Raw genomic sequence first — 56,669 nt, forward strand, 5'->3', positions numbered from 1 at the left:
CAGCGCTTGATCCCAGCGCGCCGCGGCTCGCCCGACACATCGCCGACCCGCCCAGACGACGAACACGCCAGACCGAAACCATGCCGGCTCCTTTCATAAGGAGACAAGCATGTTAGCGCCTATGCCCTTCCCTCCCCCGCTTCGCAGGAGAGGGAGATTGTCCCCTCCCCTGCGAAGCGGGGGAGGGTCAGGGAGGGGGCAAAACTTCCCTACCGCCGGAACGTTACCGCCGCACCATCGGCGCCAGATCCTTGCGGATGCCCGCGTCCAGCCGGGCGTTCAGATCGTCCATCAGGCGGCGGACGAGATCCTGCAGGGTCGCCTCGCGGTCGGCCAGGGAGATGTTCTCCGGCACCGTGGTCGACTGGGTCACGGTCGCCTTGGTCATGCCGCGGAAGGTGGTTTCGCCGGGGACCTCGCCGCCGATCTCGACCTCGATCCGGCCGTCGTAGCGCTGGGCCTGATCGTTGGTGAAATAGCCCTTCACCCCGCCGGTCTTGGGAAGCTGGACCTCCACGATGGTGGCATCGCGGATAGTGACGCGCACACGGCCCGGCCCGCCCGCGGCCTGCAGCCGCTCGCCGGCCCAGCGGCGCACCGCCTCGGCGGGCGGAACGGGAATGCGCTGGTCGACGGCGGCGCCGGCGGGACGGCGGGCGTCCACCACGTCGATGCCGCCCGCGCTCAGGACGATCGGGCCGAAGTTGGAATAGTCGATGGGCCGGGGCGCCGGACGCGGCGGCGTGCTCTGGCAGGCCGTCAGGGCCAGGGTGGCGACGGCGGCGGCGAGAACGAGACGGCGGGTGGGCATGATCGCTCCGGTTGGGCAAGACGTCGAGAGAACGAAGAACGGCGCGGCACTATAGCCGCGCCGTCCTCCCGACGCATCCGGAACCTGGAGCCCCTTACTTCGCCGTGCCGTAGACCCGGTCCAGGTCCGCGTCGTCGAAGTGATAGGCGGTGGAGCAGAACTGGCAGACCACCTCGACCCGCCCGTCGTCGATCTTCAGGCTCTGCACCTCGTCCCGCGGCAGGCGGGACAGCATGTCCGACACCCGCTCGCGCGAGCAGCGGCAGCCGAAGCGCAGGGCCTTGGGCTGCCACACCCGCACGCCGTCCTCGTGGAACAGGCGGAACAGCAGGTCGCGGGCCGGCAGGTCCGGGTCCAGAAGCTCGTCGCCGGTGGTGCTGGACAGCAGGACCATGGCGCGGCGCCACGCGTCCTCGTCGCCGGAGCCGAGCACCTTTTCCGTGGCGTCCTGCGGCAGGCGCTGGATCATGATGCCGCCGGCCCGCCAGCCGCCCTTGCCGCCGTCCGGCAGGGTTTCCTGGTCCACCGACACGGTCAGGCCGGTGTCGATCTGCTCCGACTGGCGGAAATAATGCTGCACACAGTCGGCCAGCGTCTTGCCGTACAGCTCCACGATGCCCTGGTACCGCTCGGTGTTCGGCCCCTGGTCCACGGTGAAGGCGATGTGGCCCTTGCCCAGCAGGGCCGGTGCCGGGGCGATGGCCACGTCGTCGGCGGCCTTGGTCAGCGCCGCCTCGTCATACTGGGCGTAGGCGCGGATGTCGCCGACCGAGGTGATGTCCGCCACCATCAGCCGGATCGGCCCGTCGCCCTTGGTCTGGAGCGTGAAGATGCCGTCGTATTTCAGCATGCTGGACAGCAGCATGGCGAGCGTCATCGTCTCCGCCAGGAAGCGGGCGACCGGTTCCGGATAGGCGTGGCGGGTCAGGATTTCGTCCAGCGCGGGCCCCAGCTTCACCATGCGGCCGCGCAGGCGCGACGCCTCGATCTGGAAGGGCAGAACGAGATCGTCGGCGATCGGTTGGACGGAAGGATCGTCCATCATGTCCTCGAAGTTACGACAGGGCATGGCCCGGCGCCGCCATCCCGTTCGTCACGGGTGGCGGCGCCGGGCCATGGCGTTTGTTCCAAGTGCCTTTAGATAGTGGCGCCGAGGCACCATGCCAGTATGGCCTTCTGGGCGTGCAGGCGATTTTCCGCCTCGTCCCAGACGACCGAATGCCGGCCGTCGATCACCCCGTCGGTCACTTCCTCCCCGCGGTGGGCGGGCAGGCAGTGCATGAACAGGGCATCCGGGGCGGCGAGCGCCATCAGCGCCTCGTTCACCTGATAGGGCGACAGGATCGCCGCCCGCTCGTCCACGTCGGTGTTGTGCATGGAGGCCCAGGCGTCGGTGACCACGCAGTCGGCGCCGCGCACGGCCTCCTCCGGCGAGGTGGTGACGGTGATCCGCCCGCCTTCCCGCTTCACCCAGTCCAGCAGTTCCGCCGACGGTCCGTAGGCTTCCGGGCAGCCCAGCCGGATCTCCACGCCGAAGCGCACCGCCGCGTGGACCCAGCTCACCGCCACGTTGTTCACGTCGCCGATCCAGGCCACCGTGCGCCCCTCGATGGGCCCGCGATGCTCCTCGAAGGTCATCACGTCGGCCATGATCTGGCAGGGGTGCGACTGGTCGGTCAGGCCGTTGATGATCGGCACCGAGGCGAACTCGGCCAGCTCGTGCACACGCTCCTCGCCCATGGTGCGGACCATCACCGCGTCCACGTAGCGGGACAGCACGCGGGCGGTGTCGCCGATGGTCTCGCCGCGGCCGAGCTGCATGTCGTCGGGCTTCAGCAGCACCACGTCGCCGCCGAGCTGGCGCATGCCCACCTCGAACGACACGCGGGTGCGGGTGGAGGGCTTCTCGAAGATCATCGCCAGCGTGCGGCCCGCGAACAGCGAGCGGTAGGCGGGGATGTCCTTCTTGATGGTCGCGGCCATGTCCAGGATCTGGCGCAGGGTCGCCGTGTCCAGCCGGTCGATGTCGAGGAAATGACGAACGGCGGGCATCACACCAACTCCTTCGCGGTCTTGGAGAGGATGGCCACGGCCTCCTCCACCTCGGCATCGCCGATGTTCAGCGGCGGCAGAAGCCGGACCACATTGTCACCCGCCGGAACGGACAGCAGTCCGTTGGCGCGCAGTTTCGCCACCACGTCGCCGACCGCCGGGCCGCAGACGAGTCCCAGCATCAGCCCCTGGCCGCGCACGGCCTTGAACACCGACGGGTTCTCGGCCACGAGGCCGGCCAAACGCTCCTGGAGCAGACCGCCGACGCGCTGCACGCTGTCGAGGAAGCCCGGCTCCAGCACCTTGTCCAGGACGGCGTTGCCGACCGCGGTGGCCAGCGGGTTGCCGCCGTAGGTCGAGCCGTGGGTGCCGGCGGTCATGCCCGACGCGGCCTTTTCCGTGGCGAGGCAGGCGCCCAGCGGGAAACCGCCGCCGATGCCCTTCGCCACCGCCATGACGTCCGGCGTGATGCCGGCCCATTCATGGGCGAACAGCTTGCCGGTGCGGCCCATGCCGCACTGGATCTCGTCCAGGAACAGCAGCAGCCCGTGCTCGTCGCAGATCTGCCGCAGGCCGCGCAGGAACTCCACCGAGCCGGCCCTGATGCCGCCTTCGCCCTGGATCGGCTCCAGGCAGATGCCGGCGGTCCGGTCGGTCACGGCGTTGCGCACCGCCTCCAGATCGCCGAAGGGCACGAGGTCGAACCCGTCGAGCAGCGGGCCGAAGCCCTTGATCAGCTTCTCCTGCTGCGCGGCGGACACGGCGGCCAGGGTGCGCCCGTGGAAGGCCTGCTCGAAGGTGATGATGCGGGTGCGGGCCTTGTCGCCCTTCTCATAATGATACTTGCGGATCAGCTTGGCGCCGCATTCCCACGCCTCGGCGCCCGAGTTCGTGAAGAACACGGTGTCGGCGAAAGTGGCGTCGGTCAGCCGCTTGGCGAGGCTCTCCTGCCCGGCGACCCGGAACAGGTTGGAGGTGTGCCATAGCTTGTTCGCCTGCGCGGTCAGCGCCTCGACCAGATAGGGGTTCGCGTGGCCGAGGACGTTCACCGCCACCCCGGCGGCGAAATCCAGGAATCGTCGCCCGTCGGTCGCGTACAGATACGGACCTTCGCCGCGCTCGAACACGATGTCGGCGCGGGCATATGTGGGCATGACGACCGGAATCACAGCGAAAACCTCCGAATGAGGAAAGCCCGGCGGACACCCATGCCCGCCGGGAAGCGACGAATATCGAGAGATCACTTCATCCTGTCAACGTATTGGCCGCTGAGAAGCCGCGGATTTACGCCTTCAGCTTGTAGCCCGTCTTCAGCATCCGCCAGGCCAGCCACCACAAGGTGCCGTTGACGGCCAGCATGACGATAATCCCGATCCCCAGCGTGCCGTCCGACCGCCCGATGAAGCCGTAGCGGAAGCCGTCGATCATGTAGAAGAACGGGTCGAAATGGGCAATCCACCAGAAGACCGGCGGCAGCGTCTCCACCGAATAGAAGGTGCCGGACAGGAAGGACAGCGGCGTGACCACGAAGTTGGTCACCGCCGCGATGTTGTCGAACTTCTCCGACCAGATGCCGCCGACCAGCCCCAGAAGCGACAGCAGCATGGAGGCCATCAGGGCGTGGAAGATGACGAATTCCGGATGCGCGATGCGCACCGGCACGAAGGCCCAGATCGCCAGCCCGGTGACCAGCCCGACCAGAAGGCCGCGCGTCACCCCGCCCATGACGAAGCCGAAGGCCAGCTCCAGCGGGGCCATCGGCGGCATCAGGATGTCCACGATGTTGCCCTGGACCTTCGCGATCACCACGGAGGAGGAGGTGTTGGCGAAGGCGTTCTGGACCATCGCCATCATGATCAGGCCGGGCGCCAGGAATTCCAGATAGGGCACCGTGCCGATCATCCGCACCGCACCGCCCAGCGCCAGCGCGAAGACGGCGTAGAACAGCAGCGTGGTGACCACGGGCGCCCAGACCGTCTGCTGGTGCACCTTCAGGAACCGGCGCACCTCGCGGGCGTAGAGGGTCCAAAGGCCGATCCAGTTGACGGCGCCGACCCGGCGGGGCATGGGAGGAAGAGGATGAGTCATCGCACCACGATTCACAGGAACGGACCGGACTTTAGGGCGCCCCGCCCGTTCCGGCAACCGCCCCCGGACGGGAGACAGCCATGACGCGCGACCAGCCGCCGGCTCGCAAGCCGCCGCGCCGCGTGACCGCCCAGTATCTGGAGAACGCGGCCCTGCACTATCTCCAGCGATTCGCCAGCTCCTCGGCCAGCCTGCGCCGCGTGCTGATGCGCAAGGTGGACCGTTCCGCCCAGGCCCACGGCACCGACCCGGCGGAGGGGGCGCGCTGGGTCGAGGACCTGATCGCCCGCTACCAGCGCAGCGGCCTGCTCAACGACGTGGCCTACGCCGAGATGCGCGCGGCCAGCCTGCACCGCCGCGGCACCTCGACCCGCGCCATCCGCGAGAAGCTGTCCGCCAAGGGAATCGGGCGCGACGAGGCCGACCGCGCGCTGGAGTCGCTGGACGAGGAGGTCGAGGGCGACCTGAACCTGACCGCCGCCCTGGCGCTGGCCCGCCGCCGCCGTCTCGGCCCCTACCGCCTGCCGGAAAAGCGCGCGGAGTTCCGCGACAAGGATCTGGCGGCGCTGGGGCGCGCCGGATTCGCCTACGACATCGCCCGGCGGGTGGTGGACGCCGAGGACCCCGACTCGGTGGAGTAACCCCGTCCCTTCCCCGGTCCATCCCGGCGGTTCAGCTGTTGACCGGCAAACGCCTTTGGGTACGCCACCGGTTGGGGAAACAGACAATGCGCCACGCCGCCCTCGCGGGCCTCACCCTCGCCGCCGGGCTGCTCGCCGCCGCCGGGACCGCCCGCGCGCAGGACGACAAGCGCATGGCGCTGTCGTCGGAGTTGCCGATCACCGTCGAGGATGCCGCCGCCATCGAGAAGGGCAGCGTCGACGTGAAGGTTCGCGCCTTCTTCGAGCGGCTGAAGGGGGACGGCGGGCGCAACCGCCTGTCCTTCGACCCGGAACTCCAGGTCGGCGTGGCCAACGGCTTGGCGCTGAAGGTCAATCCCGGCTACCGCGTGGGCAACGCCGACGACGCGCAGCAGGGCGACGTCAAGCTGTCCGCCGAATACAACATCCGCGAACCGTCGCAGGGACGGCTGGGCATCTCGGTAGAGCCGCTGGTCAGCATCCCCTACGGATCGGGGAGCAAGACGACCGAGGCCGGGATCACCGGACGGCTGACCCAGCCGCTCGGCACCGCCGCCAGCGCGCCGCGCCTGCACGCCAACCTGTCCTGGCGGCATCTGTTCGATCCGGCGTCGGACGAGCGCGAGAACCGCTTCATCATGGCCGCCGGGATGAACGCCCCGGTCGGCCCCGCCACCGCCGTCGCCTTCGACGTGGTGCGCGAGCAGTCGCAGGAACGCGGCAAGGCCGACAATTTCGTGGAGGCCGGCGTCCGGCATCTCGTCGGCGAAAACCTCGCCGTGGGCGCCGGGGTCGGCATTGGATTCGGTCCCGATTCGCCGCGCTACCGGCTTCTGCTGGGCGTGCAGCGGTCGTTCTAAGGCGGCATCCGGACACGACAAAACGCGCGCAAAGCCTTTCGGCGATGCGCGCGACACTCTCAACCGGGGTTCGGTACAACCGAGAGTCGGAGTCGTCCTGGTGTGGGGCTTGCACCCGACCGCGGAGTTTGCCGCCCCGCGGTCACCTTCACCAGAATCGCCTGGACGCACTCCGGCGCGCCCAGGCGGTCGGCCTCAGGCCGCGGCGGCCTGCTGCTTGTCCTGGGCCTTGGCGATGCGGCGCTTCAGGCGGCGCGCATCCAGGCTGAGGACCTCATCCTTCGCGTCGAGCAGGAAGGCGTCGAGACCGCCCTTGTGCTCGATCGAACGGATCGCGTTGGTGGAGATACGCAGGCGCACCATCTGACCCAGAGCATCGCTCAGCAGCGCGGTTTCCTGCAGGTTCGGCTGGAAACGGCGGCGGGTCTTGTTGTTGGCGTGGCTGACGTTGTTGCCAAACTGCGTGCCCTTACCGGTCACGGAGCACCGACGTGCCATCGGACTGATCCTTTATTTTAGCAAATGAAACCCGGTCCCGGGCAGCATTCCGCCCGAAGGAGGCGGCGTTATAGTCGAACAAGCGCGCGCCCGTCAAGGAAGGAAGAGACGGGCGCGCGCCCGACCGTCAGTCCCCGGGCCGGCGGGGACCGCGATCCGGTGAATCACTCGGCGGCGGGAGCCGCGGATTTCACTTCGGCCTTGGGCGATTCGGCGGCCTTGGGCGATTCGGCGGCCTTGGGCGATTCGGCGGCCTTGGGCGATTCGGCTTTTGGCGATTCCGGCTTGGCCGTTTCGGTCTTGGCCGCTTCGGTCTTGGCCACCTCGACCTTCGGGGCCTCGGCCTTCCTTTCCTCGGCCTTAGGGGCTTCGGCCTTGGGAGCCGGGGCGGGAGCCGCCTCGACCTTCGGAGCCTCGACCTTGGGCGCCTCGGCCTTCACGGCCACGGGCACGGGCACGGGCTTCGCCGGCTCCGCCTTCGGCGCGGGCGCTTCGGCCTTCGGGGCGGCGGTCTTGGCCGGAGCCTTGCGGGGCGCCGGGGCCTTCTTCGCCGCAGGGGCGGGAGCCGGCTCGGCCTTGACGGGCTCGGGCTTGACGGGCTCGGCCTTCACCTCGGCCTTGGGGACTTCAGCCTTCGGGGCAGGCACCGGAGCCGCGACCGGAGCGGCCTTGGGAGCGGGCGATTCGGCCTTCGGGGCGGAAGCCGCCACGGGAAGCACGCTCAGCTCGGCGGCGATCCTGGAGGAGACGTCCAGGACGGTCTGCACCTGGTTGACCACCCGGGCCTGGGCGACGGACGCCCATTCGCGCTGCACGGCGACGAGGTCCGCCGGGCTGCGCACCTTGGCGAATTCACCCGCAATGTGGGTCGTCTCGCCGATGCCGGCGGTCACGCCGTCCAGCAGGCGGCGGCAGCCGTCCTGCACCACACCGGCGACGCGGGTGGAACGGGCGGCGTAGGTTTCGGCGCTCAGCTTGCCCAGCGGCGCCAAGGCCAGCGGCCCCACCGCCAGCGGATTGAAGCGCTCGAAGAGATCCAGAAAATTGGCGGTCATGTCCAAAAGTCTCCCGTTGACGACTCGACGCGGAGGCGGTTTCGGACAAGTCAACTCCGGCTCATACCCCAGGAGACTGCGGGCAAACCCCTCGCCCAAGCGCCACGAAGGCACTCCTTTCCCGCCCATGCCACCTTATGCACGGGAAAATCGCAGCGCAACAAAAAATGTTGCGGTGCAGCATACCCGAAAGGACCTACTCCACCGGGCGCCCGAGGAACTTTTCAAGCAGACCGCGTGCGGCGGCGGTGGGGGTGACGGCGCCACCGGTCACGCGGGCTTCCAGCTCCGCCAGATCGGCGCGCACGGCGGGATGCGCCTTGAAGGCGTCCACCAGCGTCTCGCGGATCTCGCTCCACAGCCACGCGCGGGCCTGCTCGGCGCGGCGCGCGGCGCGGACGCCGGACGCCTCGGTGATGGCCTTGTGCTCCCCGATGGTGTCCCAGACCGCGTCGATGCCGGCCCTGGTGATGGCGGAGCAGCTCAACACCGGCACGCGCCAGTCGCCGTGGCGCAGCAGGGTCAGGGCGTGGCGATAGTCCGCGACGGTATGCCGCGCCGTGGCGGCGAGGTCGCCGTCCGCCTTGTTGACGACGACGAGGTCGGCCAGCTCGACAATGCCCTTCTTGATGCCCTGAAGCTCGTCGCCCCCGGCGGGCAGCAGCAGAAGCATGAACAGATCGACCATATCGGCCACCGCGGTTTCCGACTGGCCGACGCCCACCGTCTCCACCACGATCACCTCGAATCCCGCCGCCTCGCAGATCAGCATGGCCTCGCGCGTGCGGCGGGCCACGCCGCCCAGGGTGGCGCCCGCGGGCGAGGGGCGGATGAAGGCGTTCGGCTCGCGCGACAGGTCCACCATGCGCGTCTTGTCGCCCAGGATGGAGCCGCCGGTGCGCTGCGACGACGGGTCGATGGCCAGAACCGCCACCTTGTGCCCCCGCGCGATGACATGCTGCCCGAACGCCTCGATGAAGGTGGACTTGCCCACCCCCGGCACGCCGGAAATGCCCACCCGCACCGAGTTGCCGGTGTGGGGCAGCAGCGCCTCCAGCAGGGCGTCGGCCTGGGCGCGGTGGTCGCGCCGGGTCGATTCGATCAGCGTGATGGCGCGGGCGAGCGCGCGGCGGTCACCCCGCAGCACCGCGTCGGCGAGCGCGGCGGGGGTGTTGAGGGCGGAAGCGGGGGCGGTCGTCATGGCAGGAACCTAGCGGGCGCGGCGGGCGCGGTGAAGCCCCTTGCGTCGATCCGCGCGCCCAGGTGGTCAGACGGCCTCCGGAACCAGCCCGTCGAGCCAGACCTCCAGCGCGGCGAACAGGGCCACCGCCGTGGCGCAGGCCGCCTGGGCCGACTCGGGCGTGGCGAGGTCGCTTTCCAGCCGGGCCAGCAGCGCCCTCCATCGCCCCACCATGTCGATCCCGGCGGACGCCAGGAAGCGCGCCCCCCGCGCGGCGTCGAAGCCCAGCGCGCGGGTGACGTTGGGCAGCATCGCCCGCCCGCCGTGGGCCGATCCGTCCAGCACATAGCGCGCCGCCAGCCGCGCCGGATGGCTGTCCAGCGCCGGGAGCGATCCGGCCACCGGCAGCGCGTCCGCGTCCACCCCCAGATCGGCCAGATCGGCGCGCAGCAACTCCAACCGTTCGGCCCCCTCCCCCAGCGCCCGCTCGATGGGGGCGTTGAAGCCGTGCAGGGCGATCAGGGCGGCGCGGTATTCGTCCACGGTGATCGCCGGGCTGGTCAGCGGGCGCAGGACCGCCGCGCGGTCCAGCCGTTCATGGATGTCGCGGGTCGCCTCGCGCAGCGCCTGCCGTACCGGTCCCAAAGGGATGCTCCGTCGTGATGATTGGATCAGGTGGGAAAGGGTTCAGGTGGGGGCAAGGACTTCCGGAACCGGCTCCGGACCCTGCGAGGATTCCTGCTGGCGCGCCCACAACGCGGCGTAGGCGCCGCCACGGGACAGAAGCTCCAGATGCCGCCCGCGCTCGATCACACGTCCGGCCTCCATCACCAGGATCTCGTCGGCGTCGATCACGGTGGACAGGCGGTGTGCGATCACCAGCGTGGTGCGGCCCCGGCTGACCTCGCGCAGATTGGCCTGGATCTCCCGCTCGGTGTGGGTGTCCAGCGCCGAGGTCGCCTCGTCGAACAGCAGGATCGCCGGGTTCTTCAGGATGGTGCGGGCGATGGCGACGCGCTGCTTCTCGCCGCCGGACAGCTTCAGCCCGCGCTCCCCCACCGTGGTCTCGTAGCCGTCGGGAAGCGCCATGATGAACGTGTGGATGTGGGCCAGCCGTGCCGCCTGCTCGACCTCCGCCGGGGTGGCGCCGGGGCGGCCGTAGGCGATGTTGTAATAGATGGTGTCGTTGAACAGCACCGTGTCCTGCGGGACGATGCCGATGGCGCCGCGCAGCGATTGCTGGGTCACCGCGCGGATGTCCTGCCCATCGATCAGGATGCGCCCGCCCGACACGTCGTAGAAGCGGAACAGCAGCCGCCCGATGGTCGATTTGCCCGCCCCGGACGGGCCGACGATGGCGACCGTCCGCCCGGCGGGCACCGTGAAGTCCACGCCCTTCAGGATCGGGCGGCGCGGATCGTAACCGAATTTCACCCCCTCGAACCGCAGTTCGCCGCCCGTGATCGCCAGCGCGGGGGCGCCGGGCCGGTCGGCCACCTCGCGGTCCACCGACAGCAAGGTCACCATGGATTCCACGTCGATCAACGCCTGCTTGATCTCGCGGTACACCACCCCGAAGAAGTTCAGCGGCTGGTAGAGCTGGAGCAGGTAGGTGTTCACCAGCACGAAGTCGCCCAGAGTCATCGTGCCGTTGACGATTCCGCGCGCCGCCATGCCCATGACCACCGCCAGACCCAGCGAGATGATCGCCGACTGGCCGATGTTCAGGAGCGACAGGCTGCGCTGGCTCTTGACCGCCGCCTCTTCATAGGAGGCCAGCGCCTGATCGTAGCGCCGGGCCTCGTGCGCCTCGTTCCCGAAATACTTGACGGTCTCGTAGTTCAGCAGGCTGTCCACCGCCTTGGTGTTGGCCTTGCTGTCGGTCTCGTTCATGGCGCGGCGGAACTGGATGCGCCATTCCGACACGAAGAAGGTGTAGGCGATGTAGCCCGCCACCGTGGCGAAGGTCGCCAGCGCGAACCAGCCGTCGAACATCCGCCACAGGATCACGCAGACCAGCGTGATCTCCACCAGAGTCGGCACGATGGAGAACAGGGCGTAGCGCAGCAGGGTCTCGATGGCGCGGGTGCCGCGCTCCAGCGAGCGGGTCAGGCCGCCGGTCTGCCGCTCCAGATGGAAACGCAGCGACAGGGCGTGCAGATGCTGGAAGACCGACAGGGCGACCTTGCGGATCGTGCGCTGCGCCACGTTGGCGAACACCGCGTCGCGCAGCTCCGCGAAGACCAGCGACATCACCCGCGCCAGACCATAGGCGACGATCAGCCCCAGCGGGATCGTCACCAGCGCCCCGGCGTCGCCGCCGGGCGACAGCGCGTCCACCGCCTGCTTGTAGAAGATCGGCACCCAGACGTTCGCCACCTTGGCGCCGACCAGCAGCACCAGGGCAACGACCACCCGCAGCTTCGTCTCGAACGAATCGCGCGGCCACAGATAGGGCACGAGCGACCGCAGCGCCGCCATGTCGCCGGTGCTGGACGCGGCCTCCGCATAGGTCGGGGCCGGGCTGGGGTTGCTGGTGCGGCGGCGCATGGAGGAGTCCGATGGATGGAGCGGTTGGAAAGGGCGGCTGCCCTAACCTAGAGCCATAACCGCTTCCAACCAAGGAAGACGCGCCGTGCGTGGGCTGCATGGCGTCAGCGCCGCGAAGGCGCTCCACACGCTTTGCGTGAGTTCATCGCCCAAAAATTGCACGCGGACGAATGGATGAAACCGTACTAGACTTATTGCCTATCTCCGTTGGCGAGGGCTGCGGAGCGATAGCCGCATAGGTCCGAACGTGCTGAGAAACCTTTCCCTGACCGCCAAACTGTCCCTGCTGAACGTGGTGGGGCTGTTCATCCTGGCCATCGTCCTGACGCTGGCCTCCAGCCGCGTGCTGAGCGAGCGCAGCGCCGCCGCCGCGCAGGAGCAGCGGGAGCGCGGCATGGCGCTGGCGCACATGCTCGTGCAACAGAACGGGGACGGCTACAGCCTGCGCGACGGCGCCCTCTACGCCGGATCGGTGCGGCTCGACGGCGACACCCGGACGGTGGACCGCATCCACGACCTGACGGGCGGCTCCGCCACGCTGTTCCGCGGCGACACCCGCGTGGCGACCACCGTGCTGAACGCCGACGGCAGCCGGGCCAACGGCACGAAGCTGGCCGCCGGGCCGGTCTACGACGCCGTTCTGACGCAGCGCAAGCCCTACCGCGGCGAGGCGGACATCCTGGGCGAGCGCTACTTCACCGCCTACGACCCGCTGTTCGATGCGTCCGGTTCGGTGGTCGGCATCCTGTTCGTCGGGCTGAAGCGGGCCGAGGTGCTGAAGGTGGTGGATGAGGTGGAGCGCACCATCCTGGTGGTGGCGCCGCTGGTCACGCTGGCCTTCGGTCTGGTCAGCTTCTTCCTGGTCCGCCGCCAGATGGGCGCGGTTCGGGCGATGAGCGCGACCATGCACGACCTCGCCGCCGACAAGCTGGACGTCGCCGTTCCCGGCCTCGGCCGCGGTGACGAGATCGGGCAGATGGCGCAGGCGGTGCAGGTGTTCAAGGACAACGCCATCCAGAAGAAGGCGATGGACGAGGCCGAGCGCGAGCGTCTGGGGGCCGAACGCCGCGCCGAGGAGGCCGAGCGCGCCCGCGAGAAGGCGATCGGCGAGGAGATCGCCGCGCTGATCGACGGCGTGTCCAAGGGCGACCTGTCGCGCCGCCTCGACCTGACCGGCAAGGATGGCTTCTACAAGACCATGTCGCAGGGCATCAACCGCCTGACCGACACGGTGGAAACCGTCATCGCCGACCTCGGCGCGGTGCTCGGCGCGCTCGCCCAGGGCGACCTCAACAAGCGGGTGGAGCGCGACTACCAGGGCGCCTTCCAGACGCTGAAGACCGACGTCAACGCCACTTCCGCCAAGCTGGGCGAGATCGTCGGGCAGATCACCCAGGCGGCGGACGCCATCGCCTCGGCGGCGGGAGAGGTTTCCGTCGGCTCCTCCGACCTTGCCGAGCGGACGGAGCAGCAGGCGTCCTCGCTGGAGGAAACGGCGGCGAGCATGGAGGAGCTGGGCGCCACGGTGCGCTCCAACGCCGACAACGCCCAACGCGCCAACGGCATGGCCACCGACGCCCGAAGCGCCGCGGAATCCGGCGGAACGGTCGCGAATTCGGCCATCGAGGCGATGATGCGCATCGAGGCGTCCAGCCGCCGGATCACCGACATCATCGGGGTGATCGACGAGATCGCCTTCCAGACCAACCTGCTGGCGCTCAACGCCGCGGTCGAGGCGGCGCGGGCCGGCGACGCGGGCCGCGGCTTCGCCGTGGTGGCCCAGGAGGTGCGCAACCTCGCCCAGCGCTCCGCCCAGGCGTCCAAGGAGATCAAGGGGCTGATCCTGGACAGCGACGCCCAGGTCAAGGACGGGGTGGAACTGGTCAAGAAGGCCGGCGACGCGCTGGAGGGCATCGTGTCGGGCGTCCAGCAGGTCGCCGGGCTGATCGCCGAGATGGCCTCGGCGTCGAGCGAGCAGGCCGCGGCGCTGGACGAGATCAACGCCACCGTCTCGCAGATGGACGAGATGACCCAGAAGAACGCCGCCCTCGTCGAGGAAACCACTGCGGCGGCCCAGGCGATGGCCGGTCAGGCCAACGACCTGAAGGGGTTGATCGGCTTCTTCAAACTGGACCCGCGCACCGTGACGACGTCTTCGCCGAGTGTCGCTCGGGCGGCCAAGCGCCGCGTCAACGGGGAGGACGCCTGGAGGGAGTTCTGAGGATTGAAGTCGTCGTTGCCCCCTCCCTAACCCTCCCCCCGCTCTCGGCGGACCGAAGGTCCGCCTGCCGCGTCAGCGCAAACCAAAGGTTTGCGCGAGAGCTACGAGGTGGAGGGGACGGACGCCGCTTCGCACAAGGCACCCTCTCCCTCGAAGAGGGGGAGGGCCGGGGAGGGGGCAAGCCCCGCCTCAGTTCGCGATCGGCGCCGCCTCGATCTTACGGCGCGGTGCGGCCTTGATCGAGGGGCCGGCGTTGTCCTCCGGCTTGGCGACGGTGGTCGTCGTGCCGCGGGCGGTCTGGACCGGGGCGCTGCCGCGCAGGCGGAGCAGGTGCAGCCGGACATAGGCGGTCGATCCCGCCGCCTGGACCGCCATCCAGTCGGTGCCGCGGGCGCGGCCCAGGACCTTCAGCGGCTGGCCGGGCGGGAGGGAGGCGACGATGGGCGCGCCGTTGCTCGGCTGGGACCGCAGCGGGGTGGCCTTGTCGGTTTCCCACTCGCCGGACACGGACTCGAGCCCGGACGGGGAAGCGGTGGCGGTCCCCTGCACCACGGGCGCGCGGGTGGTCCGCTCGCCCGTCTGGCAGGCGGTCAGCATCACCGCGCAGGCCACGGCGAGGGAGACGGGAACGAGGCGCAGGCGTCTGGTCATCACGGACACTGTCGGGTAGCCCTTTCGATAAGGCGACCATACAGGATGCGCCCCCACCCGCGCCACCGCGCCGCAGCAAGACCGCTATGCACAGTTTGTGGCAGGAAAGTGGCCCTCAGCCGAGCACGCCCAACTGCCAGACGAGGAAGACCCCAAGCGCCACGGCGATGGTGAGAAGCTGCTTTCCCGTTGCCACGCAGACCGCCACGGCGGCCAGCGCGCCGACCAGTTGCGGGTTCTGCCAGGTCAGCTCCAGCCCCGCGCCGCTCGGCGACAGGATCATCGGCACGATGATGGCGGTCAGGACGGTGACCGGAACGAAGCCCAGCGCCTGCTTCAGCAGCGGGGGGAAGACCACGCGGTCGCCCAGGACGAACAGCGCCGCCTTCACGAAGACGGTGACCGCCGCCATGCCCAGGATCATGACGGTGTTGGTCAGGACGGACCCGGTCATGCCGCTTCCTCCTTCAGCCCTCCGGCCCGCCAGCGCTGCAGGACCATCCCCACCGTCACGCCGGCCACCACCGCCGCCATCAGCCCCAGCTTGTAGGGAACGTCCTGCCCCAGATAGGCCACGGTCCCCGCCGCCACCGCCGCCGCGAAATTCGGCAGGCTGGCGAGCTGCGGGACGACGATGGCGATGAAGGTGGCGACCATCGCGAAATCCAGACCGAGCGACTGGAGCTGCGGAAAGGCCGCGCCGAACATCAGCCCGACCAGGGTCCAGAACTGCCAGTTCGCGTACATCGACAGGCAGGAGCCCAGGAAATACCAGTGCCCCAACGGCGCCCGCGGGTGCCGGGCGTAATAGCCGGCCATCACCGCGAAGGTCTCGTCCGTCATGAGGAAGCCCAGAGCCCAGCGCCAGCGCGCCGGAAGATGGACGACGTGCGGCAGCAGCGCGGCGGCGTAGAGCGCGTGGCGCAGGTTCACGATCAGGGTGGTCAGCCAGATCACCGCCAGCCCGGCGTGCCCGGCCACCAGCCCCAGCGCGATGAACTGGCTGGAGCCCGCGAAGACCGTCAGGGACATGAGCTGCCCCTGCCACGCCGCCAGCGGCCCGGCGGCCACCAGCGTGCCGAAGATCACCCCGAAGGGCGCCGCGCCGATCACCATCGGCAGGGTGTCGCGGGCGCCGGCGGTGAAGCTGGATCGTCTGGTCATGATCGTTCTGGGGCGTTTCCGGAACAGCGTCGGGTTGCGGACCATAGCGCTGCGAAGTTCCGCATGCCCGCATTTTATTGTCCGGGAGACAAGTCCGCCCGGTCCGCTCCGCGCGAAATGCCGCACACGAACAGACGGGAACAATTCCCGCATACGATGTATTCTATCGGAAACTTCCCATCGTCGCGCGTTTCCCCGGGAGCCTGCTCGCGTGAAGACTCCGTTCAACAACAAAGCCCGCTGGATCGACGATGTCATCTGGCACCAGATCCCGCGCCTGAAGATCGAACCGCGGCGCAGGATCGCCGCCTCCCTGGTGGCTCCCTTCCGGCCCCGCACCCCCGGCTTCAATCCGTCGGAACGTGCGCTGACCCTCAAGACCCAGTTGGAGACGCGCGGCTACACCGACGCCTTCCGCCTGATGACCGACGAGCAGGTGGCGGAGATGCGCCGCTACTTCGAGCAGCAGCCCTGCTTCGACGGCGGCCACCGGCAATACGGGTCCTTCACCATCGACAAGGTTCCGGCGCCGGAAATTCAGATGGGCCGCTTCGTCGAGGAGCAGTTCCTGGCCGCCCCCCACCTGCTGGACACGATCAACCATCCGCTCGTCCTGGAGGTCGCGGAGGCGTTCCACGGCTGCAAGCCGACGATCGACGGCATGTCGGTGTGGTGGTCGCTGGCGCGGCCCAACCCGCCGATGATGACGCAGAAGTACCACCGGGACTACAATCAGGTCCGCCATTTCAAGATGTTCCTGTACCTGACGGACACGGACATGGGCGGCGGACCGCACATCTATGTCCCGGCGTCGCAGCACGGAAACGAGCTGCTGGAACGGCGCAGCCATTCCGACGAGGAGATCGAGGCGACCTACGGGCCATCGGCCCCCGTCGCGCTGACCGGGCGGGCGGGCGACTGCTTCCTGGCCGACAACATCGGCATGCACAAGGCCCTGCAGCCGACGCACAGCGACCGGTTGATCGTCGTCACCGAATACACGCTGCTGCGCAACCGGTTCGGCCCGTTGACGCCGGTGCTGCCGAATCCGGACCGCCGCTACGACCCCTACGTCAACCGGGTGTACCTGCGGAGTTAGCGCGTCCGGTGGGACCGGTGCGCCGGGGGGAGGGCTTTCCATCCGCCCGCCTTTCCGGCACGCTGACTCCATGAAACCCGATCCCAGCTTCGAGTTTCCCGTCCGCACGGCGGGGGAGCATGCGGCGGACGCGGTTGTCCACGCCATCGGCGTGATCGCCGGTCTGATCGGCGCGTCCTGGCTGCTGGTCGTGACGGCGGGGCACGTCTCCGCCACCGAGATGGTGTCGCTGGCGGCCTACGGCGCCGGGCTGGTCGGCATGCTGAGCGCGTCGGCCGCCTACAATCTGGCCCCGCCGGGGCGGCGCAAGGCGGTGCTGCGGCGGATCGACCATGCGATGATCTATGTGATGATCGCCGGAAGCTACACCCCCTTCACCCTGAACCGGCTGGACGGCGCCGCGGGAATCCCGCTGGGCGTGGCGGTGTGGGTGGTGGCGCTGGGTGGGGTGGCGCTGAAGCTGTTCGCCTCCTGGCGGTACGAACGGCTGGGCTTCGTCCTCTATCTGGGGCTCGGCTGGGCCATCCTGTCGGTGGCCGAACCGCTGTGGCGGTCGCTGGCCCCGGAAACGCTGCTTCTGCTGTCGGTGGGCGGGGTGGTCTACACGGTGGGCGCCTTCATCCACACGATGGACCGCCTGCCCTACAACATCCCGGTCTGGCATGCGCTGGTCGTCATCGCGGCCTCCTGCCACTTCGCCGCCGTCGCGCGGGAATTCGTGGTGACATGAGGGTGGTGACATGAAGGACGAGGGGCCTCGCGAAAGGCCCCCCGCGGATTCCATCAATGCACGGTCGTCACAGGCTGGGTAGCGCCGTTGCCGGTCTGGGCGCTGCGCACCTGGGCCGAAACGGGCAGGCCGTCGATGGTCAGCTCGCCGCCCTCGGCCCCCACCTTGACCGTCTGGCCATCGGCGATGCGGCCTTCCAGGATCATGGTGGCCAGCGGGTTCTGAAGCTCCCGCTGGATCACCCGCTTCAGCGGACGCGCGCCGTAGACCGGGTCGTAGCCGGCCTCGGCCAGCCATTCCGTCGCCGCCCCGTCCACCTCCAGCGTGATGTCGCGGTCGGCCAGCATGCGGACCAGCCGGCCCAACTGGATCGTCACGATCCCGCCCATGTGGCTGCGGTCCAGCCGGTGGAACAGCAGGATCTCGTCCAGCCGGTTCAGGAATTCCGGCCGGAAGTGGGCGCGCACCACCTCCATCACCTCGTCGCGCACGGCGCCGCTGTCCTGGCCTTCCGGCTGGGCCGCCAGGATCTCGGAGCCGAGGTTCGAGGTCATGATGATGACCACGTTGCGGAAATCCACCGTCCGCCCCTGCCCGTCCGTCAGGCGCCCGTCGTCCAGCACCTGGAGCAGCACGTTGAAGACGTCCGGATGGGCCTTCTCCACCTCGTCGAACAGGACGACCTGATAGGGCCGGCGGCGCACCGCCTCGGTCAGCGCCCCGCCCTCCTCGTAGCCGACATAGCCCGGAGGCGCGCCGATCATGCGGGCGACGGAGTGCTTCTCCATGTATTCCGACATGTCGAGCCGGACCATGGCCGTCTCGTCGTCGAACAGGAATTCGGCCAGCGCCTTGGTCAGCTCCGTCTTGCCGACGCCGGTCGGCCCGAGGAACAGGAAGGAGCCGATGGGCCGGTTGGGGTCCTGCAAACCGGCGCGGGCGCGGCGGACGGCGTTGGAGACCGCCACGATGGCCTCGTCCTGCCCGATCACGCGGGTCTTCAGGCGGGTTTCCATCGCCAGCAGCTTTTCCCGCTCGCCGGCCAGCATCTTGTCCACCGGAACGCCGGTCCAGCGGCTGACCACGGCGGCGATGTCGCTGTCGCGCACCTCCTCGTTCAGCATGCGGTTGGCCGTGCTTTCCTCCGCGGCCTTCAGCCTCTTCTCCAGGTCCGGGATGACGCCGTAGGCCAGTTCGCCGGCGCGGCCCCAGTTGCCGTCGCGCTGGGCCTGCTCCAGCTCGGTGCGGGCCTTCTCCAGGTCCTCCTTGATCTTCTGCGCGCCCTGGAGCTGGTCCTTCTCGGCCTGCCACTTGGCGGTCAGCTCGGCGGATTCCTGCTCCAGGTCGGCCAGTTCGCCTTCCAGGTTGGCGAGCCGGGCGCGCGAGGCGTCGTCGGATTCGCGCTTCAGCGCCTCCCGCTCGATCTTGAGCTGGATGATGCGGCGGTCCAGCTCGTCGATGTTCTCCGGCTTGCTGTCCACGGCCATGCGCAGGCGGCTGGCCGCCTCGTCGATCAGGTCGATGGCCTTGTCGGGCAGGAAGCGGTCGGTGATGTAGCGGTTCGACAGGGTCGCCGCCGACACGATGGCGCCGTCGGTGATGCGCACGCCGTGGTGCACCTCGTACCGCTCCTTCAGGCCGCGCAGGATGGAGATGGTGTCCTCCACCGTCGGTTCCGGCACGAAGACGGGTTGGAAGCGCCGGGCCAGCGCGGCGTCCTTCTCGATATGCTTGCGGTATTCGTCCAGCGTGGTGGCGCCGACGCAGTGCAACTCGCCGCGCGCCAGCGCGGGCTTCAGCATGTTGGAGGCGTCCATGGCGCCGTCCGCCTTGCCGGCCCCGACCAGCGTGTGCAGCTCGTCGATGAAGACGATGATCTCGCCCGCCGCCGCCTGGATTTCCTGGAGCACGGCCTTCAGCCGCTCCTCGAACTCGCCGCGGTACTTGGCGCCGGCCACCATGCCGGCGAGGTCGAGCGACAGCAGCTTCTTGTTCTTCAGCCCTTCCGGCACGTCGCCCTTGACGATGCGCTGGGCGAGTCCCTCCACGATGGCGGTCTTGCCGACGCCCGGCTCGCCGATCAGGACGGGGTTGTTCTTGGTGCGGCGGGCCAGCACCTGGATGGTGCGGCGGATTTCCTCGTCGCGCCCGATGACGGGGTCGAGCTTGCCCTCGCGCGCCGATTCGGTCAGGTCGCGGGTGTATTTCTTCAGCGCGTCATAGCTCTGCTCGGCGCTGGCGGTGTCGGCGGTGCGGCCCTTGCGGACCTCGTTGATCGCGGTGTTGAGCGCCTGCGGGGTGACGCCCGCGCGCTTCAGCACGGTGGCGGAGGGCGTCCCGTCGGCCATGGCGAGCGCCAGCAGGATGCGCTCCGCCGTGACGTAGCTGTCGCCGGCCTTCTTGGCGACCGCCTCGGCCTGCTCGAACACGCGGGACAGTTCCGGAGTCAGGTACACCTGACCGGCGCCGCTGCCTTCCACCTTGGGCTGCTTGTCCAGTTCGGCGTCCACGCCCGACAGCGCCAGCGCGGGGTCGCCGCCGGCCGCACGGATCAGGTTGGCCGCCAAGCCTTCCTTGTCGTCCAGAAGGGTCTTCAGCAGATGTTCCGGCGTCAGCCGCTGATGGCCGCGCCGAAGGGCCAGGGTCTGCGCCGCCTGCACGAAGCCACGGCTGCGCTCGGTGTACTTTTCGAAATCCATGATGTGCTCCCTTCATCGCCGACCGTCCGCGAGGCAGCCCGGTCAGTCCGATCCACGTTACCAGTGCGATCCGCAAGGATGCATGCGTCGCCGTAGATGTGGGAGAGGCCCATTCGTATGCAAGACCCCCCGGCATGCGTGGTTATTGCTTTTGTCGGACCCGCGCCGAATGGGTGACTTTCCGGACCCGGCCGGAAAAGGCTAGGCTTTTCGCCCGAATTCGCGGAACACCCCCTTCATGACGGCGACGCCCACCAGCACCCCGCGCAATCCCTCTCCCACGGCCTTGCGGCCCGCCCTGGCGTCTCCCCTTATGCGGCTGGCCTGGCATGGCCGCAACGTCTGGCATTGGATGGCGCGCCCGCTGACCATGGGGGTGCGGGGGATCATCCTGGACGACTCGGGAGCCGGGGAAGGCGCCGGTGACCGTCCGGCCTCGGTTCTTCTGATCCGACACAGCTATGTCGGCGGCTGGCATTTTCCAGGCGGCGGAGTCGGAAAAGGGGAGAGTCTGGTGGAGGCCATGAAGCGCGAGGTGCGGGAGGAGGTCGGGTTGACGGTGGAAAGCGGCCCGCAGCCCCTCGGCGTCTACGCCCGCTTCCGGCACGGGGCGAGCGACCATGTGGCGGTCTTCGTCGCGCGCGGGTGGTCGGGCACGCCCAGGGCGGACGGGCTGGAAATCCTGGAGGCGCGCTTCTTCCCGCTGGACCGGCTGCCGGAGGACACCTCCCCCGCCACGCGGCGGCGGATCGCCGAGTTCCTGGGAAAGGAACCTTTGGCCGAGCGGTGGTGATGGTTTTCAATTGGGACGGTTGACAGAAGCGAACCGGTCCCACCATTGTGCAATGCAATGACCGCGACCCTCGCCGCCATACGCCGCTATCCCATAAAGGGGCTCAGCGGCCAGGATCTTCCCGCCGTTGACCTCGTCACCGGCCAACCCATTCCTTTTGACCGGCGCTTCGGCCTGCTGCACGGCCCGGCGGCCCTGACCCCGGATGTCGAGGGCTGGCGCCCCAACGAGGATTTCTTCACGCTCGACCGGAACGAGAAGCTGGCGCTGCTCGACACCGAGTTCGAGGAGGCCACCCAGTCGCTGATCATCCGGCGCGGCGGAAAGCAGGTGTCGCGCGGGCGTCTGGACCAGCCGATGGGCCGGATGCTGATCGAGCAGTTCTTCGCCGCCTATCTCGCGGGGGCCGCTCCCGGCCTGCCCAAGCTGGCGGAGGCCAAGGGCACCGCCGAGGGTGGGGGCTGGTCCTTCACCGACCGGGAGGAGGCCGCCGTCTCCATCCTGAACCTCGCCAGCGTGCGCGATCTGGAGGAGCGGGTGGCCAAGCAGCCGGTCGACCCGCGCCGCTTCCGCGCCAACCTGATGATCGACGGGCTGGAGCCCTGGGTGGAGCGCCAGTGGATCGGCGCCCTGCTGACCATCGGCGGCACCACGCTGCGCATCTGCGACCACAAGGATTGCCGCCCGTCCAGCGAGGTCAACCCGGCGACCGGCGCGCGCGACTTCAACACGCTTCCCGTTCTGGAGCGCGGCTACGACCACACGCAGTGCGGCGTCTATGCCCGGGTGGTGCATGGGGGCCGGATCGCGGTGGGCGACCCGGTGTCGCTGTCCGAAGACGCGTCGTCCTGAAGCCGGGTCCTGAAGCCGGAGCGCCGGCTCCAGGACTGACGGAATTCAAACCTTCGGGATTGCCCTTCGGAATTGCCTTCGAGACTCAGGCGTTCAGGGGCGCCCGCTCGTCGGCGGCGCCGTCGGTCTCTTCGCCGACATCGCCAGCGTCCTCATCCTCGGAGAGGCCGGACAGGCTGGGCTGCGGGCCAAGACCGTTGCCGCCGACGTTGCCGCGCTGGCGGTTCTCGGATTCCTGGATCTGGTTGATGATGCGGAAATAATGCTCCGCGTGCTGCAGGTAGTTTTCCGCCTGGACGCGGTCGCCGGACGACGAGGCGTCGCGGGCCAGCGCCAGATACTTCTCGTGAACCTGCCACGCGTTGCCGCGGATGCGCACGTCCGGACCATTGCTGTCGAAGGTCTGGTGACGCAGCGGAACGTTCTGCCGGCGGCTGCCACCGCCGCCACCTCCGCCACCACCGCCGCCGTTGCCACGACCGCGCGAGCGCCTGGAGTTCGGTCCTTGTCTCATTTGGCTCTTATGGCCCCATGTAAGAGAAGTGCAATCCCGCGAACGCCCTGGCTGACCATCCGGTCGCCGGGCCCGCCGCGGAACCAACCGCGGATGGGTCGCAGGGATCAAACCGACGCGCCCAACCGACCAACCGGTCCGCCATCTCGGACGTCCGCCCAACCGCGCGGGGTTTCCGAAGGCCATGGGTATGCCCCGGGATGGTCGTCCCTGGGCCGTCGTCGTACCAGCACCCTACTGGGGACGGCGCGTCAATCCAACCTTTTTTTTGGGGGATAGGGCGATTTCACGCGCCCAACCTCGCGAGGACGCAGCGTTCCACACCGCCCAAATCCCGGAAGACGCCCACCGGCTCCAGCCCCGCGGCGGCCAGCAGTTCCGCCACGTCGGCGGCCTGCCCCTGCCCGACCTCCAGCCCTGCCAGCCCGCCCGGCCGGAGCAGGTCCGGCATCTGCCCGGCGATGATCCGGTAGGCGTCCAGCCCGTCCGTCCCGCCGTCCAGCGCGCGCAGCGGGTCGTGCTCCCGCACTTCCGGGTCCAGGGTGGCGATGTCGGCGCTGGGGATGTAGGGCGGGTTGGAGACGACCACGTCGAACCGCTCGGCCAACCCGGCGCCCCAGTTCCCGGTCTGGAAGCGCGCCCGCTCCGCCAACCCGTTGCGCGCCGCGTTCTCCATGGCGGCGGCGACCGCGCCGGGGCTGAGGTCCACCCCCAGGCCGGTGGCGTCGGGCAATTCCGCCAGCAGCGCCAGCAGGATGCAGCCCGTTCCGGTGCCGAGATCGAGCAGCCGCAGCGGCGCGGTCCGGTCCGGCAGGGATTTCAGCACCGCCTCGACCAGCGTCTCGGTGTCGGGCCGCGGCTCCAGCGTGTCGGGGTTGAGGGCGAGGTCGATCGTCCAGAACTCGCGATGGCCAAGGATGCGCCCCACCGGCTCCCGCGCCGCCCGCCGCGCGACCAGAGCGAGGACGCGGGCCGCGTCGGAGTCGGGGATGGGGTCGTTGGCCTTGATGAACAGGTCCGAGCGGGTGAGGCTCAGCGCGTGTTCGACGAGCAGGCGCGCGTCGAGGTCCGGCGTGTCCACCCCGGCCTCGCGCAGGCTGGATTCGGCGGTGCGGCGGAGTTGGTGAAGCGTGATGGTCATTTTTCCCCCACCCCGGCCCTCCCCCGCTGGGCGGGGGAGGGAGAATGATGCGGCCCCTTGTCCCCTCCCCCGCCCAGCGGGGGAGGGTTAGGGTGGGGGCCTACACAGGCAGGCACACCATGGCCAGAGACCCGACCCTCAAGCTCCGCGCCCGTGACATGCGCACCCAGCCCACGGATGCCGAAAGGGTGTTGTGGCGCTACCTGCGCCAGAGTCAGTTGGGGGGGTGGAGATTCCGCAGGCAACATCCGCTGCCTCCTTACATCCTCGATTTCGCCTGCCTTGACGTGTGTGTCGCCGTCGAAGTCGACGGCGGCCAGCACGCCGATTCCACCTACGACTCCGCTCGGGACGAACATCTGAGACAACACGGCTGGCGGGTCCTGCGCTTTTGGAACAACGACGTGCTGAACAACCCGGAGGGCGTCGCGGCGGCGATCATCGCCGCCATCGGCGGGCCGAAGCTCCCCGAAGAAGAATAACAGACCGCCCTACTGCAATTCCGACAGCCGTGCCGCCTGATCCTCGGCCGTCAGGGCGTCGATCAGCTCGTCCAGCGCTTCGCCCGCCATCACCTTGTCGATCTTGTAGAGCGTCAGGTTGATGCGGTGGTCGGTCACCCGGCCTTGCGGGAAGTTGTAGGTGCGGATGCGCTCCGACCGGTCGCCGGAGCCCACCTGGCTCTTGCGGTCGGCGGCTCGGGCCTTGTCCTTCTCCGCGCGCTCCCGTTCGTAGAGGCGGGCGCGCAGCACCTTCAATGCCTTGGCCTTGTTCTTGTGCTGGCTCTTCTCGTCCTGCTGGCTGACCACGAGGCCGGTCGGCAGGTGGGTGATGCGCACCGCGCTGTCCGTCGTGTTCACCGACTGGCCGCCGGGACCGCTGGAGCGGAACACGTCGATGCGCAGGTCCTTCTCGTCGATGTGGATGTCCACCTCCTCCGCCTCGGGCAGCACCGCGACGGTGGCGGCGGAGGTGTGGATGCGCCCCTGCGTCTCGGTCGCCGGGACCCGCTGCACGCGGTGGACGCCCGATTCGAACTTCAGCCGGGCGAACACGTTGCGCCCGGTGATGTTGGCGATGGCCTCCTTGTAGCCGCCAATGCCGGTCTCGCTGACCTCCATCGTCTCGAACCGCCAGCCGTGCAGCCCGGCGTAGCGGCGGTACATCTCGAACAGCTCCGCGGCGAACAGGGCCGCCTCGTCGCCGCCGGTGCCGGCGCGCACCTCCAGGATGGCGTTCTTCTCGTCCGCCTCGTCCTTGGGCAGAAGGGAAATCTGAACGCGGCGCTCCAGGTCGGGGATGCGGCGGGCGAGGTCGGCGAACTCCTCCTCCGCCAGAGCCTTCATGTCCGGGTCGCCACCGGGGTCGGCGATCATACCGGCGAGGTCGGCGGCCTCCGCCTTCGCCTTCTTCAGCTCCGCGATGGCCTCGGCCACCGGGGTCAGGTCGGCGTATTCCTTCGACAGCCGGGCGAAGTCCGCCGGGTCCACCGTTCCCGCCGCCATCGCGTCCCGCAGCTCGTCATGGCGGGCCACGACCCTATTGAACTTCTCGTCCAGGCTCACGTCGCTCGTCCTTATCCAAATCGCTCCCGACGGGCTCGTCCAGCCGGAACAGCCGGAACAGCAGCCGTTCCGCCGCCGCCCGCTCCGCCAGACCGGCACCGTCCGGGTCCGCCGCCATGGCGCGCAGCGCCTCCGACGGGCCGTGCAGCAGCCGGTTGACCAGCAGCCGGGTCGCCGACGCCGCGTCCAGCCCCCGCTGCTCGTCCAGCAGGCGCCGCCGCTCCGTCTCGAAATGCGTCCGCAGCGCCGCCACGGCGGGCACCGCGGCGCGTTCGGCCCGGTGGCGGGCGAAGGCCGCAACGGCCTCGTCCACGATGGTCCAGGCCGCCTGGGTCGCCGCCTCGCGCCCCACCCGCCCCTGAAGCGCCACGCGCTCCAGGTCGGCGAGGTCGTAGACGAAGGCCTCGTCCAGCCCGGCGACGTCCGGGTCCACGTCGGCGGGGATCGCCGCGTCCACCACGAACACCGGGCGCCGGCGGCGGCGCTTCAACGCCGCCCCCAACTGCTGTGCGGAGAGGATATAGCGCCCCAGACCCGCCGCGGTCACCACGATATCCGCGCCCGCGAGCGCCGAATCGAGATCCGCCCAGGGCGCGAAGTGGCTGTCCATACGCCGCGCCGCCGCTTCGGCCCGGCGGTCCACCGGGGCGGCGACGGTCAGGCGCCCCAGCCCGGCCTCCCGCAACCCCTCCAACACCAGGGCGCCCATGTCGCCCAGCCCCATCAGCAGGCCGGTGCAGCGCTTCAGATCGCCGTGCAGGTCGCGCGCCACCTGGACCGCCGCGGCGACCAGCGATGTGGCGCCCTCCGCGATGGGAGTCTCGCGGCGCACCCGCTTGGCGGCGCCGTAGGCGGCCTGGAGAAGCCCTTCCAGTTCCGGCCCGCTCAGGCCCGCAGCGGCGGCGTGGCGGTGGGCGGCCTTGACCTGCCCCAGGATGTGCGGCTCACCCACGATCTGGCTGTCGAGCGAGCAGGCGACGGCAAAGACGTGCCGCACCGCCGCCGGACCGGTCAGGGTGTAAAGCTGCCCGGCGAGGTCGGTCTCGCTCAGGCCCACCCGCTCCGCCATGATCCCGGCGATGATGAGCGCGGCCTCGTTCGGGCGCTCGTGGACCGCCTGCACCTCCACCCGGTCGCAGGTGCTGAGCCACAGGGCCTGCGCGATTCCGGCGGCGTTCAGCCGCTCCAGCATCGCCGGCACCTCCGCCTCCTCCGTCGTCAGACGGTCGCGGATCGCGCCGGAGCAGGACCGGTGGCTGGCGCCGATGACGAAGTAGGAAGCGGTCACTCTGACTTTGGCCCAGGCCGCGGCACGCCCCACAAGGATCGCGGCACGGCCCACAAGGATGACGGGATTGCCGCGGATTTAAGCACGGATGGCACGGAGCGTCCCTGATTCAATTTCCGCCCGCGCCGGTTCCGTCACCCGGCGGCCTTTTCCGCCGCTTTTTCCGCCGCCTTGGCGGCCTCGATCTCGGCGGCCTTCTTCTCGACCAGCCCGACGAGGTGATCCACGATGTCCTGGTCCTTCAGCCGGTGGTCGGTGACGCCGGACAGATAGACCTGATGGGTGTTGTTGCCGCCGCCGGTCAACCCGATATCGGTTTCCCGCGCCTCGCCGGGGCCATTGACCACGCAGCCGATGACCGACAGGGTCAGCGGCGTCGTGATGTGGGCCAGCCGCGCCTCCAGCGTTTCCACCGTCTTGATGACGTTGAAGTTCTGCCGCGCGCAGCTCGGGCAGGAGATGACCGTGACGCCGCGCCGCCGCAGGCCCAGCGACTTCAGCATCTCATAGCCGACCTGGACTTCCTCCGCCGGCTCGGCGGACAGGGACACGCGGATGGTGTCGCCGATGCCCGACCACAGCAGCATGCCCAGCCCGATGGACGATTTCACCGTCCCGGCGCGCAGACCGCCGGCCTCCGTGATGCCGATGTGCAGCGGGTAGTCGCAGGCCTCGGCCAAGCCCTGGTAGGCGGCGACGGCCAGGAACACGTCGGACGCCTTCACCGAGATCTTGAACTCGGTGAAATCATGGTCCTCCAGGATCTTGGCGTGGTTGAGCGCGCTCTCCACCAGGGCTTCCGGGCAGGGCTCGCCGTACTTCTCCAGCAGGTCCTGCTCCAGGGAGCCGGCGTTGACGCCGATGCGCATGGAGCAGCCGTAATCCTTGGCCGCCTTCACCACCTCGCGCACCCGCTCCGCCGAGCCGATGTTGCCGGGGTTGATGCGCAGACAGGCGGCGCCGCTTTCCGCGGCCTCGATGGCGCGCTTGTAGTGGAAATGGATGTCGGCGACGATCGGCACCGACACCTGCGGAACGATCTGCTTCAGCGCCAGCGCCGACTCGCGGTCGGGGCAGGAGACGCGCACGATGTCGGCGCCCACCCGCTCCGCCGCCTGGATCTGCGCGACCGTCGCGGCCACGTCGGCGGTCGGCGTGTTGGTCATGGTCTGCACCGAGATCGGCGCGTCGCCGCCGACGAGCACGTTGCCCACCCGGATCTGGCGGGATTTGCGGCGGAGGATCTGGCGGTAGGCGCGCAGGCTGCTCATGGGCTGTGGCCTCGGGGCATGAAATAGGGTCCGGCGCGCTCTTATAGCGCAGCCGGCGTTACGCCTGAAGTGCGGTCCGCCGCGCCGGATTCAAGGGAAAATGCCGTAAGCGGCCCGCCCCTGGTGGGTGGCTCAATGGGCGGGAGCGGAGCCGCGCAAGGTCGGGGCGTGCTGGTCCAGCGACACGTCGCGCAGCACCTGCCCGACGGCCCCCAGCGGGGCGCCTTCCACCCCATCCGTGACGACGACCAGCCCGCCCGCGTTGCCGGTGCGGACGCGGATGCCGGACCGGTCGGGCACGCGGTAGACGTCGCCCGGCTTCAGCACGCGGGTGAAGATGATCTCGCCGCTGTTGTCGCGCACCTGAATCCAACTGTCCTGCGTGGCGCGGAGCTGGATGCGCGAGGCCGCGTTCTGCGTACCGTAGACCTTCGACGGCAGCGCCCCGTCCGCGGCGGGCGGCGGAGCGGCGGGAGCCGCGGGCGGCAGGCTGGCGATGGCCGGGGCGGCGGGGGTCAGCGGGGTCGGTTCCTGCGTGGCGCCTTCGGACTCGTCGTCCTCCGCCGGGGGCGGCGGAACGTTCACCACCGCCGATGGAGCGGGTGCCGCCGGAGTGGGCACAGGTGCCGCCGCGGGGGTGTTCGGCTTGGCGGCCACCGGAGCGGGAGCGGGCGCGGGTTTGGCAGGGGCCGGAGCGGCGGGCGGCGGGGCAACCGGAACTTGGCTGACTGGAGCCGGGGCCGGAGCGGGAGCCGCCGCGGGGGCCGGAGCGACCGTGGAGGCACCGCCGACCGCGGGCGGTGCGGCAGCCGGAGCCGGGGCCTCCGCCGTCACGGTCGGGGCGGGGGCGGCGGGCGATTCGGCGGGCACCGGGGCCGGAGCGTTCTGGCTGCCGTTGATGGGGTTTCCGTTGAAGGGCAGCGTGTCGAGCAGCGAGACCAGCCGGTCGGGCAGGGTCGGGACCAGATCGACCATGGACCGGTCGGTCGCCGACAGATAGTACCAGCCGCCATAGACGATTCCCGCCAGCACCATCGTGCCCAGCAGGACCGTGCCGCCGGGGATGCGGCCTTCCGGCACCGGCGTCGGGAAATAGAGCTGCTGGTTGCGCGTGCGGCCCGCCGCCTCGTCCTTGTAGCGGGTGAGGATGGTGTCCGGGTCCAGCCCCAGGCATTCGGCGTAGGACCGCAGGAAGCCCGCCGCGTAGGCGGTGCCCGGCAGTTCCTCGAACCGGCCCGCCTCGATGGCCTGCAAGTAGGGGTAGCGGATGCGCAGCATCGTCGCGACCTCGCGCAGGTCGTAACCGAGGCTCTCGCGTGTCTCGCGCAGGGTGTCGGACACGCTGGGGCCGGACTGCGCCGGGCCGTCCTGCGCGGGGTCGTAACTGCCGAAAACCTTGCGCTTGCCCATCATCTCAACCGTACCGTCGCCTCGGAAGCCTTATATACGCCCTTCGTCCGGACCGCTGTAACAAAACGCCGCCGTTGGAGGCCCTCGCACCGGGCCCCCACCCACAACCACCCCACCAAACCGCCTCAGATGATGACGCCGTGGTCCTTGGCGAAGGTGCGCAGCTTGTCGCGCAGGCTGTGGTCGCCCCGCTGGTACAGCCCGCCCATGTACTGGCGCAGCGCCGCCACGTCCAGGGAGCGGAGCATCGTCTTCACCGGCCCGACCGAGGGCGGCGACATGGACAGCGAGCGGAATCCGATGCCGATCAGCGCCATGGCGTCCAGAGGGCGCCCGGCCATCTCGCCGCAGATGCTGACCGGGACGCCGGCGTCGCCGCAGGCCTCCACCAGCCGCCGCAGCAGGCTGAGCATGGCCGGCGCCAGCGGGTCGTACCGTCCGGAGGTGCGCGGGTTGCCGCGGTCGCTGGCGAAGATGTACTGGGTCAGGTCGTTGGAGCCGACCGACAGGAAATCCACCCGCGGCAGCAGGGCGGGCAACTGCCAGAGCAGAGCCGGCACCTCGATCATCGTGCCGACCCGCAACCGGCTGGGCGGTTCGAAGCCCTGGCCTTCCAGGCGGGCGATCTCCAGGTCGAGCAGACGGCGGGCGGCGTCGAACTCAGCCACCTCCGCGATCATCGGGAACATCACCGACAGCGGGCGCCCGCTGGACGCGCGCAGCAGGGCGCGCAACTGCTGGCGCAGAAGCGACGGGTGGTCCAGCCCGATGCGGATGGCCCGCCAGCCGAGCGCCGGATTCTCCTCCCCCTCGCTCGCCGCGATGTAGGGCAGCATCTTGTCGCCGCCCACATCCAGCGTGCGGAACACCACCGGCTTGTCGTCGGTCTGGTCGAGGATTCGGGAATAGAGGTCCGTCTGCGCGCGGACGTCCGGGTAGGTCGAACGCACCATGAAGGGGATTTCGGTGCGATAGAGGCCGATCCCCTCCGCCCCGCTGGCCTTCAGATGCGGCAGGTCGATCAGCAGGCCGCAGTTCAACTGTATGGAGATCGGAACGCCGTCCCGCGTCACCGAAGGAAGCGCGCGGATCGCCTCGTACATCTGCTCCTTGCGGGCACGCAGCGCGACGGCCTCCGCGAAGGCCATCTGGATGTCCTCCGCCGGGCGGACGAAGGCCTGCCCGTGGTCGCCGTCGACGATCACCGGGTCCAGCGGCTCGATCCGGGTCAGCGCGTCCGGCGCCTGCACCACGGGGATGTTCAGCGCCCGGGCCACGATGCAGACATGGCTGGACGGCGAGCCTTCCTCCAGAATCACGCCGCGCAGCCGGCGCTGATCGTAATCCAGCAGTTCCGCCGGCCCCAAGGAGCGGGCGACCAGCACGATCTCGTCCGGCAGGGTGCTTCCGTCGGCCTCCGACTTGCGCCCGGCGAGGTGCTGGAGCAGCCGGTTGGTGAGATCCTCCAGGTCGAGCAGCCGTTCGCGGATGTAGGGGTCCGTCAGGTGGCTCATGCGGGCGCGGGTGTCGTTCTGCACCTGCTGCACCGCCGCTTCCGCCGTCAGCCCGACGCGGATCGCCTCGCGGATGCGCGACAGCCACCCGCGGTCCTCCGCGAACATGCGGTAGGTTTCCAGGATGTCCTTCGGCTCGCTCAAACCCGCCAGCGCCGCCGCGTTCAGCAGGTCGTCGATGGCGCTGTGCATGGTGGCGATGGCGGCGTTCAGCCGCTCCAGCTCGCTCTCCGCATCCTCGGCCACCATCTGGCGGATGGTGAGCTGCGGGCGGTGGATCACCGCCAGCCCCATCGCCAGACCGCTGGCCAGCGAGGTGCCCGACAGGCGCGCCGGCAGCAGCGCCGGATCGCCGGTGGAGGCGACCTCCTGCGGGTTGACCAGCTCGCCCTGGGCGACCAGTTCGGCCACCACCATGGCGATGGTCTGGAGCGTCTCGACCTCGACCTCGGTGTAGCGGCGGCGGTCCTTGTGCTGGATGACCAGGACGCCGCGGACCTTGCCGCCGCGCAGGATCGGCACGCCGGCCAGCGACAGGAACGGGTCCTCCCCCGTCTCCGGGCGGTAGGCGAAGCTGGGGTGCGACGGCGCGTTGTCCAGCGCGATGGGCCGCGCATGGCCGGCGATGTCGCCGACGATGCCCTCGCCCACGCGCAGGCGCGTGTTGTGCACGGCGTCCTGGTTCAAGCCGAGCGTGGAGAACAGCTCCAGCACCTCGCCCGCCCGCATGACATAGCAGGAGCAGACGTCCGCCCCCATCTCCATGCCGATCAGGGTGACGATCTTGTCCAGCCGCTCCTGCCCGGAACCGGACCCCGCCATGACGTCGCGCAGCCGCGCCAGCAACCGGCGGGAGGCGGCGCCGTCGAAACCCGGCGAGGCGGCGGGTATGTCGCCCAGGACGCCGCTCATCTCACGCCGCCCCCAGTATGACCGGCTGGCCGTCGGCTTCGATGGAAACGGCGCGGGCGGTCAGCGCCGCTTCGGCCTGGGCGATCAGGTCGCCGATGATCTCGGCCACCGGCTGTTCGCGGGTGACCAGCCCGACGCTCTGGCCGGCCATCAGGGAGCCGCACTCCACATCGCCTTCGATCACCGCGCGGCGCAGCGCGCCGGCCCAGAAATGCTCGATCTCCAGAGTGCCCTCGTCACGGGTCATCTCGCCGCGGTCGACCTTGGCGATAACCTCGCGCTGGAGTTCCATGAAGCGCTTGGAGCCGGCGTTGGCGAGCGCCCGCACCGGGATCACCGGAAAGCGCGGGTCGATCTGCACCGACGCCTGGGCGTCGCGGGCCGACGCCCTGATGAAGACCTGCTTGAAGCGCGGGTGCGCGATGGATTCGGTGGCGCAGACGAACCGGGTGCCGATCTGCACGCCCGCAGCCCCCTGCTCCAGGTAGGACAGGATGGCTTCCCCGCGACCGATGCCTCCGGCCGCGAAGACCGGGACCTCGCGCAGGTCGGGCAGGATTTCCTGGGCCAGAACGGTGGTGGAGACGGGGCCGATGTGGCCGCCGGCCTCCGTGCCCTCGATCACCAGGGCGTCGATGCCCAGCTTGACCATCCGCTTTCCGCTGACCAGCGTCGGGGCGAAGGTCATGGCGCGGGCGCCGCCGTCCTTGATCCGCTTGATGGTGGCGCCGGACGGGAAGCCCCCGGCGATCACCACATGGCCCACGCCCTGCTCCCGGCAGACGTCGATCAGACGGTCCAGGTCCGGGTGCATGTTGATGAGGTTGACGCCGAAGGGCTTCGCGGTCAGCGCCCGCGTGGCGGCGATCTCCACCGCCAGCAGGTCCGGCGGCATCGAGCCGCAGGCGAGAACGCCGAAGCCCCCGGCGTTGGAGATGGCGGAGACGAGGTGGCGCTCCGACACCCAGCTCATCGCGCCGCCCATGATGGCGGTGCGCGTGCCGAGGAAGGCGCAGCCACGCGCCCACAGCCGGTCGAGCCGGGCGGCGGCGGCCGCCCCATCGGACCCGGCCTTGGACCTGGCGTCGGTCATCGCCGCCCCTCCCCCTTCCGCGCGACTCAGGCCGCGTCCAGCCCGTAGGCGGTGTGCAGAGCGCGCAGCGCCAGCTCCGCATACTCCTCGGCGATCAGGACGGAAATCTTGATCTCGGAGGTGGAGATGACCTGGATGTTGATGCCCTTGTCGGCCAGCGCCTTGAACATGCGCTGCGCGACGCCGGCGTGGCTGCGCATGCCGACGCCGATCACCGACACCTTCACCACGTTGGCGTCGGAGGCGAGGCGCTGGTAGTTCAGTTCGGCCTTGGCGTCCTCCAGCACCTTCACGGCGCGGGCCACGTCGGCCTTGCCGACCGTGAAGGTCAGGTCGGTGGACTTGCCGTCTTCCGACACGTTCTGGACGATCATGTCCACATTGACGGCGTTGTCGGTCAGCGGACCGAAGATGCTGGCCGCCACGCCCGGACGGTCGGCAACGCCGATGAGGGTGATCTTCGCCTCGTCGCGGCTGTAGGCGATGCCGCTCACAACTTCCTTTTCCACGATCTCGTCCTCGTCAACAACAAGGGTACCGGGAAGCGCGCTGCCGGCGGCCTCCTCGAAGCTCGACAGAACCTGCACGCGCACGCGGTGGTTCATCGCCATCTCGACCGAGCGGGTCTGGAGGACCTTGGCCCCCTGCGACGCCAGCTCCAGCATCTCCTCATAGGTGATCTTGGAGAGCTTCTTGGCCTTGGAGACGATGCGCGGGTCGGTGGTGTAGACGCCGTCCACGTCGGTGTAGATGTCGCAGCGGTCGGCCTTCAGCGCCGCCGCGAGCGCGACCGCCGAGGTGTCCGAACCGCCGCGGCCCAGCGTGGTGATCCGCCCGCCCTCGGTCACGCCCTGGAAACCGGCGACCACGGCGACCTCGCCGGTGTTCATCCGCTTGTCCAGCTCCGCCGTGTCGATGGACACGATGCGCGCCTTGCCGTGCGTCTCGTCGCTGTAGATCGGGATCTGCCAGCCGAGCCAGGACCGCGCCTGGATGCCGAGCGACTGCAGCGCGATGGCGAGGAGACCGGAGGTCACCTGCTCGCCCGAAGCGACGATGGCGTCGTATTCGCGCGCGTCGTGCAGCTTGTCGATGTCGTTGCAATATTTCACGAGCTGGTTGGTCACGCCGGACATCGCCGACACGACGACGGCGACCTGATGCCCCGCCTTGACTTCCTGCTCGACCTTGCGGGCCACGTTCTTGATGCGGTCGATGTCGCCGACCGACGTGCCGCCGAACTTGAGGACGATCCGCGCCATACCTCACACCATGTCTGGGCCGGCAAAAAAGCCGGCAGTCCGTGCCCCCGCTCTACCGTTGCCGGCGCGGGGCGGCGTATCCATACTCTGTCGATCACAGCGAGGCAAGTTCGCCCCGCAATTGTTCTCGCAAACCAAGCATACGGGATTTCTTTCATGACCGCGACCGCCGGAACCGCAGGCACTGTGGACCCCGAGGATATCGCCCGCTTTTCGGCCATCGCCGCGGAATGGTGGGACCCCACGGGCAAATTCCGGCCCCTGCACCGGCTGAACCCGCTGCGGCTGGCCTACATCCGCGACACGCTGTGCCGCCGGCTGGGCCGCGATCCCATGGCGGCGGAGCCGCTGAAGGGCCTGCGCATCGTCGACATCGGCTGCGGCGGCGGCCTGCTGTCCGAACCCGTCGCCCGCATGGGCGCCACCGTGGTGGGAATCGACGCGGCGGAGCGGAACGTACGGACCGCGGCGGCCCACGCCGCGGAGACCGGTACACCCGTGGATTACCGCGCCACCACCGCCGAAGCCCTTGCGGCGACCGGCGAACGGTTCGACGCCGTCCTGGCGATGGAGGTGATCGAGCATGTCGCCGACGTTCCGCTGTTCGTGAAGTCCTGCGCGGAGCTTCTGGCGCCGGGCGGCGCGCTGTTCCTGGCGACCCTGAACCGCACGCCGAAATCCTTCGCGCTGGCCATCGTCGGGGCGGAGTACATCCTGCGCTGGCTGCCCCGCGGCACCCACAATTGGCGCCAGTTCCTGCGCCCCGGCGAGGTGGCCGCCGCCGTACGCGCGGAAGGGCTGGCGATTCGCGACCTCACGGGCATCACCTACAACCCGCTGTCCGACGAGTTCCGCCTGAACCCGCGCGATCTCGACGTGAACTACATGGGCTGGGCGGAGCGGGTGTGAGCGTACGGGGGGCCGTACGTGCGTGCGTACGCGCTGCAACGGGCCCCCACCCTAACCCTCCCCCACCTTCGGCGAGGGAGGGAACTCCGCTGCTCGCCCCTAAATCCCCTCCCCCGCGAAGTGGGGGAGGGTCAGGGTGGGGGCCCAATGCGACGACAAAGCAGGCCCAAAACGAAAAACGGGAGAGCCGCCGGCTCTCCCGTTTCCCGTCTCCACGCAGACGCTTTGTTACGCCGCGTGGCTGGCTTCGTGTTGGGTCAGCAGGGCGTAGATCGCGTCCGCCGTGTCCGACCCACGCAGCTTTTCGCACATGGACTGGTCGCGCAGCAGGCGCGACACACGGGCCAGCGCCTTCAGATGGTCGGCGCCGGCATGATCCGGAGCCAGCAGCAGGAAAATCAGATCGACCGGTTGCTCATCGATCGCATCGAAGTCGATGGGCCGCTCCAGCCGGGCGAAGACGCCGTGGACGCGGTCGAGGTTGGGCAGCTTGCCGTGCGGGATGGCGATGCCATGGCCCACACCGGTGGTGCCCAACCGCTCGCGTTCCAGCAGGACGTCGAAGATCGCCCGTTCGTGCTGGCCGGTCAGCTCGGCCGCCTTGCGCGCCAAGTCCTGCAGGGCCTGCTTTTTGCTGCCGGCCTTCAGGTTCGGGAGGATGGCGTGCGGCGTGATGAGATCGAGCATGACGCTATGGGTGTGGTTGAAACGCAGGCCGGACTCAGGCGCCGGCCTTCTCCGCCGGGTCCACCCAACCGATGTTGCCATCGGCGCGGCGGTAGACCAGGTTCAGGCGGCCATGGGCGCCGTTGCGGAACAGAAGGGCCGGAGCGTCCGCCAGTTCCATGCGCATCACCGCCTCGCTGACCGCCAGGGTCGCGATGGAGGTTTCCATTTCGGCGATGACCATGGGCTGCACGGCCTCGGCAGCGGCCTCCTCGCTCTCCACATGGGCTTCGTCCTTCTCCGCTTCCAGGATCTGGTAACGGGCCGGGACGGCTTCCAGCGCGGCGGCGTCGACGGTGTGGTGGTTGCGCAGGCGGCTCTTGTAGCGGCGCAGGCGCTTGGCCAGCTTCTCGCACGCGGTGTCGAAGGCCGGATAGGGCTCGGTGGCGTCGGAGGCGCTCTGCAGAACGATCCCACGACCGACATGGACCTGAATGTCGGCCTTGAACAGGTGCGCTTCACGCGTCAGGACGACGTTGGCTTCGATCGGCTTGTTGAAATACTTGCCGACGACGGTGTTCAGGCTGTCCGCGACGTGGGTGCGCAGAGCGTCGCCAACGTCAAGCTGCTTGCCTTTGACGGTCAGTTGCATTTTGGGATGTTTCCAATCTGGTCCGCGATGGACATAGGACGACGGAAGGCCGCCACGTGCGGACGGGGACCATAGTGACGGCGGTATGGGCTGTCAATGAAGGACGGCCCCCTTCCGGCCCGGTTACATGCGTGACATCTTGGCACGGCGTCGCTGCACCGATGACGGTATGCGCATCGCTTCACGATACTTCGCCACCGTCCGGCGCGCAATGTCGATCCCTTCGCCGCGCAGGATTTCGACAATTTTATCGTCCGACAGGACGTCCTCGGGCTTTTCGGCGTCGATCATCGCCTTGATGCGGTAACGGACGGCCTCCGCCGAGTGGGCCGCCTGCCCGTCCGCCCCCTGGATGGCGGAGGTGAAGAAGTATTTCAGTTCGAACACGCCGCGCGGCGTCGCCATGAACTTGTTGGTCGTGACGCGGCTGACCGTGCTCTCGTGCATGCCGATGGCCTCGGCGATGTCGCGCAGGATCAGCGGCTTCAGATGCGAGACGCCGTGGATGAAGAAGGCGTCCTGCTGCCGGATGATCTCGCTGGCCACCTTCAGGATGGTGGTCGCCCGCTGGTGCAGCGACTTGACCAGCCAGTTCGCCGACTGGAACCGCTCGGTGATGTATTCCTTGTCCGCCTTGTTGCGGGCGGTGCCGGAAATGCGCGCGAAGTAGCGGTGGTCGACCAGCACCCGCGGCAAAGTGTCCGGGTTCAGGTCGATCAGCCAGCCGCCGCCGGGGTTGGCGCGCATCAGGATGTCCGGCGTGACGAGCTGGGCGGGCGTGTGGTCGAAGCTGAGCGCCGGCTTGGGGTTCAGCTTGCGGATCTCCGACACCATGTCGGCGATGTCCTCGGCGTCCACGCCGCAGACCTTCATCAGCGCCGGCAGATTGCGCGCCGCCAGAAGCTCCAGATGGTCGAGCAGGGCCTCCATGGCCGGGTCGAAGCGGTTCTTCTCGCGAAGCTGGATCGCCAGACATTCCTTCAGCGAGCGCGCGAAGATACCCGGCGGGTCGAAGCGCTGGCAGGCGGCCAGCACCCGCTCCACCCGCGCCGGTTCGCAGCCCAACTGCGCCGCAAGCCCGTCGATCTCCAGCCCGGTGATCCAGCCGGCCTCGTCCAGCATGTCGATCAGGGCCAGACCGATGAGCTGGTCGCCAAGGTCCGGCAGGTCGATCTTCAACTGCTCGGTCAGGTGGTCCCGCAGGCTCTTCTGGCCGGTCAGGGTGGCTTCCAGGTTCGAATCGTCGTCCTCGAAGCCGCCGCGCCCGCCGCGCTCCTGCCAGGAACCGTAGACGTCGCTGGACCCGTCCGTTCCGTCGGAGAAGCGGTCGTCGGAGTAGACATTCTCGAAATCGGTGTCGAGCGGCGCGTCGGAGGCCGACCCCATCGTTTCCGAGGCCGTCATCTCCACCGTGTCGCGGGTGCGTCCGTCGGTGATGGGCGGCTGGCGTTCCTCGGGCGCGGCGAGGTCCACCACGCCCGGCTCTCCCCTGCCGTCACCCGCAGCGTCGCCCCCGCCATCGCCGCCCTCCCCGGGACCGCCGTCGCGCTCCAGCAGGGGGTTCTGCTCGATCTCCCGGTCCACGAAGTCCGACAGTTCGATGTTCGACAGTTGCAGCAGCTTGATGGCCTGCTGCAACTGCGGAGTCATCACCAGGGATTGGGTCTGACGAAGATCGAGGCGTTGGCTGAGCGCCATGGGCAGGGAAACCGCACTAGAGGCTGAACCGGTCGCCGAGGTAGACCCGGCGCACATCCTCGTGCGCCACGATCTCGGCCGGCTCTCCCTCCATTAGTACCACACCATCGTGCAAGATGTATGCCCGATCGACGAGGTCGAGCGTTTCGCGGACGTTGTGGTCCGTGATCAGCACGCCGATGCCGCGGTCGCGCAGGTGGCTGACCAGTTCGCGGATGTCGTTCACCGCGATCGGGTCGATGCCGGCCAGCGGTTCGTCGAGCAGGATGAAATGCGGCTGGGAGGCCAGCGCGCGGGCGATCTCCACGCGCCGCCGCTCGCCGCCCGACAGGGCCAGCGCCGGGGCGCGGCGCAGGTGGGTGATGGAGAATTCCGCCAGCAACTCGTCCAGCATCTGCTCGCGCGTGTCGCGGTTGGGCTCCACCACCTCCAGCACGGCGCGGATGTTGTTCTCCACCGACATGCCGCGGAAGATCGACGCCTCCTGCGGCAGATAGCCGATGCCCAGCCGCGCGCGGCGGTACATGGGAAGGGACGTGATGTCCTGCCCGTCCAGCAGGATGGTGCCGGAGTCGGCGGCGATCAGCCCGGTGATCATATAGAAGCAGGTGGTCTTACCCGCCCCGTTGGGGCCGAGCAGCCCGACCGCCTCGCCGCGCTGGACCGTCACGGTCACGTCGCGGACGACGGGACGCTTCTTGTACGCCTTGCCCAGATGTCGCGCCACCAGCCCTTCCGCCGGACGCGCGTCGGCGGAGGGATGGTCCGCCGGGTGACCCGACGGATGACCCGATGAATTTGGGGCGGAAAGGGTCGGGCCGCCGAAATTCCGGTCTTCGATGTCCATGGCCATAGATTCGCTGCCGGGTCGGTCAGGGCTTGGGGGCGGGCTTGGCGCCCGGTTGGGCGGAGGCGGAGGCGGCGCCCGGTGCGCCGGGTTCCTGGCCAGGGACCAGCAGGCCCATCACCCGCCCGCCGGTGGCGGGGCCGGCGATCACCCGGTTGACCTTCGTCCTCATGTTCATCTCGGCGGCTTCGCCGTTGAGCTGGTTGTCGTTACGGGTGATCTTCACGTTGCCCAGAAGCACCGCGGTCTCGTCGGCCACGGAATAGACCAGCTTGTCCGACAGGGCCACGTCGGTGGCGGTGGTCACCACCACGCTGCCGGCCCCGTCGATGCGCTCCATCTGGCTCGAGCCGTCCGGCATCTTCTTGAGCTGGCCGATCAGGATGTCGGCGCGCAGCCGGTCGCCGTTGGCGATGCGCACGGCCACGGCGTCGCCGCGGGCCACCGTCAGGTTCTTGGCCTCGTAATATTCCAGCGTGTCGCGCGCCGTGACGATGTCGGTGCGGGTGACCATCTTCAGGTTCCGCCCCGTGACCACCGCCACCTGCTTGTCCACGTCGTAGACGCCGCGTTCGCCGAAGACCTCCTGGGTCGGGCTGACGATCCGCACGTTGCCTTCGGCGAGGAGTTGGAACACCTCGTTCCCCTTCCCGGGCACCTCGCGGTAATAGGCGGTCAGCACGTCGGCGAAGACGGTGCTGTCGTTGCGCTTGGCCGAGGCGTTGCCGCGCGCCACATAGGCGCGCACGTCCTGATGCCATTCGATGGCCTGATCGGCGTTGACCTCCACCGGGTTGGGGCCGCCGCCGAGGCCGGGCAGCCCCTGGGCCGCCGCCGGGACGGACGCCCCCGACAGCAGGAGAATCGCAGCCAGCAGCGGGGCCGCAAAGGTGGCTGCACTCAACGGGGCTGCACTCAACGCGTCTTTCCTCCCGGGCTTTCGGCGGCCTGGACGTCGGCCTTGGACTCGTTCAGGAATACCATCGTCTTGCCGCGGTCGGACAGTCGGAAGCCTTCGGCGTTGATGACGCCCTGCGGCCCCTGGCCCACGACATGGACATCGCCCCAGGCGGTGCCCTTGCGGATGTCGGATTCGGCCTCTTCGGTGGTGAATTCGTTGCCGTCGTCGCGCATCACGCGGACATGGCCCCGCATCTTCAGGATGCCGGTGACCTGATTGTACCAGCCCCGGTCGGACCGGATGGTCACCCAGGTCCCGTCGGTCTGGGTCATTTCCGCCTCCGGCTGGTCCAGCAGGACGATGTCCGGCTGGTCGGCGATGCGGTCGGCCTTGACGGCCACCAGCGAGAAGGGCTGGTTGGCCTCGTCCACCGCGACGTAGCGCGGCTTGATCATCTCGAGCTGGCCCTTGTCGGCGGAGATGCGCAGGGTCGGCAGCTCGGTCAGCGAGGGCCAGACGGCGATCAGCGCCATCACGGCCAGCGCCAGCGCCGGCAGGGCGAATTTCATTCCGGTGACGAAACGGCTGTAGACCCGGCTGACCGGGCGGATTTCCCGGCGCCGGTGGATGCGCTTTGCAGGCTCGCCGTCACGCACCGCCACCAGGGGAGCGGGATTGGCCGGCGCGCGCGCGGGCCGATCCTCCGTTTCCACCACCCGATCCACTGCCCGGTCCACCGTCCGATTCTTCAGGCCACTGTCCATGGCGTCATCGTCCTCCGGCTGCCCGTCACGCAACGCCGGCGCGCAGGCAATCGTGAATGTGCACAACACCGAGCGGCCGGTCCGCCTCCACCACGAACAGGCTGGTGATCTGCTTCGCGTTCATCTCGCGCAGCGCCTCCTCGACCAGCGCCTTGGGGCGGATCGTCTTGGGCCGCGGCGACATGATGCTGTCCGCGCGCTCCGCCCAAAGCTCCGGCGTCAGGTGGCGGCGCAGGTCGCCGTCGGTGATGACCCCGGCCAACGCGCCGGAGGCGTCCACCACGCCCACGCAGCCCAGCCGCTTCGCCGTCATCTCGAAGATGACGCTGGAAAGCGGCGTATCCAAGGCGCACAGGGGCATCTCCTCCCCCTTGTGCATCACGTCGGTCACCTTCAGCAGCGCCCGCCCGAGCTGCCCGCCGGGGTGGAACTGCTTGAAATCCGCCGCGGTGAAGCCGCGCCGCTCCAGCAGGGCCACCGCCAGGGCGTCGCCCAGCGCCAGCATCATCGTGCTCGACGTGGTCGGGGCCAGCCCCAGCGGGCAGGCTTCCGGCGCCGGAGGCAGAACCAGCGCCACGTCCGACTGCTCGGCCAGCGAGGAGCCGGACCGCCGGGTGATGCCGATCAGCGGGATATCGAAACGCCGCGTGTAGGCGACGATGTCCGACAGCTCGTGCGTCTCGCCGGAATTGGACAGGGCGATGACCGCGTCCTGCCGGGCGATCATGCCGAGGTCGCCGTGGCTGGCCTCGCCCGGATGCACGAAGAAGGCCGGCGTCCCGGTGGAGGCCAGCGTCGCGGCGATCTTGCGCGCCACATGGCCGGACTTGCCCATGCCGGAGACGACGACGCGGCCCGCGATCCCGGCCAGCCGGTCCAGCGCGCGGACGAAGGCGCCGTCCAGACCGTCGGCCAGCGCGGTCAGCGCGTCGGCCTCCATCCGCAGGACCCGCCGGGCGCTGGCAAGGTCGCGGTCGGCCGCGGATTCGGCCGGGCCATCGATACGGCTTGGGGCGATCAGGCTCGTCAAAGCGGCGCATGCCTCTTCAGTTTGGCCCATGCGGGCGAAAGCGGGTACTCCGGCAGGGGTCGCGCCTACACGCAACAACGAGCCTGCCGCCGCGCGGGCAGTATGCCCACCCGCGCGCGTCCGGTCAAATCAACGTCCGGAAGGTCCGGCTTATTCCACCGGGCCGGGCATCCGCAGGACAGAAGTCCGTGCGTCAACCATCAGTGCGCCAGAATATCCGGCTGCTCCCAACCGCCGAGATCCAGTTCCCCGCGGGCGGGCAGGAAATCGAAGCAGGCCTTCGCCAGGTGGGTCCGCCCCTCGCGCGCCAGCATGCCGTCCAGCTTTTCCTTCAGGTCGTGCAGGTGCAACACGTCGGAGGCGGCATACTTCATCTGCTCCGGCGTCAGCTCCACAGCACCCCAGTCGGAGGACTGCTGCTGCTTGGACAATTCCACGCCCAGCAGGTCCTTCACCAGATCCTTCAGGCCATGCTTGTCGGTGAAGGTGCGGACCAGCTTGGACGCCACCTTGGTGCAGTAGACCGGCTGGCAGACGACGCCCAGATAGGCCTGCATCACCGCCACGTCGAAGCGGGCGAAGTGGAACAGCTTGGTCACGTCGGGGTCGGTCAGAAGGCGCTTCAGATTCGGCGCGTCGTACTGGCCCTTGCGGAACTGGACCAGATGCACCGTGCCGTCGCCGGGGGAAAGCTGGACCAGGCACAGCCGGTCGCGGTGGGGGTTCAGCCCCATGGTCTCGGTGTCGATGGCGACGGCGCCGTCGCGCGCCAGGGCTTTCAGATCGAGACCGTCCGGCAGGTCGCCGTCATGAAGGTCGATGGGCATTGGGTGGCTTCCCGCTTAGAAAGACGGCCCCCGGCCACGGACCCCAGAAACGACGAACGCCGCTCTGCTACCTGTCCGTCCCGATGGGGAGGTCCGTAGCATGCGGCGCAGCCGGGTAGATATGGTGCCCAGGAGAAGACTCGAACTTCCACGACATTTCTGCCACAGGTACCTGAAACCTGCGCGTCTACCAATTCCGCCACCTGGGCTCGGTGTGGGCCGCTTATGTAGCCGTCCGGCGGATACCCGTCAACAGCTTTTTTTCGCCGTCCGCCGGAAACCGCCGCCGGGGGCGAAATGGGCCGCCTGCGGCGTGTCAGGCCCTAGCCACTTCGGGGAGCTTTCTATATAAGCAACCCCCGATCCGATCGCCGCGGCCCCGCCGGGCGGCGGTTTCGAGGAACAATACCGAAGCAAGGGTTTCGCGGACCCAACGGCACGGGAGCCCCAACGGCACGGGAGAAGGTCGATGTCCTATCGCTCTGAAGTGGTCACGGTGTTCGGCGGTTCGGGATTCGTCGGCCGCCATCTCATCCGGCGCCTCGCCAAGACCGGCGCGATCGTGCGCGTGGTGTCGCGCCACCCGAATCAGGCCAATTTCCTGAAGACCGCCGGCTCCGTCGGGCAGATCGTGCCGATGGCCGCCGACGTGAAGGACGACCAGTCGGTCGCGCGGGCCATCCAGGGCGCCGACACCGTCATCAACCTGATCGGCGTCCTGTACGAGCGCGGGGCCTGGAACTTCCAGACCGTGCATGTCGACGCCCCGGCGCGCATCGCCCGCATCGCCAAGGCCAGCGGCGTGCGCCATCTGGTCCATGTCTCCGCCATCGGCGCGGACGCCAAGTCCGCCTCCGGCTACGCCCGGTCCAAGGCGGCGGGCGAGCAGGCCGTCCGGCAGGCCTTCCCGGAGGCCGTCATCATCCGCCCCAGCATCGTCTTCGGGCCGGAGGACGGGTTCTTCAACAAGTTCGCCGCCATGGCGCAGATCTCCCCGGCGCTGCCGCTGATCGGCGGGGCGACGAAGTTCCAGCCGGTCTATGTCGGCGATCTGGCCGACGCCATCGCCGCGGCCGCCACCCTGGACGGCGCCGCCGGCAAGACCTACGAGCTGGGCGGCCCGCGGGTCTACAGCTTCAAGGAGCTGATGCAGCTCATGCTCAAGGAGATCCGCCGCAGGCGTTTCCTCGTTCCGGTTCCCTGGAGCGTGGCGGAGAAGCTGGGCGGTCTGCTGGAGAAGGTCCCGCCGATCGTCGCCCCGCCGCTGACCCGCGATCAGGTGGAGATGCTGCGGACCGACAACGTGGCCGCGCCGGGCGCGCCGGGCTTCACGGACCTGGGCATCACCAGCCTGTCGAGCTGCGAGGTGGTCCTGCCGACCTACCTGTCGCGCTTCATCGTCGGCGGCCGTTCCAACACGCTGCCGCGCGACGCCGGCAACCATTCCGGCGCGCACTGAGCCTCGGTTCCGCGCCTTCGAAAGGAAAGCCCCGGCCCGTCGCCGGGGCTTTCGTCGTTTCAGCGCGCTGCCGCCCTTGCATGAAGGCGCCACGCAAGGGTGCTCTGCGGCGCACAACCTTGATTTCCCGGCCCGTCCGCCGCATCTGGCCCCTTCATCGACACCACCGGAACGGCACGGGGACCCATGCAGGCCGCAACGCAGGATTTCGCCATGCGGGAATTTTCGGACCGCGCGCCGGGCGCGCGCCGGGCGTCCCTGGCGGCCTTTTTCGTCAACGGCTCCGTCTTCGGCGTCTGGGCCACCCAGATTCCGGCGATCAAGGACCATCTGGACCTCAGCCCCGGCGTGCTCGGCGTCGCCCTGCTCTGCCTCGCCGCCGGGGCGCTGACGGCGATGGTCGGCACGGGCGCGCTGCTGGGCCGCGTCGGCAGCGCCCCGGTGATCCGGGTCACCGCCCTGCTTTTCGCCGCGATCCTGCCGCTGCCGGCCCTGATGCCGGACCTCCTGTCCCTGTGCGCGGTGCTGTTCCTGTTCGGGGCGGCGGGCGGCACCATGGACGTGGCGATGAACGCCCACGGCGCGCTGGTGGAGCGCCAGCTCGGGCGGCCCATCATGTCGTCGCTGCACGGCATGTGGAGCCTGGGCGGCCTGTTCGGCGCCGGGGCGGGCGGCCTGCTGCTGCACATCCTGCCGCCGCCGGTCCAGGCTTCGGCCATCGCGCTGGCGCTTCTCGTCCTGTTCTTCGCGCTGCACCGCCGCTTCCTGCCCGGCGGAGCCGACCGCCGGGCGGAGCCGTCGGGCCTCGCCCTGCCCGACCGCGGCACGCTGCTTCTCGGGGCGTTGACCTTCCTGGCCTTCATGAGCGAGGGCGCGATCCTGGACTGGAGCGCCATCTATCTGCGCGAGGATCTGGGCGGTGCCGCCTTCATCGCGGCGCTGGGCTTCGCCGTCTTTTCCGGCGCCATGGCGGTGGGCCGCTTCTGCGGCGACCGGCTGCGCCAGCGGTTCGGCGGGCCGGTGCTGGTCCGCGCCGGGGCCGTCCTTGCCTTCGCCGGATTGGCCATCGCGCTGACCGGCGGCGGGCCGGTGGTGGCGGTCGCCGGTTTCGGGCTGACCGGGCTTGGCCTGTCGAACGTGGTGCCGGTGCTGTTCAGCGCCGCGGGCGCCAGGTCGGAGGAGGAAGCCGGCCCGGCCATCGCGGCGGTGGCGACGCTGGGCTATGCCGGCGTCCTGACCGGCCCGGCCCTTCTGGGCTTCGTGGCGGAGGCCAGCACGGTGGGCTTCTCCTTCGCCCTGGTCGCCGCGCTGGCCCTGGTCATCGCCGCGGCCTCCTCGCGCGCCGTCGCCCCGCAGGGCTGAGGCGCGCGGGGGAAGCGTCCTTCACGGATACAGGCCCTTACAGATACAAGAACGCCAGCATCCCCGAGCCGATGGCGATGCGGTACCAGGCGAAGGGCGCGAAGCCGTAGCGCCCGACGAAATCCACCACCACCTTGACCACCAGCGCCGCGGCGACGAAGGCGGTGATGAAGCCGACCGCGATCAGCAGCCCGGAGTCGATGGTCATCAGGCTCCAGTTCTTGTAGAGGTCGTAGACCGTGGCGCCGGCCATGGTGGGGATCGCCAGGAAGAAGGAGAATTCCGCGGCGGTCCGCCGGTCCACCCCCATCAGCAGCGAACCGAGGATCGTCGCCCCCGACCGCGATACGCCCGGCACCAGCGCCAGACACTGGCACAGCCCGATCTTGAGCGCGAGCGGCGCCGGAAAGCGTTCGATCTGGTGATAGCGCGGGACCGGCACCAGCCGTTCCGCCATCAGGATCGCCACACCGCCCAGGATCAGCGCGATGCTGACCACCGTCGGGTTGAACAGCAGCGTCTTGATGACGCCGTGCAGGGCAGCCCCCAGAACCATGGCCGGCAGGAAGGCCAGGATGACCGCCATGGCGAAATGGCGCGCGCTCGGATCGTCCTTCAGACCGGTGACCACCTTCCACAGCCGGGCGAAATAGATGGTGCAGATCGCCAGGATCGCGCCGAGCTGGATCACCACCTCGAACACCTTGCCCGGCGGCCCTTCGAAGCCCAGCAGCCTGTCGAAGATGATGAGATGGCCGGTGGACGAAACCGGTATGAATTCGGTCAGCCCTTCGATCAGGCCGAGCAGAGCGGCGTCCAGATATTGGTCGATCAACATGCGGCGCGGGGCCTCTGGCAGGATGCGTGTGGCAATGTCCGGCTTATAGCAGCGCAACTTGGGGAAGGCGACGGCCCATGGGGCGATACCCCGAATTGGGGTATAGTCCCGAAACGGACCTATTTCTCCTGCTTGTTTTTCGTGCATTCCCGCCCGCTGGGGAAGCGTCTGCGACATCGAGTCACGGTTTGGTCAGTCATGCTGCCCTATTGGCGAAAATGTGCTCGCGCGCCGCCTTCTCTTGCGGTATATGACGTTCAGACCGCGTGACCGCGGACTTTCGTTTTCACTGCGGCCACGCCCTTCGCCATGCCCCACCGGCATAAGAAGGGTCGCCCGGCCGCCGGCGCCGTCCCCATGCACGGGACACGGGAAGAAGGAGCAGGCGTTATGGCGAACCAGAGGATGTTGGGCTTCGTGCACACCGCGCAGCGGATGCCCGACAAACGCCCGGCCACGGAGCGCCGCCAGGATTTCGCCGAGATCTACGCCCGCTTCAGCGACGAGCGCGCCAACGAGCAGGCCAACCGCTGCTCGCAGTGCGGCGTTCCCTTCTGCCAGGTTCACTGCCCGGTCTCCAACAACATCCCCGACTGGCTGAAGCTGACCTCCGAAGGCCGGCTGGAGGAGGCGTACGAGGTTTCCCAGGCCACCAATAACTTCCCGGAAATCTGCGGCCGCATCTGCCCGCAGGACCGCCTGTGCGAAGGCAACTGCGTCATCGAGCAGTCCACCCACGGCGCCGTCACCATCGGATCGGTCGAGAAGTACATCAACGACACCGCCTGGGATCAGGGCTGGGTGAAGCCGCGCACGCCGTCGCGTGAGCTTGGCCTGTCGGTCGGCATCATCGGCGCCGGCCCCGCCGGCCTCGCCGCCGCCGAGGAGCTGCGCGCCAAGGGTTACGAGGTGCATGTCTACGACCGCTACGACCGCATGGGCGGCCTGCTGGTCTACGGCATCCCCGGCTTCAAGCTGGAGAAGTCGGTGGTCGAGCGCCGCGTCAAGCTGCTGGCCGACGCCGGGGTGATCTACCACCCGAACTTCGAGGTGGGCCGCGACGCCTCCCTGCCGGAGCTGCGCCGCAAGCACGTCGCCGTGCTGGTCGCCACGGGCGTCTACAAGGCGCGCGACATCAAGGCGCCAGGCTCGGGCCTGGGCAACATCGTGGCGGCTCTGGACTACCTGACCACCTCCAACAAGGTCAGCCTGGGCGACACGGTCGAGGCGTACGAGAACGGTTCCCTGAACGCCGCGGGCAAGCATGTGGTGGTTCTGGGCGGCGGCGACACCGCCATGGACTGCGTGCGCACGGCGATCCGCCAGGGCGCCGTCTCCGTGAAGTGTCTGTACCGCCGTGACCGCAAGAACATGCCGGGCTCGCAGCGCGAGGTCGCCCACGCCGAGGAAGAGGGCGTGGAGTTCATCTGGCAGGCCGCCCCGGAAGGCTTCACCGGTGACACCGTCGTGACCGGCGTGCGCGCCGTGCGCATCCATCTGGGCGTGGCCGACGCCACGGGCCGCCAGACCCCGCAGGTGATCGAGGGTTCGGAATTCACGGTCCAGGCCGATCTGGTCATCAAGGCGCTCGGCTTCGAGCCCGAGGACCTGCCGAACGCCTTCGGCGAGCCGGAGCTGAAGGTGACCCGCTGGGGCACGCTGCTGGTCGATCACCGCACCAAGATGACCAACATGGACGGCGTGTTTGCCGCCGGCGACATCGTGCGCGGCGCCTCGCTGGTGGTGTGGGCCATCCGCGATGGCCGCGACGCGGCGGAGGGCATCCACGCCTACGCCAAGGCGAAGGCCGAGGCGCCGGTCGCCGTGGCGGCGGAATAAGCCGCCGCCGGACAGCGGGCGGAACACGCCGAAGCGATCCATAATTTTGCGGGGTCCAGGGGTCCATTTCGGCCCCTGGCGGGGGTGAAGGGGCGAAATCCCCCCTTCAAAACAGACTGATTGAAAGGGTCCACCGATGACCACCGAGTTGAACCAGGGTGAGCAGTTCGTCGCCGAATACCGCGCCAACGCCGCGGCGCTGACCACTGCCAACGCCTACAACCCGGAGGATGAGCACGACGCCTGCGGCGTCGGCTTCATCGCCGCGATCGACGGCAAGCCCCGCCGCTCGGTGGTCGAGAAAGGCATCGAGGCGCTGAAGGCCGTCTGGCACCGCGGCGCAGTGGACGCCGACGGCAAGACGGGCGACGGTGCGGGCATCCACGTCGCCGTGCCGCAGAAGTTCTTCAAGGACCATGTGAAGGTCATCGGCCACCGCGCGCCGGACAACAAGCTGGCCGTCGGGCAGGTCTTCCTGCCGCGCATCAGCCTGGACGCGCAGGAAGCCTGCCGCTGCATCGTCGAGACCGAGATCCTGGCCTTCGGCTACTACATCTACGGCTGGCGTCAGGTTCCGATCAACGTCGACATCATCGGCGAGAAGGCCAACGCGACCCGTCCGGAGATCGAGCAGATCATCGTCGGCAACAGCAAGGGCGTGTCCGACGAACAGTTCGAGCTGGACCTCTACATCATCCGCCGCCGCATCGAGAAGGCGGTCAAGGGCGAGCAGATCAACGACTTCTACATCTGCTCGCTGTCCGCCCGCTCGATCATCTACAAGGGCATGTTCCTGGCGGAGCAGCTCACCACCTTCTATCCGGACCTGCTGGACGAGCGGTTCGAGTCCGACTTCGCCATCTATCACCAGCGCTATTCGACCAACACCTTCCCGACCTGGCCGCTGGCCCAGCCGTTCCGGATGCTCGCCCACAACGGCGAGATCAACACGGTGAAGGGCAACGTCAACTGGATGAAGGCGCACGAGACCCGGATGGAGCATCCGGCCTTCGGCAGCCATATGGCGGATCTGAAGCCGGTGATCGGCGTCGGCCTGTCGGATTCCGGCTCGCTCGACACCGTGTTCGAGGTCATGGTCCGCGCCGGCCGCACCGCCCCGATGGTCAAGATGATGCTGGTGCCGCAGGCGCTGACCAGCTCGCAGACCACGCCGGAGAACCACAAGGCGCTGATCCAGTACTGCAACTCCGTCATGGAGCCGTGGGACGGCCCGGCGGCGCTGGCCATGACCGACGGACGCTGGGTCGTCGGCGGCATGGACCGCAACGGCCTGCGCCCGATGCGCTACACCATCACCTCGGACGGCCTGATCATCGGCGGGTCCGAGACGGGCATGGTGAAGATCGACGAGACCCAGGTGGTCGAGAAGGGCCGCCTCGGCCCGGGCGAGATGATCGCCGTCGACCTCCAGGCCGGCAAGCTCTACCGCGACCACGAGCTGAAGGACCATCTGGCCTCCCAGAAGCCGTGGGGCAAGTGGGTGCAGAACACCACCCACCTGGACGAGCTGGTGAAGACCGCCTCGCTGAAGGGCGAGCCGTCGGACATGGACAAGGCCGAGCTGCGCCGCCGCCAGCAGGCCTTCGGCCTGACCATGGAGGACATGGAGCTGATCCTTCACCCGATGGTGGAGGACGGGAAGGAGGCCATCGGCTCGATGGGCGACGACAGCCCCATCGCCGTGCTGTCCGACAAGTACCGCGGCCTGCACCACTTCTTCCGCCAGAACTTCTCGCAGGTCACCAACCCGCCCATCGACTCGCTCCGTGAGCGCCGGGTGATGAGCCTGAAGACGCGGCTGGGCAACCTCGGCAACATCCTGGAAGAGGACGAGAGCCAGACGCGCCTGCTCCAGCTCGAATCGCCGGTCCTGACGACCGCCGAGTTCCGCGCCATGCGCGACTACATGGGCGACACGGCGGCGGAGATCGACGCCACCTTCCCGGTGGATGGCGGCCCCGACGCGCTCCGCGACGCGCTGCGCCGCATCCGTCAGGAGGCGGAGGACGCGGTGCGCGGCGGCGCCAACCACGTCATCCTGACCGACGAGGCGATGGGCCCGGCGCGCGCCGCCATCCCGGCGATCCTCGCCACGGGTGCCGTGCACACGCACCTGATCCGCTCCAACCTGCGCACCTTCACCTCGCTGAACGTGCGCACGGCGGAGGGCCTGGACGTCCATTACTTCGCCGTGCTGATCGGCGTCGGCGCCACCACGATCAACGCCTATCTGGCGCAGGAGGCCATCGCCGAGCGCCACCGCCGCGGCCTGTTCGGCTCCATGCCGCTGGAAAAGGGCATGGCCAACTACAAGAAGGCCATCGACGACGGCCTGCTGAAGATCATGTCCAAGATGGGCATCTCGGTCATCAGCAGCTACCGCGGCGGCGGCAACTTCGAGGCCATCGGCCTGTCCCGCGCGCTCGTCGCCGAGCATTTCCCGGCGATGGTCAGCCGCATCTCCGGCATCGGCCTGAACGGCATCCAGAAGAAGGTGCTGGAGCAGCACGCCACCGCCTACGACGCGGAGGTCGTCTCCCTGCCGGTCGGCGGCTTCTACCGCTTCCGCAAGTCGGGCGACCGCCACGGCTGGGAAGGCGGCGTGATCCACACGCTGCAGCAGGCGGTGACCAACGACAGCTACACCACCTTCAAGAAGTACAGTGAGCAGGTGAACAAGCGCCCGCCGATGCAGCTCCGCGACCTGCTGGAGCTGCGCTCCACCAAGGCCCCGGTGCCGGTGGACGAGGTGGAGAGCATCACCGCGATCCGCAAGCGCTTCATCACCCCCGGCATGTCCATGGGCGCTCTGTCGCCGGAGGCGCACGGCACGCTGAACGTCGCCATGAACCGCATCGGCGCCAAGTCCGACTCGGGCGAGGGCGGCGAGGACCCGGCGCGCTTCCGCCCGGACAAGAACGGCGACAACTGGAACAGCGCCATCAAGCAGGTGGCCTCGGGCCGCTTCGGCGTCACCGCCGAGTACCTGAACCAGTGCCGCGAGCTGGAGATCAAGGTGGCCCAGGGCGCCAAGCCCGGCGAGGGCGGCCAGCTCCCCGGCTTCAAGGTGACGGAGATGATCGCGCGGCTGCGTCATTCGACGCCGGGCGTGATGCTCATCAGCCCGCCGCCGCACCACGACATCTACTCGATCGAGGATCTGGCCCAGCTCATCTATGACCTGAAGCAGATCAATCCGGATGCGAAGGTGACGGTGAAGCTGGTCAGCCGTTCCGGTATCGGAACGATTGCCGCGGGCGTGGCGAAGGCCAACGCCGACATCATCCTGATCTCCGGCAACAGCGGCGGCACGGGCGCTTCCCCGCAGACCTCGATCAAGTTCGCCGGCCTGCCCTGGGAAATGGGCCTGTCGGAGGTGCATCAGGTCCTGACGCTGAACCGCCTGCGCCACCGCGTGCGGCTGCGCACCGACGGCGGCCTGAAGACGGGCCGCGACATCGTGATCGCCGCCATGCTGGGCGCGGAGGAGTTCGGCATCGGCACGGCCAGCCTGATCGCCATGGGCTGCATCATGGTCCGCCAGTGCCACAGCAACACCTGCCCGGTCGGCGTCTGCGTGCAGGACGACAAGCTGCGCCAGAAGTTCGTCGGTACGCCGGAGAAGGTCGTCAACCTCTTCACCTTCCTGGCCGAAGAAGTGCGCGAAATCCTGGCCGGGCTGGGCTTCCGCTCGCTGAGCGAGGTGATCGGCCGCACCGACCTGCTGCATCAGGTCAGCCGCGGCGCCGAGCATCTCGACGATCTCGACCTGAACCCGCTGCTGGCCCAGGTCGATCCCGGCGAGAACGCGCGCTACTGCACGCTCCAGGGCCGCAACGAGGTTCCGGACACGCTGGACGCCCGCATCGTCGCCGACGCCCGCCCGCTGTTCGAGGAGGGCGAGAAGATGCAGCTCGCCTACAACGCCCGCAACACGCAGCGCGCCATCGGCACGCGGCTGTCCTCGATGGTGACTCGCAAGTTCGGCATGTTCGGGCTGCAGCCCGGCCACATCACCATCCGCCTGCGCGGCACCGCCGGCCAGTCGCTGGGCGCTTTCGCGGTGCAGGGCATCAAGCTGGAGGTGATGGGCGACGCCAACGACTATGTCGGCAAGGGCCTGTCGGGCGGCACCATCGTCGTCCGTCCGACGACCTCCAGCCCGCTGGAGACCAACAGGAACACGATCATCGGCAACACGGTCCTCTACGGTGCGACGGCGGGCAAGCTGTTCGCCGCGGGCCAGGCCGGCGAGCGGTTCGCCGTCCGCAACTCCGGCGCCACCGTGGTGGTCGAAGGTTGCGGCTCCAACGGCTGCGAGTACATGACGGGCGGCACGGCGGTCATCCTGGGCCGCGTCGGCGACAACTTCGCCGCCGGCATGACGGGCGGCATGGCCTATGTCTACGACCTGGACGACAGTCTGCCGCTCTACATCAACGACGAGAGCGTGATCTTCCAGCGCATCGAGGTCGGCCATTACGAAAGCCAGCTCAAGCACCTGATCGAGGAGCATGTGGCGGAGACGCAGAGCCGCTTCGCCGCCGAGATCCTCAACGATTGGTCGCGTGAGGTGACCAAGTTCTGGCAGGTGGTTCCCAAGGAAATGCTGAACCGCCTGGAGGTGCTCGTGACTCTGCCGAAGGCGATTTCGGCGGAGTAAGGCCGGGGGCGAAGGCCCGAACGGAGTGTGCGTATGCGAACGGCGGTCCGGTCCAACCGGGCCGCCGTTTTCACGCCGACTTTTCACGCCGACTGTTGCATGGGTGTCCTTCCAGGGTGCCGGTTATCGGAATAATCTGACGCGGAACGGGTTGTTAGGACCGCCTGGGGGCATCCGCAACCACACGGGAGGGCGTCATGCCGGCAGAGGACGGCCTGCGCATCAGCATTCGTTTCGCCACGGCGGCCGACGGCCCGCGCTGCGCCGACATCTTCCTGTACGGGCGCCGCAACGCCTTTCCCTGGCAGCCCGAGGACCGCTTCGGCCTGGACGATTATTACGACTGCGTGGACGGAGAGGACGTGCTGGTCGCGGAAGCCGGTGCCGGGACGGTGGTCGGCTTCCTGTCCGTCGATGTGGCGGACCGCTTCATCCACAACCTGTTCATCGACCCGAACTGGCGCGGTCGGGGAATCGGCAGCGCGCTTCTGCGCGAGGCGCTGGCCCTGCTGCACGGCTCCGCCGAACTCGCCTGCGCATCGCGCAACGCCGCCGCCCGTGCCTTCTACGAGCACAACGGCTGGACCCCGGTTCCCGACGCCGGTGCGGAGGGTGCTGCGTCACCCCTGGTGGTCTACCGCAAGTCCGCCTTTTGACACCCCCTCGGCATGGTTAATCCATCAGCCGAAGGAGCGACCCTGCAGGCCAAAGCGCAGACTGTTTTCCACGGCTCCCTTACGCTACAGTCCGGCCCGGCATGCGGACACTCCATCACCACCCCCTCCACCCCTTGTCCCGCGTCGCGCGGGTGATGCTGGCCGAGAAGGGTCTTCCCTTCGAAGCGGTCATCGAGAAGCCGTGGGAACGGCGCGAGGATTTCCTGATGCTGAACCCCGCCGGCGAAGTGCCGGTGCTGGTGGAGGAGGACGAAACCGTCGTGGCGGGCGGGTTGCCTCTGCTCGAATATCTGGAGGAGGCCTATCCCGACGTGGCCCTGATGCCGCGCGAGGTGGCGGCCCGGGCCGAGGTGCGGCGGGTGGTCGATTGGTTCACCCGGAAATTCGACCGCGAGGTGACGGAAAATCTGGTCGGGGAGAAGCTGATCAAGCGGCTGTCCGGCCAGGGCCATCCCTTCGCCCCGGCGATCCGCGCCGGGCTGGCGAACATCCAGTACCACATGGAATACATCGCCTTCCTGTCGGAACGCCGCCCCTGGCTGGCTGGCCCCACTTTCACGGTGGCCGACATCGCGGCGGCGGCGGCGCTGTCCTGCGTCGATTACGTGGACAACGTGCCCTGGGACAAGGTGCCGGAGGCCAAGGACTGGTACGCCCGCATCAAGTCGCGCCCCAGCTTCCGCAGCCTGCTGACCGACAGCGTCCCCGGCTGTCCGCCGCCCCGCCATTACGCCGATCTGGACTTCTGATTCGCCAAAAGAAGGAACCCTGCCCGTACCGGCCTGTTTCGCTTTGGTTGCAGAACACGGCACAGGAGGACGGGGGCATGGCCCAACACGATTACGTGCGTCACACGCTCGATTGCCTGGAGGAGGCGCAAGCGGCCCTGCGGCTTGCCCAACGCAAGGGCCAGATCGCGCCGGAGGACGAGGACCAGTTGTCCCGCCGCCTCGACCGCATCACCGAACGCATCGCCCAGGTGCAGGAGATGCATTGAGCCCGGCCCGGGCCGTGCCGCCCATGGCGCGGCCCGTGGCGACACACCGTTCCCTTGGCCGTCCTTACGCCACCCCCACCATGCGCAACGCCACGCCGGCCAGCGCGCAGGCTGCCAGGGTCGGCAGCATCCCCACCTTGAAACGGAACACCGCCGCCACCGCCGCCGCGGTCAGCAGCAGGGCGGGCAGGTTGACGCTCGACAGAACGGGGACGTCCAACGTCATTCCCGCGAAGGACAGCCTGTCCAGCCGCGCGAACAGCGTGTGCAGGGCGAACCACACCGCCAGATTCAGGATCACCCCGACCACCGCCGCGGTGATCGCCGACAGCGCGGCGCCGAGCATCCGGTTGCCGCGCAGCGCCTCCACATAGGGCGCGCCCAGGAAGATCCACAGGAAGCAGGGCACGAAGGTGACCCAGGTGGTCAGCAGGCCGCCCAGCACCCCGGCCAGCAGCGGCGGCAGCGCCCCCGGATCGCGGAGCGCGCCCAGGAAGCCGACGAACTGCACCACCATGATGAGCGGCCCCGGCGTCGTCTCCGCCATGCCCAGCCCGTCCAGCATCTCGCCGGGCTGCATCCAGCCGTAGGTCTCCACCGCCTGCTGCGCCACATAGGCCAGCACGGCGTAGGCGCCGCCGAAGGTCACCACCGCCATCTTGGAGAAGAAGACGGCGATTGCGGTGAACGTGTTGTCCGGCCCCAGGGCCAGCAGCAGCGCCAGCACCGGCCCCAGCCACAGGGCGAGGCAGACCGCCCCGACCCGCAGCGACCAAGCGGGCGAGGGCCGCGCGTGGTCCGGCATCCCCTCGCCCAGCAGGCTTTCCTTGTGGATGGACGGGTCCGCCGTGTGGGGCGCCGGGCGGAAGGCGGAGAATCCCAGCCGCGCCCCGGCCAGCCCGATCAGCGCCGCGGTCAGGATGATGAGCGGAAAGGGCACATTGAAGGCGAAGATCGCCAGGAAGGCCGCCGCCGACAGGGTGACCATCGCCCCGTTCTTCAGCGTGCGCCGCCCGACCCGGACCACCGCATCCAGAACGACGGCCAGCACCGCCGCCTTCAGCCCGAAGAACAGCCCCTCCACGGGACCGGTGTTCCCCAGCGTCGCGTAGAGGATGCTGAGCGCCATGATGGACAGAGCGCCGGGCAGGACGAACAGCACCCCGGCGATCAGCCCGCCCACCGTCCGGTGCATCAGCCAGCCGATGTAGACGGCCAATTGCTGCGCCTCCGGCCCCGGAAGAAGCATGCAGTAGTTCAGCGCGTGGAGGAACCGCTCCTCTCCGATCCAGCGTTTCTCGTCCACCAGGATGCGGTGCATCATGGCGATCTGGCCCGCCGGCCCGCCGAAGCTCAGCAGTGCGATCCGCGCCCACACCCGGACGGCCTCCCACAGGCCCACCCCATGGCCGGTGGAGGTCGTACCGGCGGTGTCGGCGCTGTCCGCCCGCGTCATGCGTCGTCTCCAAGGGTCGGCAAAGGGACGCCATTCAGACCACAAGGGACGGTTCGCCGCCAGCGTGGAGATGTGACGGAAATACTGCGCCGGTCAGGACGGCGTTGCCGCCGGAAGCACCAGTTCCACCCGCAAGCCGCCGAGCGGCGAATCGCCCAGCCGCAGGTCGCCGCCGTAGAGCCGCGCCACGTCGCGCACCACGGCGAGGCCGAGGCCGCTGCCCGGCGTGCTTTCGTCCAGCCGCACGCCGGGGGCCAGCACCGCCTCCCGCCGGTCGGCGGGCAGGCCCGGCCCGTCGTCCTCGACCGCCACCGCCAGCATCCCCCCCGCCTCCAGCCGCGACGAGACCTCAACGCGCGAGGCCGCCCATTTGCAGGCGTTGTCCAGCAGGTTGCCCAGCATCTCGTCCAGATCCTCGCGCTCCCCGGCGAAAACGTGCTCGCGCGGGACGCGGACGGTGACCGTCACCCGTCCTCCGCCTTGGAGCTTCTCCAGGACCCGCGCCAGCGCCCCGGCGCTGTCGGCCACCGGGGTAGCGACGCCGGGCAGGCCGCGCGCCGCGGCGGCGCGGGCGCGGGCCATATGATGGTCGATGTGTCGGCGCATCACCGCCACCTGCCGGACGACACCCTCCCCCTCCGCCTCGTTCGCCAGCACGGCGAGGTTCGTCTTCAGCGCGTGGGCGAGGTTCCCGGCCTGGAGCCGCGCCCGGCCCACCACCTCCTCCGAATGGTCCAGCAGGGCGTTCAGGTCGTCCAGCAGCGGCTGCACCTCCCGCGGGGCGTCGCCGCCGAAGCGCTTCTTCCGCCCGGCCCGCACCGCGGCCAACTCCGCGCGCAGCCGTACCAGCGGACGCAAGCCCACCGACACCTGGACCACCGCCGCGGCGATCAGCGCCAGCGCCAGCGCCCCCAGCGACAGCCAGAGCACCCGGTTGAAGTCCGCCACCACCGCCCGCAACTCCCCCTCGTCCTGCGCCACCGCCATGCGCAGGGGTGCCGTCCCGTTGGGAAAGGTCACAGCGCGCTCCAGCACCGACAGTTGGCGCCCGGCGGGGCCGGAGAGGCTGTGGCGGTGGATGTCGCCGTCCGCGACCTCGTCCGGCGGCAGGGGCAGCGCCTCGTCCCACAGGGAGCGGGAGCGCAGGAT

At 69.1% G+C, this 56,669-nt stretch carries 50 protein-coding genes and 1 tRNA gene (1 of these 51 running past the window's edge); 16 read left to right on the forward strand and 35 right to left on the reverse strand.

Annotated elements, in window-relative coordinates; translation table 11 throughout:
* Window positions 1-223 precede the first annotated feature (223 nt).
* The 5 genes from DS843_RS26715 to DS843_RS26735 all read right to left on the reverse strand — a co-directional run bounded on the left by DS843_RS26715 (window position 224) and on the right by DS843_RS26735 (window position 4,951).
* Window positions 224-811 (reverse strand): hypothetical protein, encoded by a 588-nt coding sequence (locus DS843_RS26715; protein WP_149471870.1) that lies wholly within the window; start codon window positions 809-811, stop codon window positions 224-226.
* A 94-nt stretch (window positions 812-905) separates the two neighbouring features.
* The gene (locus DS843_RS26720) at window positions 906-1,880 is read right to left on the reverse strand and encodes an Hsp33 family molecular chaperone (RefSeq protein WP_149471871.1); all 975 of its coding nucleotides are present in this window, start codon (window positions 1,878-1,880) and stop codon (window positions 906-908) included.
* A gap of 68 nt (window positions 1,881-1,948) precedes the next feature.
* Window positions 1,949-2,863: an ornithine carbamoyltransferase gene (gene argF, locus DS843_RS26725; protein ID WP_149471872.1), complete on the reverse strand. Its 915-nt coding sequence runs from the start codon at window positions 2,861-2,863 to the stop codon at window positions 1,949-1,951.
* Entirely contained in the window at window positions 2,863-4,017 is a 1,155-nt protein-coding gene (locus DS843_RS26730) for an aspartate aminotransferase family protein (RefSeq protein ID WP_149471873.1), read from the reverse strand. Before DS843_RS26730 ends, argF begins: the two co-directional genes overlap by 1 nt.
* Window positions 4,018-4,147: 130 nt before the next feature.
* Window positions 4,148-4,951 (reverse strand): ABC transporter permease, encoded by an 804-nt coding sequence (locus DS843_RS26735; protein ID WP_149471874.1) that lies wholly within the window; start codon window positions 4,949-4,951, stop codon window positions 4,148-4,150.
* An 80-nt stretch (window positions 4,952-5,031) separates the two neighbouring features.
* On the opposite strand from DS843_RS26735, the gene DS843_RS26740 reads away from it, so the two are divergent.
* Window positions 5,032-5,592: a regulatory protein RecX gene (locus tag DS843_RS26740; protein WP_149471875.1), complete on the forward strand. Its 561-nt coding sequence runs from the start codon at window positions 5,032-5,034 to the stop codon at window positions 5,590-5,592.
* Between the two features lie 86 nt (window positions 5,593-5,678).
* A complete protein-coding gene (locus DS843_RS26745) occupies window positions 5,679-6,452 on the forward strand; it encodes a hypothetical protein (RefSeq protein WP_286192343.1) in 774 nt (257 codons plus the stop codon).
* A 195-nt stretch (window positions 6,453-6,647) separates the two neighbouring features.
* On the opposite strand, the gene rpmB is transcribed toward DS843_RS26745, so the two are convergent.
* The 5 genes from rpmB to DS843_RS26770 form a co-directional block, all read right to left on the reverse strand.
* Entirely contained in the window at window positions 6,648-6,950 is a 303-nt protein-coding gene (gene rpmB / locus DS843_RS26750; protein WP_149471876.1) for a 50S ribosomal protein L28, read from the reverse strand.
* Between the two features lie 164 nt (window positions 6,951-7,114).
* Entirely contained in the window at window positions 7,115-8,005 is an 891-nt protein-coding gene (locus DS843_RS26755; RefSeq protein ID WP_167525481.1) for a hypothetical protein, read from the reverse strand.
* A gap of 196 nt (window positions 8,006-8,201) precedes the next feature.
* Window positions 8,202-9,206, reverse strand: a complete 1,005-nt coding sequence (meaB, locus tag DS843_RS26760; RefSeq protein WP_149471877.1) for a methylmalonyl Co-A mutase-associated GTPase MeaB — start codon at window positions 9,204-9,206, stop codon at window positions 8,202-8,204.
* Window positions 9,207-9,272: 66 nt separating this feature from the next.
* A complete protein-coding gene (locus DS843_RS26765) occupies window positions 9,273-9,830 on the reverse strand; it encodes a biliverdin-producing heme oxygenase (RefSeq protein ID WP_149471878.1) in 558 nt (185 codons plus the stop codon).
* 42 nt (window positions 9,831-9,872) lie between these two features.
* Window positions 9,873-11,735: an ABCB family ABC transporter ATP-binding protein/permease gene (locus tag DS843_RS26770; protein WP_149471879.1), complete on the reverse strand. Its 1,863-nt coding sequence runs from the start codon at window positions 11,733-11,735 to the stop codon at window positions 9,873-9,875.
* A 247-nt stretch (window positions 11,736-11,982) separates the two neighbouring features.
* On the opposite strand from DS843_RS26770, the gene DS843_RS26775 reads away from it, so the two are divergent.
* On the forward strand, window positions 11,983-13,956 hold the full coding sequence (locus DS843_RS26775; RefSeq protein ID WP_286192344.1) for a methyl-accepting chemotaxis protein: 1,974 nt from the start codon (window positions 11,983-11,985) through the stop codon (window positions 13,954-13,956).
* Between the two features lie 189 nt (window positions 13,957-14,145).
* On the opposite strand, the gene DS843_RS26780 is transcribed toward DS843_RS26775, so the two are convergent.
* The 3 genes from DS843_RS26780 to DS843_RS26790 form a co-directional block, all read right to left on the reverse strand.
* Complete coding sequence (locus DS843_RS26780) at window positions 14,146-14,607, reverse strand: SH3 domain-containing protein (RefSeq protein WP_149471880.1); 462 nt, start codon at window positions 14,605-14,607, stop codon at window positions 14,146-14,148.
* A 115-nt stretch (window positions 14,608-14,722) separates the two neighbouring features.
* A complete protein-coding gene (locus tag DS843_RS26785; protein ID WP_208852332.1) occupies window positions 14,723-15,061 on the reverse strand; it encodes an AzlD domain-containing protein in 339 nt (112 codons plus the stop codon).
* Window positions 15,058-15,771 carry an AzlC family ABC transporter permease gene (locus DS843_RS26790; RefSeq protein ID WP_149471881.1) on the reverse strand — a complete coding sequence of 238 codons (714 nt, stop codon included), beginning with the start codon at window positions 15,769-15,771 and terminating at the stop codon, window positions 15,058-15,060. Before DS843_RS26790 ends, DS843_RS26785 begins: the two co-directional genes overlap by 4 nt.
* A 211-nt stretch (window positions 15,772-15,982) precedes the next feature.
* On the opposite strand from DS843_RS26790, the gene DS843_RS26795 reads away from it, so the two are divergent.
* Window positions 15,983-16,870: a phytanoyl-CoA dioxygenase family protein gene (locus DS843_RS26795; protein WP_149471882.1), complete on the forward strand. Its 888-nt coding sequence runs from the start codon at window positions 15,983-15,985 to the stop codon at window positions 16,868-16,870.
* A gap of 70 nt (window positions 16,871-16,940) precedes the next feature.
* Complete coding sequence (gene trhA, locus DS843_RS26800; RefSeq protein ID WP_149471883.1) at window positions 16,941-17,600, forward strand: PAQR family membrane homeostasis protein TrhA; 660 nt, start codon at window positions 16,941-16,943, stop codon at window positions 17,598-17,600.
* 53 nt (window positions 17,601-17,653) lie between these two features.
* On the opposite strand, the gene clpB is transcribed toward trhA, so the two are convergent.
* A complete protein-coding gene (gene clpB, locus DS843_RS26805) occupies window positions 17,654-20,299 on the reverse strand; it encodes an ATP-dependent chaperone ClpB (RefSeq protein WP_149471884.1) in 2,646 nt (881 codons plus the stop codon).
* 238 nt (window positions 20,300-20,537) lie between these two features.
* Between clpB and DS843_RS26810 the strand changes: the two genes are divergently transcribed.
* On the forward strand, window positions 20,538-21,092 hold the full coding sequence (locus tag DS843_RS26810; RefSeq protein ID WP_149471885.1) for an NUDIX domain-containing protein: 555 nt from the start codon (window positions 20,538-20,540) through the stop codon (window positions 21,090-21,092).
* Window positions 21,093-21,149: 57 nt separating this feature from the next.
* Entirely contained in the window at window positions 21,150-21,944 is a 795-nt protein-coding gene (locus DS843_RS26815; protein ID WP_149471886.1) for an MOSC domain-containing protein, read from the forward strand.
* An 85-nt stretch (window positions 21,945-22,029) separates the two neighbouring features.
* Here the strand turns inward: DS843_RS26815 and DS843_RS26820 are convergent, their stop codons facing one another.
* Together DS843_RS26820 and prmC are read right to left on the reverse strand one after the other, a co-directional pair.
* Window positions 22,030-22,458, reverse strand: a complete 429-nt coding sequence (locus DS843_RS26820; protein ID WP_149471887.1) for a DUF4167 domain-containing protein — start codon at window positions 22,456-22,458, stop codon at window positions 22,030-22,032.
* Window positions 22,459-22,744: 286 nt separating this feature from the next.
* Window positions 22,745-23,599: a peptide chain release factor N(5)-glutamine methyltransferase gene (gene prmC, locus DS843_RS26825; protein ID WP_149471888.1), complete on the reverse strand. Its 855-nt coding sequence runs from the start codon at window positions 23,597-23,599 to the stop codon at window positions 22,745-22,747.
* A gap of 119 nt (window positions 23,600-23,718) precedes the next feature.
* Here prmC and DS843_RS26830 point away from each other — a divergent pair, with 119 nt between their 5' ends.
* Complete coding sequence (locus DS843_RS26830) at window positions 23,719-24,081, forward strand: endonuclease domain-containing protein (RefSeq protein WP_149471889.1); 363 nt, start codon at window positions 23,719-23,721, stop codon at window positions 24,079-24,081.
* A gap of 9 nt (window positions 24,082-24,090) precedes the next feature.
* Here DS843_RS26830 and prfA read toward each other — a convergent pair whose 3' ends face one another.
* The 7 genes from prfA to DS843_RS26865 form a co-directional block, all read right to left on the reverse strand.
* Window positions 24,091-25,164, reverse strand: coding sequence for a peptide chain release factor 1 (gene prfA / locus DS843_RS26835; RefSeq protein WP_149471890.1), 1,074 nt, complete (start codon window positions 25,162-25,164; stop codon window positions 24,091-24,093).
* Complete coding sequence (gene hemA, locus DS843_RS26840; protein ID WP_149471891.1) at window positions 25,139-26,452, reverse strand: glutamyl-tRNA reductase; 1,314 nt, start codon at window positions 26,450-26,452, stop codon at window positions 25,139-25,141. Before hemA ends, prfA begins: the two co-directional genes overlap by 26 nt.
* A gap of 134 nt (window positions 26,453-26,586) precedes the next feature.
* Window positions 26,587-27,723 (reverse strand): flavodoxin-dependent (E)-4-hydroxy-3-methylbut-2-enyl-diphosphate synthase, encoded by a 1,137-nt coding sequence (gene ispG / locus DS843_RS26845; RefSeq protein ID WP_149471892.1) that lies wholly within the window; start codon window positions 27,721-27,723, stop codon window positions 26,587-26,589.
* Between the two features lie 132 nt (window positions 27,724-27,855).
* Window positions 27,856-29,136 carry a helix-turn-helix domain-containing protein gene (locus DS843_RS26850; RefSeq protein WP_286192345.1) on the reverse strand — a complete coding sequence of 427 codons (1,281 nt, stop codon included), beginning with the start codon at window positions 29,134-29,136 and terminating at the stop codon, window positions 27,856-27,858.
* A 122-nt stretch (window positions 29,137-29,258) separates the two neighbouring features.
* Window positions 29,259-31,559 (reverse strand): phosphoenolpyruvate--protein phosphotransferase, encoded by a 2,301-nt coding sequence (gene ptsP / locus DS843_RS26855; protein ID WP_149471893.1) that lies wholly within the window; start codon window positions 31,557-31,559, stop codon window positions 29,259-29,261.
* A gap of 1 nt (window position 31,560) precedes the next feature.
* A complete protein-coding gene (locus tag DS843_RS26860; RefSeq protein ID WP_149471894.1) occupies window positions 31,561-32,652 on the reverse strand; it encodes an NAD(P)H-dependent flavin oxidoreductase in 1,092 nt (363 codons plus the stop codon).
* A gap of 26 nt (window positions 32,653-32,678) precedes the next feature.
* Window positions 32,679-33,914: an aspartate kinase gene (locus DS843_RS26865; protein WP_149471895.1), complete on the reverse strand. Its 1,236-nt coding sequence runs from the start codon at window positions 33,912-33,914 to the stop codon at window positions 32,679-32,681.
* Between the two features lie 156 nt (window positions 33,915-34,070).
* Here DS843_RS26865 and ubiG point away from each other — a divergent pair, with 156 nt between their 5' ends.
* Window positions 34,071-34,823, forward strand: a complete 753-nt coding sequence (gene ubiG / locus DS843_RS26870) for a bifunctional 2-polyprenyl-6-hydroxyphenol methylase/3-demethylubiquinol 3-O-methyltransferase UbiG (RefSeq protein WP_149471896.1) — start codon at window positions 34,071-34,073, stop codon at window positions 34,821-34,823.
* Between the two features lie 228 nt (window positions 34,824-35,051).
* On the opposite strand, the gene ptsN is transcribed toward ubiG, so the two are convergent.
* The 9 genes from ptsN to DS843_RS26915 form a co-directional block, all read right to left on the reverse strand.
* A complete protein-coding gene (gene ptsN / locus DS843_RS26875; RefSeq protein ID WP_149471897.1) occupies window positions 35,052-35,510 on the reverse strand; it encodes a PTS IIA-like nitrogen regulatory protein PtsN in 459 nt (152 codons plus the stop codon).
* Between the two features lie 34 nt (window positions 35,511-35,544).
* Window positions 35,545-36,141, reverse strand: a complete 597-nt coding sequence (hpf, locus tag DS843_RS26880; RefSeq protein ID WP_149471898.1) for a ribosome hibernation-promoting factor, HPF/YfiA family — start codon at window positions 36,139-36,141, stop codon at window positions 35,545-35,547.
* Between the two features lie 123 nt (window positions 36,142-36,264).
* A complete protein-coding gene (gene rpoN, locus DS843_RS26885) occupies window positions 36,265-37,839 on the reverse strand; it encodes an RNA polymerase factor sigma-54 (protein ID WP_149471899.1) in 1,575 nt (524 codons plus the stop codon).
* 16 nt (window positions 37,840-37,855) lie between these two features.
* Window positions 37,856-38,686: an LPS export ABC transporter ATP-binding protein gene (gene lptB / locus DS843_RS26890; RefSeq protein WP_475849401.1), complete on the reverse strand. Its 831-nt coding sequence runs from the start codon at window positions 38,684-38,686 to the stop codon at window positions 37,856-37,858.
* A gap of 25 nt (window positions 38,687-38,711) precedes the next feature.
* Window positions 38,712-39,590 carry an LptA/OstA family protein gene (locus tag DS843_RS26895; RefSeq protein WP_149471900.1) on the reverse strand — a complete coding sequence of 293 codons (879 nt, stop codon included), beginning with the start codon at window positions 39,588-39,590 and terminating at the stop codon, window positions 38,712-38,714.
* An 11-nt stretch (window positions 39,591-39,601) separates the two neighbouring features.
* Entirely contained in the window at window positions 39,602-40,351 is a 750-nt protein-coding gene (gene lptC / locus DS843_RS26900; protein WP_149471901.1) for an LPS export ABC transporter periplasmic protein LptC, read from the reverse strand.
* Window positions 40,352-40,376: 25 nt separating this feature from the next.
* Window positions 40,377-41,381 (reverse strand): KpsF/GutQ family sugar-phosphate isomerase, encoded by a 1,005-nt coding sequence (locus tag DS843_RS26905; RefSeq protein WP_475849404.1) that lies wholly within the window; start codon window positions 41,379-41,381, stop codon window positions 40,377-40,379.
* A 200-nt stretch (window positions 41,382-41,581) separates the two neighbouring features.
* Window positions 41,582-42,208, reverse strand: coding sequence for a ribonuclease D (locus DS843_RS26910; protein ID WP_149471902.1), 627 nt, complete (start codon window positions 42,206-42,208; stop codon window positions 41,582-41,584).
* Window positions 42,209-42,330: 122 nt separating this feature from the next.
* Window positions 42,331-42,417, reverse strand: a tRNA-Leu gene (locus DS843_RS26915).
* 260 nt (window positions 42,418-42,677) lie between these two features.
* Here DS843_RS26915 and DS843_RS26920 point away from each other — a divergent pair.
* Window positions 42,678-43,667 (forward strand): complex I NDUFA9 subunit family protein, encoded by a 990-nt coding sequence (locus DS843_RS26920; protein ID WP_149471903.1) that lies wholly within the window; start codon window positions 42,678-42,680, stop codon window positions 43,665-43,667.
* A gap of 213 nt (window positions 43,668-43,880) precedes the next feature.
* Window positions 43,881-45,029, forward strand: coding sequence for an MFS transporter (locus DS843_RS26925; protein ID WP_286192346.1), 1,149 nt, complete (start codon window positions 43,881-43,883; stop codon window positions 45,027-45,029).
* 37 nt (window positions 45,030-45,066) lie between these two features.
* Here DS843_RS26925 and DS843_RS26930 read toward each other — a convergent pair whose 3' ends face one another.
* Entirely contained in the window at window positions 45,067-45,867 is an 801-nt protein-coding gene (locus DS843_RS26930) for an undecaprenyl-diphosphate phosphatase (protein ID WP_149471905.1), read from the reverse strand.
* Between the two features lie 390 nt (window positions 45,868-46,257).
* Between DS843_RS26930 and DS843_RS26940 the strand changes: the two genes are divergently transcribed.
* The 5 genes from DS843_RS26940 to DS843_RS31405 all read left to right on the forward strand — a co-directional run bounded on the left by DS843_RS26940 (window position 46,258) and on the right by DS843_RS31405 (window position 54,064).
* Complete coding sequence (locus DS843_RS26940) at window positions 46,258-47,706, forward strand: NAD(P)-dependent oxidoreductase (RefSeq protein WP_149471907.1); 1,449 nt, start codon at window positions 46,258-46,260, stop codon at window positions 47,704-47,706.
* 136 nt (window positions 47,707-47,842) lie between these two features.
* A complete protein-coding gene (gene gltB / locus DS843_RS26945; protein WP_149471908.1) occupies window positions 47,843-52,390 on the forward strand; it encodes a glutamate synthase large subunit in 4,548 nt (1,515 codons plus the stop codon).
* Window positions 52,391-52,587: 197 nt separating this feature from the next.
* Window positions 52,588-53,046 (forward strand): GNAT family N-acetyltransferase, encoded by a 459-nt coding sequence (locus tag DS843_RS26950; RefSeq protein WP_149471909.1) that lies wholly within the window; start codon window positions 52,588-52,590, stop codon window positions 53,044-53,046.
* Window positions 53,047-53,147: 101 nt separating this feature from the next.
* Window positions 53,148-53,816 carry a glutathione S-transferase family protein gene (locus tag DS843_RS26955; RefSeq protein WP_149471910.1) on the forward strand — a complete coding sequence of 223 codons (669 nt, stop codon included), beginning with the start codon at window positions 53,148-53,150 and terminating at the stop codon, window positions 53,814-53,816.
* A gap of 77 nt (window positions 53,817-53,893) precedes the next feature.
* Window positions 53,894-54,064 carry a hypothetical protein gene (locus tag DS843_RS31405; protein WP_167525482.1) on the forward strand — a complete coding sequence of 57 codons (171 nt, stop codon included), beginning with the start codon at window positions 53,894-53,896 and terminating at the stop codon, window positions 54,062-54,064.
* Window positions 54,065-54,128: 64 nt separating this feature from the next.
* Here DS843_RS31405 and chrA read toward each other — a convergent pair whose 3' ends face one another.
* Together chrA and DS843_RS26965 are read right to left on the reverse strand one after the other, a co-directional pair.
* Complete coding sequence (gene chrA / locus DS843_RS26960; RefSeq protein WP_149471911.1) at window positions 54,129-55,520, reverse strand: chromate efflux transporter; 1,392 nt, start codon at window positions 55,518-55,520, stop codon at window positions 54,129-54,131.
* 93 nt (window positions 55,521-55,613) lie between these two features.
* Window positions 55,614-56,669, reverse strand: partial view of a sensor histidine kinase gene (locus DS843_RS26965; protein WP_208852334.1) — the 3' portion only. It continues 303 nt past the right edge of the window; 1,056 of the gene's 1,359 nt are visible here — the last part of the coding sequence; its start codon lies beyond the right edge, outside the window; it ends in the stop codon at window positions 55,614-55,616.

Source organism: Roseomonas genomospecies 6 (genome assembly GCF_008365375.1).
Taxonomy (GTDB): Bacteria; Pseudomonadota; Alphaproteobacteria; order Azospirillales; family Azospirillaceae; genus Azospirillum.

Bases quoted from the DNA above. Each gene is read 5' to 3' on its own strand.
- DS843_RS26920 (WP_149471903.1), top strand. From the start codon at position 42,678: ATGTCCTATCGCTCTGAAGTGGTCACGGTGTTCGGCGGTTCGGGATTC.
- DS843_RS26850 (WP_286192345.1), bottom strand. From the start codon at position 29,136: ATGATGGGCAAGCGCAAGGTTTTCGGCAGTTACGACCCCGCGCAGGAC.
- argF (WP_149471872.1), bottom strand. From the start codon at position 2,863: ATGCCCGCCGTTCGTCATTTCCTCGACATCGACCGGCTGGACACGGCG.
- meaB (WP_149471877.1), bottom strand. From the start codon at position 9,206: ATGACGACCGCCCCCGCTTCCGCCCTCAACACCCCCGCCGCGCTCGCC.
- DS843_RS26940 (WP_149471907.1), top strand. From the start codon at position 46,258: ATGGCGAACCAGAGGATGTTGGGCTTCGTGCACACCGCGCAGCGGATG.
- DS843_RS26715 (WP_149471870.1), bottom strand. From the start codon at position 811: ATGCCCACCCGCCGTCTCGTTCTCGCCGCCGCCGTCGCCACCCTGGCC.
- DS843_RS26815 (WP_149471886.1), top strand. From the start codon at position 21,150: ATGACCGCGACCCTCGCCGCCATACGCCGCTATCCCATAAAGGGGCTC.
- trhA (WP_149471883.1), top strand. From the start codon at position 16,941: ATGAAACCCGATCCCAGCTTCGAGTTTCCCGTCCGCACGGCGGGGGAG.
- ispG (WP_149471892.1), bottom strand. From the start codon at position 27,723: ATGAGCAGCCTGCGCGCCTACCGCCAGATCCTCCGCCGCAAATCCCGC.
- DS843_RS26790 (WP_149471881.1), bottom strand. From the start codon at position 15,771: ATGACCAGACGATCCAGCTTCACCGCCGGCGCCCGCGACACCCTGCCG.
- gltB (WP_149471908.1), top strand. From the start codon at position 47,843: ATGACCACCGAGTTGAACCAGGGTGAGCAGTTCGTCGCCGAATACCGC.
- DS843_RS26955 (WP_149471910.1), top strand. From the start codon at position 53,148: ATGCGGACACTCCATCACCACCCCCTCCACCCCTTGTCCCGCGTCGCG.
- ubiG (WP_149471896.1), top strand. From the start codon at position 34,071: ATGACCGCGACCGCCGGAACCGCAGGCACTGTGGACCCCGAGGATATC.
- chrA (WP_149471911.1), bottom strand. From the start codon at position 55,520: ATGACGCGGGCGGACAGCGCCGACACCGCCGGTACGACCTCCACCGGC.
- DS843_RS26730 (WP_149471873.1), bottom strand. From the start codon at position 4,017: ATGCCCACATATGCCCGCGCCGACATCGTGTTCGAGCGCGGCGAAGGT.
- DS843_RS31405 (WP_167525482.1), top strand. From the start codon at position 53,894: ATGGCCCAACACGATTACGTGCGTCACACGCTCGATTGCCTGGAGGAG.
- DS843_RS26925 (WP_286192346.1), top strand. From the start codon at position 43,881: ATGCGGGAATTTTCGGACCGCGCGCCGGGCGCGCGCCGGGCGTCCCTG.
- DS843_RS26720 (WP_149471871.1), bottom strand. From the start codon at position 1,880: ATGCCCTGTCGTAACTTCGAGGACATGATGGACGATCCTTCCGTCCAA.
- rpoN (WP_149471899.1), bottom strand. From the start codon at position 37,839: ATGGCGCTCAGCCAACGCCTCGATCTTCGTCAGACCCAATCCCTGGTG.
- DS843_RS26755 (WP_167525481.1), bottom strand. From the start codon at position 8,005: ATGACCGCCAATTTTCTGGATCTCTTCGAGCGCTTCAATCCGCTGGCG.
- DS843_RS26830 (WP_149471889.1), top strand. From the start codon at position 23,719: ATGGCCAGAGACCCGACCCTCAAGCTCCGCGCCCGTGACATGCGCACC.
- DS843_RS26735 (WP_149471874.1), bottom strand. From the start codon at position 4,951: ATGACTCATCCTCTTCCTCCCATGCCCCGCCGGGTCGGCGCCGTCAAC.
- rpmB (WP_149471876.1), bottom strand. From the start codon at position 6,950: ATGGCACGTCGGTGCTCCGTGACCGGTAAGGGCACGCAGTTTGGCAAC.
- DS843_RS26865 (WP_149471895.1), bottom strand. From the start codon at position 33,914: ATGGCGCGGATCGTCCTCAAGTTCGGCGGCACGTCGGTCGGCGACATC.
- clpB (WP_149471884.1), bottom strand. From the start codon at position 20,299: ATGGATTTCGAAAAGTACACCGAGCGCAGCCGTGGCTTCGTGCAGGCG.
- lptB (WP_475849401.1), bottom strand. From the start codon at position 38,686: ATGGACATCGAAGACCGGAATTTCGGCGGCCCGACCCTTTCCGCCCCA.
- DS843_RS26930 (WP_149471905.1), bottom strand. From the start codon at position 45,867: ATGTTGATCGACCAATATCTGGACGCCGCTCTGCTCGGCCTGATCGAA.
- DS843_RS26740 (WP_149471875.1), top strand. From the start codon at position 5,032: ATGACGCGCGACCAGCCGCCGGCTCGCAAGCCGCCGCGCCGCGTGACC.
- DS843_RS26780 (WP_149471880.1), bottom strand. From the start codon at position 14,607: ATGACCAGACGCCTGCGCCTCGTTCCCGTCTCCCTCGCCGTGGCCTGC.
- DS843_RS26810 (WP_149471885.1), top strand. From the start codon at position 20,538: ATGACGGCGACGCCCACCAGCACCCCGCGCAATCCCTCTCCCACGGCC.
- DS843_RS26770 (WP_149471879.1), bottom strand. From the start codon at position 11,735: ATGCGCCGCCGCACCAGCAACCCCAGCCCGGCCCCGACCTATGCGGAG.
- DS843_RS26860 (WP_149471894.1), bottom strand. From the start codon at position 32,652: ATGACCGACGCCAGGTCCAAGGCCGGGTCCGATGGGGCGGCCGCCGCC.
- ptsP (WP_149471893.1), bottom strand. From the start codon at position 31,559: ATGAGCGGCGTCCTGGGCGACATACCCGCCGCCTCGCCGGGTTTCGAC.
- DS843_RS26745 (WP_286192343.1), top strand. From the start codon at position 5,679: ATGCGCCACGCCGCCCTCGCGGGCCTCACCCTCGCCGCCGGGCTGCTC.
- DS843_RS26785 (WP_208852332.1), bottom strand. From the start codon at position 15,061: ATGACCGGGTCCGTCCTGACCAACACCGTCATGATCCTGGGCATGGCG.
- ptsN (WP_149471897.1), bottom strand. From the start codon at position 35,510: ATGCTCGATCTCATCACGCCGCACGCCATCCTCCCGAACCTGAAGGCC.
- DS843_RS26950 (WP_149471909.1), top strand. From the start codon at position 52,588: ATGCCGGCAGAGGACGGCCTGCGCATCAGCATTCGTTTCGCCACGGCG.
- lptC (WP_149471901.1), bottom strand. From the start codon at position 40,351: ATGGACAGTGGCCTGAAGAATCGGACGGTGGACCGGGCAGTGGATCGG.
- hpf (WP_149471898.1), bottom strand. From the start codon at position 36,141: ATGCAACTGACCGTCAAAGGCAAGCAGCTTGACGTTGGCGACGCTCTG.
- DS843_RS26910 (WP_149471902.1), bottom strand. From the start codon at position 42,208: ATGCCCATCGACCTTCATGACGGCGACCTGCCGGACGGTCTCGATCTG.
- prmC (WP_149471888.1), bottom strand. From the start codon at position 23,599: ATGACCATCACGCTTCACCAACTCCGCCGCACCGCCGAATCCAGCCTG.
- DS843_RS26820 (WP_149471887.1), bottom strand. From the start codon at position 22,458: ATGAGACAAGGACCGAACTCCAGGCGCTCGCGCGGTCGTGGCAACGGC.